At 37.5% G+C, this 57,671-nt stretch carries 56 protein-coding genes, 1 tRNA gene and 2 other annotated features (1 of these 59 running past the window's edge); of the genes, 55 read left to right on the forward strand and 2 right to left on the reverse strand.

All coding sequences use genetic code 11. The annotated features are described in order from the left end of the window. Positions 1–459: 459 nt before the first annotated feature. Together pheS and pheT are read left to right on the forward strand one after the other, a co-directional pair. On the forward strand, positions 460–1,530 hold the full coding sequence (gene pheS / locus CD152_RS03370; protein WP_012657232.1) for a phenylalanine--tRNA ligase subunit alpha: 1,071 nt from the start codon (positions 460–462) through the stop codon (positions 1,528–1,530). After that, complete coding sequence (gene pheT, locus CD152_RS03375; RefSeq protein WP_103214397.1) at positions 1,517–3,916, forward strand: phenylalanine--tRNA ligase subunit beta; 2,400 nt, start codon at positions 1,517–1,519, stop codon at positions 3,914–3,916. The genes pheS and pheT overlap by 14 nt, the downstream gene beginning before the upstream one ends. A gap of 23 nt (positions 3,917–3,939) precedes the next feature. Here pheT and rnhC read toward each other — a convergent pair whose 3' ends face one another. Continuing rightward, complete coding sequence (gene rnhC, locus CD152_RS03380) at positions 3,940–4,881, reverse strand: ribonuclease HIII (protein ID WP_012657230.1); 942 nt, start codon at positions 4,879–4,881, stop codon at positions 3,940–3,942. 99 nt (positions 4,882–4,980) lie between these two features. Between rnhC and zapA the strand changes: the two genes are divergently transcribed. The 14 genes from zapA (at position 4,981) to CD152_RS03450 (ending at position 18,312) form a co-directional block, all read left to right on the forward strand. Then, a complete protein-coding gene (gene zapA, locus CD152_RS03385) occupies positions 4,981–5,253 on the forward strand; it encodes a cell division protein ZapA (protein WP_041636060.1) in 273 nt (90 codons plus the stop codon). Next, positions 5,246–5,788, forward strand: a complete 543-nt coding sequence (locus CD152_RS03390) for a CvpA family protein (RefSeq protein WP_012657229.1) — start codon at positions 5,246–5,248, stop codon at positions 5,786–5,788. The genes zapA and CD152_RS03390 overlap by 8 nt, the downstream gene beginning before the upstream one ends. 52 nt (positions 5,789–5,840) lie before the next feature. Beyond that, the gene (gene polX / locus CD152_RS03395; RefSeq protein WP_232237499.1) at positions 5,841–7,544 is read left to right on the forward strand and encodes a DNA polymerase/3'-5' exonuclease PolX; all 1,704 of its coding nucleotides are present in this window, start codon (positions 5,841–5,843) and stop codon (positions 7,542–7,544) included. A 4-nt stretch (positions 7,545–7,548) separates the two neighbouring features. Continuing rightward, positions 7,549–9,885: an endonuclease MutS2 gene (locus CD152_RS03400; RefSeq protein WP_169926152.1), complete on the forward strand. Its 2,337-nt coding sequence runs from the start codon at positions 7,549–7,551 to the stop codon at positions 9,883–9,885. Between the two features lie 186 nt (positions 9,886–10,071). Then, the gene (trxA, locus tag CD152_RS03405) at positions 10,072–10,386 is read left to right on the forward strand and encodes a thioredoxin (protein WP_012657226.1); all 315 of its coding nucleotides are present in this window, start codon (positions 10,072–10,074) and stop codon (positions 10,384–10,386) included. Positions 10,387–10,458: 72 nt separating this feature from the next. Beyond that, a complete protein-coding gene (gene uvrC / locus CD152_RS03410) occupies positions 10,459–12,243 on the forward strand; it encodes an excinuclease ABC subunit UvrC (protein ID WP_041636057.1) in 1,785 nt (594 codons plus the stop codon). 201 nt (positions 12,244–12,444) lie between these two features. Next, entirely contained in the window at positions 12,445–13,056 is a 612-nt protein-coding gene (locus CD152_RS03415; RefSeq protein WP_012657224.1) for a succinate dehydrogenase cytochrome b558 subunit, read from the forward strand. Positions 13,057–13,086: 30 nt separating this feature from the next. Further along, on the forward strand, positions 13,087–14,850 hold the full coding sequence (gene sdhA, locus CD152_RS03420; RefSeq protein ID WP_012657223.1) for a succinate dehydrogenase flavoprotein subunit: 1,764 nt from the start codon (positions 13,087–13,089) through the stop codon (positions 14,848–14,850). Positions 14,851–14,852: 2 nt separating this feature from the next. Next, positions 14,853–15,617, forward strand: coding sequence for a succinate dehydrogenase iron-sulfur subunit (gene sdhB / locus CD152_RS03425; RefSeq protein WP_012657222.1), 765 nt, complete (start codon positions 14,853–14,855; stop codon positions 15,615–15,617). A 138-nt stretch (positions 15,618–15,755) separates the two neighbouring features. Next, positions 15,756–16,211, forward strand: coding sequence for a MarR family winged helix-turn-helix transcriptional regulator (locus tag CD152_RS03430; protein WP_103214400.1), 456 nt, complete (start codon positions 15,756–15,758; stop codon positions 16,209–16,211). Further along, entirely contained in the window at positions 16,186–16,992 is an 807-nt protein-coding gene (gene racE / locus CD152_RS03435; protein ID WP_103214401.1) for a glutamate racemase, read from the forward strand. Before CD152_RS03430 ends, racE begins: the two co-directional genes overlap by 26 nt. Beyond that, complete coding sequence (locus CD152_RS03440) at positions 16,989–17,564, forward strand: XTP/dITP diphosphatase (RefSeq protein ID WP_103214402.1); 576 nt, start codon at positions 16,989–16,991, stop codon at positions 17,562–17,564. Before racE ends, CD152_RS03440 begins: the two co-directional genes overlap by 4 nt. Before the next feature lie 11 nt (positions 17,565–17,575). Then, positions 17,576–18,076 (forward strand): metallophosphoesterase family protein, encoded by a 501-nt coding sequence (locus CD152_RS03445; RefSeq protein WP_103214403.1) that lies wholly within the window; start codon positions 17,576–17,578, stop codon positions 18,074–18,076. 162 nt (positions 18,077–18,238) lie between these two features. Beyond that, positions 18,239–18,312: transfer RNA gene (locus tag CD152_RS03450), tRNA-Arg, on the forward strand. A gap of 85 nt (positions 18,313–18,397) precedes the next feature. On the opposite strand, the gene CD152_RS03455 is transcribed toward CD152_RS03450, so the two are convergent. Then, a complete protein-coding gene (locus CD152_RS03455; RefSeq protein WP_103214404.1) occupies positions 18,398–19,129 on the reverse strand; it encodes an NAD-dependent protein deacylase in 732 nt (243 codons plus the stop codon). 199 nt (positions 19,130–19,328) lie between these two features. On the opposite strand from CD152_RS03455, the gene CD152_RS03460 reads away from it, so the two are divergent. The 39 genes from CD152_RS03460 to CD152_RS03650 form a co-directional block, all read left to right on the forward strand. Continuing rightward, entirely contained in the window at positions 19,329–19,949 is a 621-nt protein-coding gene (locus CD152_RS03460; RefSeq protein ID WP_169926153.1) for a DNA mismatch repair protein MutT, read from the forward strand. 1 nt (position 19,950) lies between these two features. Continuing rightward, positions 19,951–20,895, forward strand: coding sequence for a hypothetical protein (locus CD152_RS03465; RefSeq protein ID WP_086038908.1), 945 nt, complete (start codon positions 19,951–19,953; stop codon positions 20,893–20,895). A gap of 89 nt (positions 20,896–20,984) precedes the next feature. Beyond that, a complete protein-coding gene (gene tig / locus CD152_RS03470) occupies positions 20,985–22,268 on the forward strand; it encodes a trigger factor (protein WP_086038907.1) in 1,284 nt (427 codons plus the stop codon). Between the two features lie 142 nt (positions 22,269–22,410). Then, positions 22,411–23,667 carry an ATP-dependent Clp protease ATP-binding subunit ClpX gene (gene clpX / locus CD152_RS03475; RefSeq protein ID WP_041636053.1) on the forward strand — a complete coding sequence of 419 codons (1,257 nt, stop codon included), beginning with the start codon at positions 22,411–22,413 and terminating at the stop codon, positions 23,665–23,667. An 84-nt stretch (positions 23,668–23,751) separates the two neighbouring features. After that, entirely contained in the window at positions 23,752–24,339 is a 588-nt protein-coding gene (yihA, locus tag CD152_RS03480) for a ribosome biogenesis GTP-binding protein YihA/YsxC (RefSeq protein WP_012657212.1), read from the forward strand. Between the two features lie 90 nt (positions 24,340–24,429). Beyond that, entirely contained in the window at positions 24,430–25,770 is a 1,341-nt protein-coding gene (gene hemA / locus CD152_RS03485; protein ID WP_086038906.1) for a glutamyl-tRNA reductase, read from the forward strand. 8 nt (positions 25,771–25,778) lie between these two features. Then, a complete protein-coding gene (ccsA, locus tag CD152_RS03490; RefSeq protein ID WP_086038905.1) occupies positions 25,779–26,612 on the forward strand; it encodes a cytochrome c biogenesis protein CcsA in 834 nt (277 codons plus the stop codon). Positions 26,613–26,621: 9 nt separating this feature from the next. Continuing rightward, complete coding sequence (gene hemC / locus CD152_RS03495; RefSeq protein WP_012657209.1) at positions 26,622–27,545, forward strand: hydroxymethylbilane synthase; 924 nt, start codon at positions 26,622–26,624, stop codon at positions 27,543–27,545. 15 nt (positions 27,546–27,560) lie between these two features. Further along, the gene (locus tag CD152_RS03500) at positions 27,561–28,229 is read left to right on the forward strand and encodes a uroporphyrinogen-III synthase (RefSeq protein ID WP_101035132.1); all 669 of its coding nucleotides are present in this window, start codon (positions 27,561–27,563) and stop codon (positions 28,227–28,229) included. Between the two features lie 15 nt (positions 28,230–28,244). Further along, a complete protein-coding gene (hemB, locus tag CD152_RS03505) occupies positions 28,245–29,228 on the forward strand; it encodes a porphobilinogen synthase (protein WP_101035133.1) in 984 nt (327 codons plus the stop codon). Beyond that, positions 29,228–30,511, forward strand: coding sequence for a glutamate-1-semialdehyde 2,1-aminomutase (gene hemL, locus CD152_RS03510; RefSeq protein WP_012657206.1), 1,284 nt, complete (start codon positions 29,228–29,230; stop codon positions 30,509–30,511). Before hemB ends, hemL begins: the two co-directional genes overlap by 1 nt. Positions 30,512–30,607: 96 nt before the next feature. Next, complete coding sequence (locus CD152_RS03515; RefSeq protein WP_103214406.1) at positions 30,608–31,021, forward strand: hypothetical protein; 414 nt, start codon at positions 30,608–30,610, stop codon at positions 31,019–31,021. Positions 31,022–31,129: 108 nt separating this feature from the next. Then, entirely contained in the window at positions 31,130–32,176 is a 1,047-nt protein-coding gene (locus CD152_RS03520) for an AbrB family transcriptional regulator (RefSeq protein ID WP_240592384.1), read from the forward strand. Between the two features lie 42 nt (positions 32,177–32,218). Continuing rightward, positions 32,219–32,422: a binding site (T-box leader), on the forward strand. A 42-nt stretch (positions 32,423–32,464) separates the two neighbouring features. Beyond that, a complete protein-coding gene (locus tag CD152_RS03525) occupies positions 32,465–35,098 on the forward strand; it encodes a valine--tRNA ligase (RefSeq protein ID WP_103214424.1) in 2,634 nt (877 codons plus the stop codon). A 5-nt stretch (positions 35,099–35,103) separates the two neighbouring features. Continuing rightward, on the forward strand, positions 35,104–36,366 hold the full coding sequence (locus CD152_RS03530) for a bifunctional folylpolyglutamate synthase/dihydrofolate synthase (RefSeq protein WP_012657202.1): 1,263 nt from the start codon (positions 35,104–35,106) through the stop codon (positions 36,364–36,366). Positions 36,367–36,524: 158 nt separating this feature from the next. Continuing rightward, entirely contained in the window at positions 36,525–37,907 is a 1,383-nt protein-coding gene (locus CD152_RS03535) for a YfcC family protein (RefSeq protein ID WP_103214407.1), read from the forward strand. Positions 37,908–38,076: 169 nt separating this feature from the next. Then, positions 38,077–38,814 carry a prepilin peptidase gene (locus CD152_RS03540; RefSeq protein WP_101057063.1) on the forward strand — a complete coding sequence of 246 codons (738 nt, stop codon included), beginning with the start codon at positions 38,077–38,079 and terminating at the stop codon, positions 38,812–38,814. After that, a complete protein-coding gene (gene radC / locus CD152_RS03545; protein WP_012657199.1) occupies positions 38,814–39,485 on the forward strand; it encodes a RadC family protein in 672 nt (223 codons plus the stop codon). The genes CD152_RS03540 and radC overlap by 1 nt, the downstream gene beginning before the upstream one ends. Beyond that, positions 39,485–39,847 (forward strand): hypothetical protein, encoded by a 363-nt coding sequence (locus CD152_RS03550; protein ID WP_041636050.1) that lies wholly within the window; start codon positions 39,485–39,487, stop codon positions 39,845–39,847. The genes radC and CD152_RS03550 overlap by 1 nt, the downstream gene beginning before the upstream one ends. A gap of 266 nt (positions 39,848–40,113) precedes the next feature. Beyond that, the gene (locus tag CD152_RS03555; protein WP_012657197.1) at positions 40,114–41,853 is read left to right on the forward strand and encodes an ABC transporter ATP-binding protein; all 1,740 of its coding nucleotides are present in this window, start codon (positions 40,114–40,116) and stop codon (positions 41,851–41,853) included. Next, positions 41,850–43,583: an ABC transporter ATP-binding protein gene (locus CD152_RS03560; protein ID WP_012657196.1), complete on the forward strand. Its 1,734-nt coding sequence runs from the start codon at positions 41,850–41,852 to the stop codon at positions 43,581–43,583. Before CD152_RS03555 ends, CD152_RS03560 begins: the two co-directional genes overlap by 4 nt. Positions 43,584–43,587: 4 nt before the next feature. Continuing rightward, positions 43,588–44,109 (forward strand): GNAT family N-acetyltransferase, encoded by a 522-nt coding sequence (locus CD152_RS03565; protein ID WP_197932705.1) that lies wholly within the window; start codon positions 43,588–43,590, stop codon positions 44,107–44,109. Positions 44,110–44,118: 9 nt separating this feature from the next. Continuing rightward, the gene (locus CD152_RS03570) at positions 44,119–44,529 is read left to right on the forward strand and encodes a DUF4930 family protein (protein ID WP_012657194.1); all 411 of its coding nucleotides are present in this window, start codon (positions 44,119–44,121) and stop codon (positions 44,527–44,529) included. A gap of 149 nt (positions 44,530–44,678) precedes the next feature. Continuing rightward, complete coding sequence (nagZ, locus tag CD152_RS03575; RefSeq protein WP_103214409.1) at positions 44,679–45,818, forward strand: beta-N-acetylhexosaminidase; 1,140 nt, start codon at positions 44,679–44,681, stop codon at positions 45,816–45,818. 29 nt (positions 45,819–45,847) lie between these two features. Next, complete coding sequence (gene mreC / locus CD152_RS03580; RefSeq protein WP_086038895.1) at positions 45,848–46,711, forward strand: rod shape-determining protein MreC; 864 nt, start codon at positions 45,848–45,850, stop codon at positions 46,709–46,711. Continuing rightward, positions 46,711–47,214, forward strand: coding sequence for a rod shape-determining protein MreD (gene mreD, locus CD152_RS03585; protein ID WP_101140254.1), 504 nt, complete (start codon positions 46,711–46,713; stop codon positions 47,212–47,214). Before mreC ends, mreD begins: the two co-directional genes overlap by 1 nt. 51 nt (positions 47,215–47,265) lie before the next feature. Continuing rightward, positions 47,266–47,337, forward strand: a sequence feature (ribosomal protein L21 leader region). A 13-nt stretch (positions 47,338–47,350) separates the two neighbouring features. After that, complete coding sequence (gene rplU, locus CD152_RS03590; RefSeq protein ID WP_012657190.1) at positions 47,351–47,659, forward strand: 50S ribosomal protein L21; 309 nt, start codon at positions 47,351–47,353, stop codon at positions 47,657–47,659. Then, complete coding sequence (locus tag CD152_RS03595) at positions 47,659–47,979, forward strand: ribosomal-processing cysteine protease Prp (RefSeq protein ID WP_103214410.1); 321 nt, start codon at positions 47,659–47,661, stop codon at positions 47,977–47,979. The genes rplU and CD152_RS03595 overlap by 1 nt, the downstream gene beginning before the upstream one ends. Before the next feature lie 10 nt (positions 47,980–47,989). Further along, on the forward strand, positions 47,990–48,274 hold the full coding sequence (rpmA, locus tag CD152_RS03600) for a 50S ribosomal protein L27 (protein ID WP_041636048.1): 285 nt from the start codon (positions 47,990–47,992) through the stop codon (positions 48,272–48,274). A gap of 177 nt (positions 48,275–48,451) precedes the next feature. Then, positions 48,452–48,940, forward strand: a complete 489-nt coding sequence (locus CD152_RS03605; protein WP_157819634.1) for a Spo0B domain-containing protein — start codon at positions 48,452–48,454, stop codon at positions 48,938–48,940. After that, positions 48,941–50,230: a GTPase ObgE gene (obgE, locus tag CD152_RS03610; RefSeq protein WP_012657187.1), complete on the forward strand. Its 1,290-nt coding sequence runs from the start codon at positions 48,941–48,943 to the stop codon at positions 50,228–50,230. 12 nt (positions 50,231–50,242) lie between these two features. Beyond that, the gene (locus CD152_RS03615) at positions 50,243–50,689 is read left to right on the forward strand and encodes an ACT domain-containing protein (RefSeq protein WP_041636046.1); all 447 of its coding nucleotides are present in this window, start codon (positions 50,243–50,245) and stop codon (positions 50,687–50,689) included. Positions 50,690–50,697: 8 nt separating this feature from the next. After that, entirely contained in the window at positions 50,698–51,279 is a 582-nt protein-coding gene (gene ruvA, locus CD152_RS03620; RefSeq protein WP_012657185.1) for a Holliday junction branch migration protein RuvA, read from the forward strand. Positions 51,280–51,294: 15 nt separating this feature from the next. Further along, entirely contained in the window at positions 51,295–52,308 is a 1,014-nt protein-coding gene (ruvB, locus tag CD152_RS03625) for a Holliday junction branch migration DNA helicase RuvB (protein ID WP_086038891.1), read from the forward strand. A 2-nt stretch (positions 52,309–52,310) separates the two neighbouring features. Continuing rightward, positions 52,311–53,333 carry a tRNA preQ1(34) S-adenosylmethionine ribosyltransferase-isomerase QueA gene (gene queA, locus CD152_RS03630; protein WP_103214411.1) on the forward strand — a complete coding sequence of 341 codons (1,023 nt, stop codon included), beginning with the start codon at positions 52,311–52,313 and terminating at the stop codon, positions 53,331–53,333. Positions 53,334–53,344: 11 nt separating this feature from the next. Continuing rightward, positions 53,345–54,484, forward strand: a complete 1,140-nt coding sequence (gene tgt, locus CD152_RS03635) for a tRNA guanosine(34) transglycosylase Tgt (protein WP_086038890.1) — start codon at positions 53,345–53,347, stop codon at positions 54,482–54,484. 11 nt (positions 54,485–54,495) lie between these two features. Then, positions 54,496–54,774, forward strand: coding sequence for a preprotein translocase subunit YajC (yajC, locus tag CD152_RS03640; protein ID WP_099482894.1), 279 nt, complete (start codon positions 54,496–54,498; stop codon positions 54,772–54,774). 63 nt (positions 54,775–54,837) lie between these two features. Beyond that, the gene (secDF, locus tag CD152_RS03645; RefSeq protein WP_103214412.1) at positions 54,838–57,129 is read left to right on the forward strand and encodes a protein translocase subunit SecDF; all 2,292 of its coding nucleotides are present in this window, start codon (positions 54,838–54,840) and stop codon (positions 57,127–57,129) included. A gap of 151 nt (positions 57,130–57,280) precedes the next feature. Beyond that, positions 57,281–57,671, forward strand: partial view of a mandelate racemase/muconate lactonizing enzyme family protein gene (locus CD152_RS03650; RefSeq protein WP_012657180.1) — the 5' end (the start) only. 725 nt of this gene lie beyond the right edge of the window; only the first 391 of its 1,116 coding nucleotides appear in the window; its start codon is at positions 57,281–57,283; the stop codon falls past the right edge of the window.

Consider the following 57,671-nt stretch of genomic DNA (forward strand, 5'->3'; position numbering starts at 1 on the left):
ATTTTTTATTTTTCATGATAAGACTCCTTAGTTAATATATTTTAGTATAATAAATAATAATAAGGTACTTAATATAAATGATAATACATATGACAATTTTTATCTATATTTTTTGCTTAAAGTTTTCCTGATATATTGTTTGGATGTATATATACTATGACCTATGGGCTTGAATAAAGTGTTTACATTTTATATAATAAAAATAATGAAATACATCGCCGTTTTATCAGTCGGGATACATATGTGTTGTTAAGAGAGTTTCACATTGGTGAGAGTGAAATCATCACATACCTATCTTTTCAGCTGACAGGCAGTCTAATAAGAAGTTAGACCGGTTGTTCCGTTATCGCTTAATGAGCTGTGTGCATATGCGCAAATTTGGGTGGTACCGCGGAGTCTTTCGTCCCTTGTATAGGGAGCGAAGGCTTTTTTTATTGTTTAAAATTAAGGAGGAAGAACATGGAACTTAAAGAAAGATTACAGGCGTTAAAGTCTGAGGCAGTGGACAAAGTTAGTCAGATTACAGATAAGAAAGCATTACAAGATATCAAAGTTTCTTACATCGGTAAAAAAGGTGTGATCACTGGGCTGATGAAAGAGATGAAATCTCTGCCAAACGAAGAGAAACCGATGTTTGGTCAGCTTGTTAATGATGCCAAGCAAACTGTAGAAAGTGCAATTGCAGAAGTTGAAGCACGTATTGAAGCGGAACTTGTGAACAAACGTCTTCAAAGTGAAACGATTGATATTACGTTACCAGGTAAAAAGTTAAGTCCAGGGAGCAGTCATCCGCTCGACCGTATCGTTGAGGATATTGAAGATTTATTCATCGGTTTGGGCTATGAAATTGTAGAAGGTTTCGAAGTAGAAAGCGATCATTATAACTTTGAAGCGTTAAATCTTCCAAAATCTCACCCTGCGCGTGATATGCAGGATAGTTTCTACATTTCTGAAGAAGTATTAATGCGTACGCATACATCTCCTGTTCAAGCTCGTACGTTGGAATCACGTAATGGTGAAGGGCCGGTAAAGATTATTTGTCCAGGTAAAGTCTACCGTCGTGATTCTGATGATGCGACGCATTCACATCAGTTTACACAAATCGAAGGATTAGTTGTTGATGAGAATATTAAAATGAGCGACCTTAAAGGAACACTTGAATACTTTGCGAAGAAGATGTTCGGTGAAGATCGTGAGATTCGTCTGCGTCCAAGTTTCTTCCCGTTTACTGAGCCTTCTGTAGAAGTGGATATTTCATGCTTCAAATGTAAAGGTAAAGGCTGCAACGTTTGTAAAGGGACAGGATGGATTGAAATTCTCGGTGCCGGTATGGTACATCCGAATGTTTTAGAGATGGCTGGTTTTGATTCTAATAAATATTCTGGATTCGCATTCGGTATGGGACCAGATCGTATCGCAATGTTAAAGTATGGTATTGAAGATATTCGTCATTTCTATACGAATGATCTAAGATTTATTCGTCAGTTTTTACGTTTAGAAGATGGAGGAGAACCGAATGTTAGTAAGTAAAGAATGGTTAGATGAATATGTAAAAGTTGATGTTCCGGTAGAAGCACTTGCTGAGAAGATTACAAGAAGCGGAATTGAGATTGAAGAAATTATTGATTATAGAAAAGATATTAAGGACTTAGTGGTTGGACATGTAGAATCGATCGAGAAGCATCCTGATGCAGATAAATTAAATGTCTGCCAGGTGAATGTTGGCGAAGAAGTGAAACAAATTGTCTGTGGTGCACCGAACGTCGCAACTGGTCAGACAGTAATCGTCTGCTTACCTGGGGGACGTCTGCCAGGTGGCATTAAGATAAAAAAAGCGAAATTACGCGGAGTAGAATCTAACGGTATGATTTGTTCATTAGGTGAACTAGGTATCTCTTCAAACTTGATTCCAGAAGCGTACGAAAAAGGGATATACGTATTTGAAGAAGCTATCGCGCCAGGTACAGATGCACTTGCTGCATTATCGCTAGATGATGCTGTTATGGAATTCGGTCTAACACCTAATAGAAGCGACTGTATGAGCATGATTGGTTCTGCGTTTGAGACAAGTGCATTATATGAAGAACCATTGAAGCTACCTGAATCGAATATTAATGAAACGATTGAACAAGTAGCAGACTTAATCAGTATTGAAATTGAAGATGCGACGTTATCACCGTATTATGCTGCACGTATCGTGAAGAATGTAAAGATCGGACCTTCACCTGCACATATTCAAGGCCGCTTAATTAAAGCGGGTATCCGCCCGATTAATAACGTGGTTGATGTATCGAATTACGTTATGCTGGAATATGGACAGCCGCTGCATATGTTTGATTATGATAAGATTGGCAGCACAACAATTAAAGTTCGTCCAGCAACTGATGGTGAAAAGATGACAACATTAGATGATAAGGAGCGCGCATTAACTGCAGAAGATATCGTGATTACAAACGGTACAACGCCAGTAGCGCTTGCTGGGGTGATGGGAGGAGATTTCTCTGAAGTAACGGACAGTACAGTGAATGTATTGATTGAGTCTGCAATGTTTGCACCGCTAAACATACGTAAAACTGCCAACCGTCTGAACTTGCGCTCTGAATCATCAAGTCGCTTCGAAAAAGGTGTTGCAGCAGAATTTGTGCTTGATGCATTAGACCGTGCAGCATATCTCCTGCAGGAAAATGCACAAGGGGAAGTTTTAAGTGGTATTGCTTCAGCTGGGACATTACCACAATTTACAACGAATGTGCAAATTACAACGGATGATATTAATCAGCTTATTGGATTTGATATCTCTAATACCGAAATTAAAAATATATTCGAACGTCTTGGCTTTGAAACAAAAGTGGATGGTGATTCATTCAATGTCATCGTACCTTCTCGTCGTGGTGACATTACTATTAAAGAAGATTTAGTTGAAGAAGTTGCGCGTATTTATGGTTATGACGCACTGCCTGCCACATTACCAGAAACAAAGACGAACAAACAAGTAGGACTGACGGATTATCAGGCGAAACGTCGCGCAGTGAAGGCATTGCTTCAAGGGTTAGGATTAAATCAGGCAATCACCTATGCACTTGTCTCAAATGAAAAATCAAAACAATTCGCACTAAAAGAAGCTGAAACGACAGCACTCTTAATGCCAATGAGCGAAGATCATGCGGTGCTACGTCAGTCATTATTGCCTCACTTAATTGACGTCGTAAGCTATAATAATGCACGTCAAATGAAAGATGTCGCGTTCTATGAAATTGGCAATACATTCTTTAAACAAGAAGACTTATTACCTTCAGAAGAAGAACATGTTGCTGGGATTATTACTGGACTTGTCACACCAACGATGCATCAAGGGAAAAAGGAACACGTTGACTTTTTCCATGTGAAAGGAATAGTGGAGGCGATAAGTGAAAGATTAGGTCTAGCGTTCCGTTACGTTAGAAGTGATGAGCCAATGTTACATCCTGGTCGTAGTGCAGATATCTACGTGAATGAGACGAAAATCGGCATCATTGGTCAATTGCATCCGACAGTTGAAAAAGAGAATGATCTAAAAGAAACTTATGTATTTGAATTAGACTTAAATGCCTTACTTTCCATTAATCAAGGTCAGATTATCTACAGTATGATTCCGAAGTTCCCGGGAACAAGCCGTGACATTTCACTGGAAGTAGAACGTAAACAAGATACGGGTGACCTGATTGCAGAGATTCTTAAAGTAGATTCTAAGTACTTGAAGTCAGCTGAAGTATTCGACGTATACGAAGGTGAGCATATTGCACAAGATAAGAAATCAGTAGCGATTCGAATGGAATTCCTGAATCCGGAACAGACACTGACAGATGAAGAAATTAAACCGATATATGATGCGGTTATTGAAAGATTAGAGTCAATGGGCGCTAAACTTAGAGGATAAAAAATAGGCTGACAATCGTCAGCTTATTTTTTTATGAGCTTCAATGCTTTTTCTCTATTTTTAAAGTCTTTTTTCGTTATCGTATCTAAATAATCAATGCCTCTAAGTTTAATAATTTTTGCAGCTTCGACATCTACTTTAGCGCCTGCTCCTTTTGTGATTGAGATGCCGGTCTCTTTAATTATTTGTTCGAAATGTTTTACAAACGCATATCTTGCAATAATGGAGCTTGCGGCGATGGCAATCGCTTTAGATTCACCTTTCGTTTCGAATTTAGTTTTATTTCGCTCAGGTATTGCACCGAGTGCATAATTTTCATATACACCTTGAACTGCAAACTGGTCGATTACAATGTAATCAACAGGTTCTTCTATTTTGTTCAGAACGTTTTTAATCGCTTCATTATGCAGCACCGCTTTCATCTTAACTTGTGACCAGCCCATCTGTTTACGTTCATTATATTTGATGTTATCTAGGACGAGCAGTGAATGTGGAATTATCGGGATGATTTGTTCTGCAAGTTCTATAATTTGTCTGTCCTTGAGATTCTTAGAATCCATGACACCAAGCACTTTCAGAATTTCAGCATTTTTCTTTGATACATAGCTCGCGACAACGGTCATCGGTCCGAAGTAGTCCCCAGAACCTGCTTCATCGCTACCGATACAGTTGTAGTTATCATACTGGATACTTTCAATGGATACGTTATGCTTAGAGGTAGAATTACTATCTGGAAGTTGCTGAGTGAGTTGAATACCAGCTTTAGAAAGAATTTGTTCACCGATTACTTCACTATCTGCACCTTGGATCATCAGTTTATTAGAGTTGTATAATGTGACTGTGTGTCCGGATATTTTTGTTCGATATTTCGTACCTTGTGGAAGATTCGTCGTATCAGATGTAGGTAATACATGTTCTATCTTTTTTGATTGTTCATCAGTTAATAGGTAAACTTTATTGGTCATTTCAGCCTGCTTTCTAACATATTAGTATGTTTTTATTGTTAATTATCATATAAAAATGTTAACATAAACTAAAATAAATAACGATGTCGGAGTGTTGATATGGGAGAGTTTAAGAATCGTATTACTGTAAATATATATGATCAATTCTATACTATCCTCGGCGAAGAAGAGCCGAGCCACATCCGTCACGTTGCGAGTCTTGTTGATGAACGTATTCGGGAGATTGCTAAGTATAATGCAGGTCTCGACACTTCACGAAAGGCTGTGCTTGCAGCAGTTAACGTGATGGATGATTATGTGAAACTAAAGGAAGAACACGATTTACTGTTAGATAAGTTGAATCGTCTAGAGGGTAATAACAGTCATGATTAATATTTTATTGATATTCTTTTTGTGTCTAGGAACGATTATCGGTTTTAGAAGAGGATTGATCTTACAATCACTACATTTAATCGGCACACTCGGATCGTTCATTATTGCACAGCTATTTTATAAGGACCTGGCACAAAAACTCGTGCTTATGATCCCGTTTCCATCGACAGAAGGGAACTATGAGTCAAAGTTTTTGAATATGATTACCAATGAAATGACATTTTATAATGTTGTAAGTTTTGTAATATTATTTTTATTGAGTAAGGTAATCCTTCAATTTATCGCAACTGTTTTTGATTATATTGCACAGTTACCATTACTTAAACAGTTCAATCATTTGTTTGGAGCGATATTAGGATTTATTGAGTCGCATCTTCTCGTATTTATTGTGCTATTTCTATTGTCGATGATTCCGATAACCGCGATACAAACGAAGTTAGAAGAAAGCATTATTGCAAATTTAATTGCGAACCATACCCCGATATTAAGTAATTTTGCGAAACATTTGTTTGAATATGCAGGGTTTATCATTTAATGAAGTCATAGGCTACTTGTCTATGGCTTTTATTTTGGAGGGTATTATGAATATTACAAAGAAAGATTATATAAAGCAGTTGGAACGCATTGCAACACTACTTGAACTTTCGGCTGAGAATCCATTCAAAGTTTCTGCATATCGTAAAGCGGCAGCGAACTTAGAGGCATTTGAAGGTGATATTAATGCAATAGCTGATTTCACACAACTTAAAGGCATCGGTAAAGGCGTCGCTGAAGTGTTGGAAGATATTAGAGCTCACCATGAATCATCTTTACTTAAATCATTGAAGGAACAAATTCCTGAAGGGCTCATACAGATGCTGAAGATTCGTAATCTAGGTGCTAAAAAGATTGTGAAGATCAATGGTGCACTTGGAATTACAACTGTCGATGAATTAAAAGCAGCATGTCTGAATAATGAAATCAGTGCACTTGCGGGATTCGGTAAAAAGTCTGAAGAGAACATACTTTCAGGTATAGAGGAAATGCTAACGATGACAGAGAGATTGAGTATTTATCAAGTGCATCAGTTTACACAGATGATTGATGCAGCGCTTGCTCAAATTGATGAAATCGCTCGTTTCAGTGTGACGGGCAGCTTTAGACGCCGAAATGAATTTTCTAAAGATATTGACTATATTGTTGAAACAAGTGATCGTGAAAATGTAAAAGTACAGTTAACGAAATTACCCTTTATTAAAAAGGTCGAACTCGCTGGGGTTGAGAAAGTCACGGTACAGGCTGAAAGAGAAGATTTAATTACGACGGTTGATTTCGGGTTTACAGATTCCGCCGGCTATGCGCATATGTTGCAGCATTTCACTGGGAGCAAGGAACACAACATTAGAATTCGTCAGCTTGCAAAGGAAAGAAATGAAAAGATAAGCGAATATGGCATTACAACTGATGATGGAAATCTGATTCAGATGCAATCAGAAGCTGAAATTTATCAACATTTTAATCAAACTTTTATTCCACCTGAAATGCGTCAGGACGGTTCCGAATTTGAATTTAAAGAATTTGATGAGGTGATTCAGCCCGAAGACATCCGTGGTGATATTCATATGCATACTACATATAGTGATGGTGCGCATACGTTAGAACAGATGATTGAAGCATGTATCGCTAAAGGGTACGAATATATGATGATTACGGATCATTCAAAAAGTTTATATGTTGCAAATGGATTGTCAGAAGAACGTTTATTAGAACAGCATGCACGGGTAAAAGCATTGGATGCACAATATCCAGAAATTGATATTTATTCAGGTGTTGAGATGGATATATTAGCAGATGGCGAAATGGATTATAGCAATGATGTGCTAGCACAGCTTGACTATTGTATTGGTGCTATTCATCAGTCGTTGAATCAAAGTGAAGATGAGATTATGAAACGCCTGATCAATGCCTGTAATAATCCATACATTAGACATATTGCTCATCCAACGGGAAGGTTGATTGGTCGCCGTAATGGTTATCATGTAAACATGCCGAAACTCATCGAAACTGCACAGAAGACAAATACCATCCTTGAAATCAATGCACATCCGATGCGCCTTGATTTATCGAGCGACGTATTAAAGCAATATCCAGATATTAAACTTGTGATCAACACAGACGCGCATGCAATCGATCAGCTTGATTTAATGAAATATGGTGTGAGTACAGCAATAAAAGGCTATGTGAAAAAAGAACAGGTAATAAACACTTTACCACGTAAGGATTTTAAATCTTGGATACAGAATGGGAAGTAATTATATGAATAAAAAAGCATTAAATATATTAGAATATAACAAAATTATTGAGCGTGTTGACGCATTTACTCAAAATGAACTTTCAAGCAAAAAAGTGAGGATGACACAACCTATCAGCGACAAAGCTGAAATAGATAGCATGCTTGCACAGCTTGAAGAAGCACGTCTAATAGAAATGACACAAACAGAACCTGGTATGAGTATGCTGAGCGATATTCAGTCGCTCGTACGCCGTGCAGTAATCGGATCAGTACTTTCGGTTGTTGAATTAAATAAAATTAAGAACAATATTAAAGTCGTCAACCGTTATAAAACATATATCGCAAACTTGTATGAAGAACGTGAACTAGAAATTCCGGTGATGTATCACAAGTTTCAACAACTGCCTCAAGTGACGGAACTTGCTGAAAGTATACAGTCTAAGTGTGACGAAACAACATTGTTTGATCATGCATCACCGAAACTCTCGGAGATTCGTCAAGAGATGAACCGTATCAACCGTCGTATAAAAGAACGATTAGAAAGCATCGTTCGCAGCTCGAATAACCAGAAGAAGCTATCAGATGCGATTGTGACGATCCGTAATGGACGACAAGTAATTCCGGTACGTAGTGAATATAAGCAGGATTTTCCCGGTATTGTTCATGATACTTCAAGTAGCGGACAGACATTTTATATTGAACCAAATAGCATTGTCCAGTTATCGACTGAACTCAGTGCAGTAACACATCGTGAGCAAGAAGAAGTTGAGCGTATTCTGTATGAACTGACGAATGAAGTCGCAGAATATGATAATGCACTGACATATTCGACGGATGTGTTATCTGATTTAGACGTACTTATGGCTAAAGCGAAATATGGAAATCGTAACAAGATGGTTATGCCGAATGTTGTAAATGCGCGTACTGTAGATCTACCAGGCGCCTGGCATCCGTTATTACCGGCTGATACGGTCGTAAAAAATAATATCAGTTTTATCGGTGATACACAGACCGTCATCATAACTGGACCCAATACAGGTGGTAAGACAGTAACATTAAAAACAACCGGCCTGATTATCTTGATGACACAAAGCGGTATGATGATACCTGCAGCAGAAGGGGCAACAATCAGCGTTTTCGACGAAGTATTCTGTGATATCGGTGATGAACAGTCAATTGAGCAGTCACTTTCAACGTTCTCAAGCCATATGACAAATATTGTATCGATATTAAAAGAGATGACAAGTAACAGTTTCGTTATGTTTGATGAACTTGGTGCAGGAACAGATCCAAGTGAAGGTGCGGCACTGGCGATGAGTATATTAGATAGATGTCTCGAGCAGAACGTTATGACGATGGCGACAACACATTATCCAGAACTTAAAGCTTATAGTTATAATCGTGAGCATGTTATGAATGCGAGCGTGGAGTTTGACATTGAAACATTAAGTCCAACTTATCGTTTACTGATGGGGGTACCAGGTAAAAGTAATGCGTTTGATATCGCGAAGAAGTTAGGACTGAGTCCTTCGATCATAAAGCATGCACGACAAATGATTCAAATGGATGATGTTGAGATAGATAATATGATCAAAAGCTTAGAAAGTAATGCAAAGCAGATGGAAGATGATCGCATCTTCACCGAACAGCTGAAGTTAGAAGTTCAGTCATTGCATAGTGACTTAAAGAAGAATTTTGACAGTTATCTAGCACAGAAAGAAAACTTAATTGAACGTGCGAAACAAGATGCGAATAAGATTGTTAAAGATGCTGAAAAAGAAGCGGATGAACTATTAAAAACATTACGTAACTTAAAATCAAATGCAGATATAAAAGAAAACGAATTGATTGAAAAACGTTCAAAACTCGGTGAAATGTATCATGAAACAAAGATTAAAGCAGATAAAAAATCAACGAAGAATGAAGTGATAGAAAAAGGTGATCACGTAAAAGTGTTAAGTTACGGTCAAAAAGGAGTCATCCTTGATGTAGATGGCAAGGAAGCAATTGTACAGATGGGAATTATCAAGATGAAACTACCGCTTGATGAACTCGAAAAAGAAGCACCGCCTAAAGAGGATAAGATTCGTGTAGTACCGCGAAGTAATCGTCAGACAATTAAGATGGAACTGGACCTGCGCGGTGAACGCTATGAAGACGCACTAATAAAACTAGAACAATATCTGGATCAGGCGCTTCTCAGTAATTATGAACAGGTGACGATCATTCATGGTAAAGGTACGGGTGCCCTTCAAAAAGGAGTGCAACAATATTTAAGACGTTCAAAAGCTGTATCAAGTTTCCGTGGAGGTACACCTTCAGAAGGTGGATTCGGTGTTACAGTGGTTGAACTGAAGTAAGGAGGAGCTATGGATAATTTCGATATGTATAAGCTCGCAAAGGTGCTGATTGTAATTTCAGTACTGATGCTTTTAGGTGGCATCATTTATTTATTTGTAGTTTAATAAATGAGCAAAAGGAATGACCATCAGATATTTATTTGATATACTCCTTTTATAAACAGAATAGATATGGAGGAATAATTTATGGCTTTAATTAATGCAACAGATAGTAACTTTGAAGATAATATTAAAGAAGGTGTGACTTTAGTAGACTTCTGGGCACCTTGGTGTGGGCCTTGTAAAATGATCGCACCTGTATTAGAAGATTTAGCGAAAGACATCGAAGGTAAAGCAAACATCGTTAAAGTTGACGTTGATGAAAACCAGGCAACAGCAGCTAAATTTGAAGTGATGAGCATCCCAACTTTAATCGTATTTAAAGATGGTCAAGCAGTAGACAAAGTTGTAGGGTTCCAACCTAAAGAACAATTACAAGCTGTGCTTGCGAAACATTACTAATCAATAATACTTGCGGGCGGGACTATAGTCTCTGCCCTTTTTTTATGACCGAATGAATGTGTGGTGAATGTCGTGGAAGATTATGAAATACAAATAAAGAATAAATTATCCGTATTACCATCTGAACCGGGATGTTACTTGATGAAAGACAGGAATAACCAAGTCATCTATGTCGGCAAGGCAAAGAACTTAAGAAATCGTGTACGCAGTTATTTTACGGGGAGTCACGATGAGAAGACGACGCGTCTTGTAATGGAAATACGTGACTTTGAATATATTGTGACAAGTACAGAGATTGAGTCATTACTGCTCGAACTGACACTCATTAAAAAGCACTATCCAAGATATAATATCTTACTGAAAGATGATAAGAGTTACCCATTTATCAAGATTACAAATGAAAAGCATCCGAGACTTCTTGTTACAAGAACAGTAAAGAAAAATAGCGGAAAATATTTCGGTCCGTATCCAAATGCCTATGCTGCTCATGAAACGAAGAAGCTGCTGGATAGAATTATACCGTTTAGAAAATGCACACACCTGCCTGATAAATTGTGTCTATATTACCATATCGGTCAGTGCCTCGGTCCATGCGTGTATGATGTTGATCAAGCAGAATATCAGAGATACATACAGATTGTTACTAATTTTTTAAACGGACAGGATACGACCATTGTCGAAGAACTTAAAGAGAAGATGAATGAGAAAGCAGAAAATCTTGAGTTTGAAGAGGCAAAAGAATATCGGGATCTTATACAACATATCGAATCGTTGATGTTTAAACAGAAGATGATGACCAGTGATATGACAACACGTGATATATTCGGTTTCAATGTAGATAAAGGCTGGATGTGTGTGCAAGTATTCTTTATTCGTCAAGGAAACTTGATTGAACGTAAAGTGCAGATGATTCCGCTGATGGATGACGCGAAGAGTCACTTTTATAATTTTATCGGACAGTTCTATCAATTAGAAGAGAATATATTGCCAGGTGAAGTGCATATACCTCTTGGACTGGATATAGAGATGGTCCGCTCAGTTGTAGATACTAAAGTGATTCAGCCTAAAAAAGGCAAGAAAAAAGAGATGGTCGACCTGGCAGTGAAAAATGCGACAATTGCATTGGCAAATAAATTTGACATAATCGAGCGTGATGAATCCAGAACGATAAAAGCAATAGAAGAGCTTGGGAATGCAATGGGCATTGAAACACCGATTAGAATTGAAGCTTTCGATAACTCGAATATTCAAGGTGTGGATCCCGTTGCGGCGATGATTACTTTTGTTGATGGCAGACCAAGTAAACGTGATTATCGTAAGTATAAGATTAAGACGGTGTCCGGACCAGATGATTATGCAAGTATGCGAGAAGTTGTACGACGTCGTTACACGAGAGTCCTTAAAGAAAATCTGCCGTTACCAGACTTGATTATCGTCGATGGTGGGAAGGGCCATATGACGAGTGTTCAGGATGTTCTTATCAATGAGCTTAATCTTGATATTCCTGTTGCAGGTCTTAAGAAAAATGATAAACATATGACAAGTGAACTCATCTATGGTGATGATTTTAATATCATTCCACTGAATAAGAAGAGTCAGAGCTTCTATTTACTACAGCGTATCCAGGATGAAGTGCATCGCTTTGCAATCAGTTTTCATCGCAATACTAGACGTAAGACAGGACTATCTTCGCAACTTGATGAAATAGAAGGTATGGGTCCAAAACGTAAGCAGAAATTGATGAAGCATTTTGGCTCTGTTAAACGTATTAAAGAAGCTTCAGTTGAAGAAATTAGAGCTGCTGGACTACCGGAGAAGCTTGCAATTGAAATAAAGACGAAATTAAATCTTGAATAATAGTTATAAATGTTTGTGAAATCACTTAATTGAGAATCATTTTCATGACCCAAAATGTATGAATAAATGATACAATAAGGACAATAATTGATTTCACAAACTTTTTTTAATACTAAATGTAATCGGTTTCTTGATTTCGAAACATAAGAGGCGTATTATTGAATTTGTGAAATTACTAATAGTTTATAGGGGGGACCTCACTTGGCAAGATCAGACAAATCTTTTGCACTACGCAGACTACATTCATTACTTGGTGTAATTCCGCTAGGTGTCTTTTTAATTCAGCATTTAGTCATCAACCATTTTGCAGTAGCAGGGCCAGAAAGTTTCAATAAAGCTTCTGACTTTATGTGGAATTTACCATTTAAGATTGCATTAGAAACGTTGGTAATCTATTTACCGATTCTATTCCATGCAATTTATGGTATTTTCATTGCTTTTACTGCAAAGAATAATGTACAGCGTTATTCTACTTTCCGTAACTGGATGTTTTTATTACAGCGTATAACAGGAGTTATCGCGTTTATCTTTATCGCGGTACACGTTTGGCAGACGCGTGTTCAGGCAGCACTAGGGCATCATGTTAATTATGATATGATGGCAGATTTATTCAGCAATCCGATTACGTTAATCTTGTATGTAATTGGAATTGTAAGCGTAATCTTCCATTTTGCTAATGGACTATGGTCATTTGCAGTGAGCTGGGGTATTACACAATCTCAGAAATCACAGAACGCTATGGCATACGTGTCATTATTAGTGTTTATCGTCGTTACGTTTATCGGTTTAAGAGCGTTATTCGCATTCGTATAATTTATAGATATTTAGGGGAGTGACATATCAATGGCAAAAAGTAACGTTATCGTTGTCGGTGGGGGACTAGCCGGTCTTATGGCAACAATTAAAGCGGCGGAATCAGGTACACCAGTTGATCTATTCTCACTTGTACCAGTGAAACGTTCACACTCTGTTTGTGCACAAGGTGGGATTAATGGAGCAGTTAATACAAAAGGTGAAGGTGACTCACCATATATTCACTTTGACGATACTGTATATGGAGGAGATTTCTTAGCGAATCAGCCTCCAGTTAAAGCAATGACAGAAGCGGCACCAGGAATCATTCATTTATTAGACCGTATGGGTGTGATGTTCAACAGAACACCTGAAGGATTGCTTGATTTTCGTCGTTTCGGTGGTACTTTACACCACCGTACTGCATATGCAGGTGCGACAACTGGGCAGCAGTTATTATATGCATTAGATGAGCAAGTACGTAAATTTGAAGTAGAAGGTTTAGTTACTAAGTATGAAGGATGGGAATTCCTTGGTGCGGTTATTGATGATGAAGGTGCTGCGCGTGGTATCATTGCACAGAACTTAACAACATCTGAAATTCAGTCATTTAAATCTGATGCTGTAATCATGGCGACAGGTGGTCCTGGTATCATCTTCGGTAAATCTACAAACTCTATGATCAATACAGGTTCAGCAGCATCTGTTGTCTATCAGCAAGGCGCAATCTATGCAAACGGTGAGTTCATCCAGATTCATCCTACAGCGATTCCTGGAGACGATAAACTACGTCTGATGAGTGAATCAGCGCGTGGTGAAGGGGGACGTGTATGGACGTATAAAGATGGTAAACCTTGGTACTTCTTAGAAGAAAAATACCCGGACTATGGTAACTTAGTACCTCGTGATATCGCAACGCGTGAAATCTTTGACGTATGCGTGAATCAGAAGCTTGGTATTAACGGTGAAAATATGGTATACCTTGATCTATCACATAAGGATGCGCATGAACTGGATGTTAAACTTGGTGGTATCATTGAAATTTATGAGAAATTTACAGGTGATGACCCACGCAAAGTGCCAATGAAGATCTTCCCGGCAGTACATTACTCAATGGGTGGATTATGGGTCGACTACGATCAGATGACAAATATTCCTGGCTTATTTGCAGCGGGTGAATGTGATTACTCACAGCACGGGGGGAACCGTTTAGGTGCGAACTCATTACTATCTGCAATTTACGGTGGTATGGTTGCCGGACCTAACGCAATTAAATATATTAAAGGTCTAGAGAAATCATATGAAGACGTATCAGAAGAAATTTATACGCAGCATGTTGAAAAAGAACAGAAACGCTTTGATGCATTGCTGAATATGAAAGGAACTGAGAATGCATATAAACTGCACAAGGAACTTGGAGAAATCATGACGGCCAACGTTACTGTAGTGCGTCATAACGATCGTCTGCTTGAAACGGATAAGAAGATCGTTGAGCTTATGGAACGTTATCATGATATTGATATGGAGGATACAGCATTGTGGAGCAACCAGGCTGTCTTCTTTACGCGCCAGCTTTGGAATATGTTGGTGTTAGCACGTGTCATGACCATTGGTGCATATAATCGTAATGAATCTCGTGGTGCCCATTATAAACCGGAATTCCCTGAGCGTAACGATGAAGAGTGGTTAAAGACAACGATGGCGAAGTACAATGGCCCGAAAGAAGCGCCAGAATTTTCATATGAGCCAGTGGACGTATCTTTAATCCCACCACGTGTTCGTGACTACTCTAAATCAAGTAAAGGAGGTAAATAATCATGGCTGAAAAATCAATCAAACTGATTATTAAACGTCAAAAAGATGCAAATAGTGCACCTTATGATGAAACTTTCGTGATTCCTTATCGCCCGAATATGAATGTGATCGCTGCATTGATGGAAATTCAGCGTAACCCAATTAATGACAAAGGTGAAAAGACAACGCCGGTAACCTGGGATATGAACTGTCTTGAGGAAGTGTGTGGCGCATGCTCCATGGTGATCAATGGGAAAGCACGTCAATCATGTTCAGCGATTATTGATACGCTGGAGCAGCCGATTCGTTTAGAACCGATGGCAACATTCCCAGTGATTCGTGACTTACAAGTTGACCGTACGAAGATGTTCGACAACTTGAAACGTGTAAAAGCTTGGATACCGATTGACGGCACATACGACTTAGGTGCCGGGCCACGTATGCCAGAAAAGAAACGTCAAACTGCATATGAATTATCGAAATGTATGACGTGTGGTGTCTGCTTAGAAGTATGTCCTAACGTGAACAAAAATTCTAAGTTTATGGGTGCTCAGCCAATTTCTCAGGTACGTTTGTTTAACTTACATCCAACAGGAAGTATGAACAAGGATGAGAGACTCCACGCACTGATGGGAGAAGGTGGTCTTGCTGAATGTGGAAACTCACAAAACTGTGTGACAGCATGCCCTAAAGGTATTCCTTTAACAACATCTATCGCGGCAATGAACCGTGAAACAACATTCCAGATGTTCAAATCATTCTTTGGTTCTGACCATCAAGTTCAATAATTTGTAAGATGATAGCTTTCAGAAATTTAAATTTCTGAAAGCTATTTTTTTAAAAATAATATATTTGAATTATATATTTACTGAAATTTAGGGTAATTATTTGTTATGATAAGAGTATATATGTAAAAGGAGACGCCTATGAACCAGGATATTATTGCTTTAGAATATGAACTTAGGAGACTTGCAGACATCATCAAGAATGAAGGTCGGCAAGAATTGATAGCGTATAACATCTCTGATGTCCAGTTTATAGCTGTTCAGTGGATTAAAGAGACGGACGCGATGACGATTGGCGCATTATCTAAACATCTGAATCTCGCTATATCTTCTACATCAGAACTAGTGGATCAGCTCGTTCAGAAAGAGTTTGCTATGCGCAAAAAGGAGGATGAGGATAAACGTAAAGTAAATATTCATCTAACGGATCGTGGACAGCAGCTTATTGATGATGTCATTATTAAACGCCAGCGTTATCTGCAGTCACTCATTAAAGCGTCCGAATACAGTGTTAAAGATTACTACAAGCATATCCATGCTTTATATAAAGAAACAGAAGAAGGTGAACGTATTGAATCAAGCGATAGGAGTAATTGATTCAGGCGTTGGTGGATTAACTGTAGCGAAAGAAATTATGAGACAGCTTCCAAATGAAACAATCTACTATCTTGGCGATGAGGCGCGTTGTCCTTATGGTCCGCGTACACAAGAGGAAGTAAGACGATTCACAATACAATTGGCAGAGTTCCTTATAAACAAACATATAAAGATGCTGGTCATTGCTTGTAATACTGCCACTGCAGCTGCGCTTGAGTCGTTGCGTGCGACATTTAACATACCGATTATCGGTGTCATTGAACCTGGGGCCAGAACAGCGATTATGACAACGGAGAATAATCACGTGCTTGTGCTGGGAACAGAAGGAACAATTCGCTCGCATGCATATAAAGAGAAGATACATATGATTAATCCTCATATAGAAGTCGCTGGGAAAAGTTGTCCGGAATTTGTACCATTAGTAGAAAGTAGAAGATATAAGGATGAAGCAGAAAGTATGCGAATTATCTCTCGGGTTTTGCAGGAATTCAAGACGCATAAAAGTGATACTGTAATTCTCGGTTGCACACATTATCCGTTGTTGCAGGAATATATCAATCGATTTTTCGATAATCAGAAGAAAGTGATTTCATCAGGACTAGAAACAGCGCGTGAGGTGAGTGCGCTTCTTACGTTTAGAAATATTCATGTGACGCAGCCTGCTACTGTAGCACACCGTTTCTTTGTTAATGGTGATGCAGAACATTTTACTGAGATTGCAAAAGAATGGTTGAAAGATCCGGATATACATGTCGAATCAATACAATTGGAGGATATATGAAAGAAATCGTAATTGCTACTGGAAACAAAGGAAAGATCAATGACTTTAAGCATATTTTTAAATCACATAAAGTGATTGGAATTAAAGAATTAATAAAAGATTTTGATGTTGAAGAGACCGGAACGACATTTGAAGAGAATGCAGCATTAAAGTCAGAACATGCCTGTCAATTACTGAACAAGATTGTCATAAGTGATGACTCGGGATTAGAAGTAGAGGCGTTGAATAATGCACCTGGAGTATACTCAGCACGTTATTCTGGAGAAGGTGCGACAGATGAATCAAATCTAGACCTCGTATTAAAACATATGGAAGGCCAGAATAATCGAAAAGCACGTTTTGTATGTGTGATCGCAGTGAGCATCCCTGGGGAACCAACGAAGACTTTCAGAGGTGAAGTTGAAGGTGAATTACTGACTGAACGTCGTGGAAATAAGGGCTTTGGATATGATCCAATCTTCTATGTTCCAGACCTCGGGAAAACAACAGCTGAGCTTACAGGTGAAGAAAAAGCAAGAATCTCACATCGTGGCAAAGCAATTGAACAATTACTTGATTCACAAATCATATAAGGGGTGTTCGTATGAAGTGGGTAATCGTAAGTGATAATCATCGTAAGAGAGACATTTTGACAGATATCGTATCGGTCCATGACGATGCAGGTATATTTATCCATCTCGGTGATTCTGAATTTGATTATAGTGACCCTGAATTAAAGCCGTATATCAGAGTCGCAGGCAACTGTGATTATGGTCACCAATTCAAATCTTCTACTCGAATACAGATGCAGCATATAAATGCCTTTGTAACACACGGGCATCTTTATAATGTTGGTAGAAGTCGAATGAAACTTGCAGAAGCAGCAGCTGAAGCAAATTGTAATCTTGCTTTCTACGGACATACTCACGTCAAGCATATTGAAACAGTACAAGGTGTTGTATGTATCAACCCTGGGTCAATCGCTCAGTCAAGAAGCGAGGACACGGAGACGTACGCAGTATTTACGGTTGAAGAAGAGAATCAGATGATAACGTATTATAATCAGAATCATGAAATTGTAGATAAAGAAATCATTTTATTGTAGAACAGTAAGGCAGAGTGCTTTGATAGGACTCTGCTTTATAATGTATTTATCTTTTTATAGTGTAATTAGAAATTATTGATGTGATTATTAGTCAATTTATTTTCTGATTGTTGTTGACTTTACCTCTTAAAGTTGATTATAATTAATCTTGTGTTAAATATTGTCCTGGTAGCTCAGCTGGATAGAGCAACGGCCTTCTAAGCCGTCGGTCGGGGGTTCGAATCCCTCCCAGGACGCTAATGAGATGAGAACTTAGATGTTCTCTCAAAAATCAAAAAGAACGCTATAGAAAATTTATTTATTTTCTATAGCGTTCTTTTTTTATAACTTTATAGCATTGAGCACTTCTCCTATGTAATCTTCAAAGATTAATGCATCACTGCGTACTGTTCGTAGAGATGTTTTGTTAATTACTGCAAGTGTCTCGCCATTAAAGAAATCTACAAAGGTTGATGCAGGATATACGACCAGCGATGTCCCAGCGATAATCATCATATCAGCATTCTGTATAGCAGTGATTGCTTCGGTAATCACTGATGAATTAAGTGCTTCTCCATACATTACGATATCGGGGCGTATAATATGACCATCATGTAGACATCTTGGTATACCGTCTTTATCCATTGAGATGTCTTCTAATTGATAGACTTTCTTGCAGTGCGTGCAATAATTTGTCTGAACGTTACCGTGCAATTCTAGTACTTTGCTGTTGCCGGCTGATTGATGTAGACCATCGATATTTTGTGTTACGACGGTTACATCTTTGCCTTGTTGTTCGAGTTTCGTGATGAAACGATGTGCTATATTCGGCTTTGCATGCGGATACACGAGTTTATCAAAGTGAAACTTGAAATATTGTTTTGGATACTTATTAAAGAAATCAATAGAAATAATTTCTTCTGGGGAATGTTCGATACTAGTTTCCTGCATGAAGATTCCATCAGCGCTTCTAAAGTCAGGGATACCGCTTTCAGTTGATACTCCCGCACCTCCGAAAAATACTATTTTTTCGCTCTTTTTTATTGCTTTTTCAAGCATACTAATTTTCTTCATTGTCAATTACTCCTTGTTATCCGTCGTTATTCTATTTTAACATGTTTGAACTCTGATATTAAAATATTGTTTTACCTCCTTTGCACAATAAATGAATTTAGATTATAATCATCACTTGTACAGAAAATATCGATTGAAAGCATTGTCTGATTTCGATAAAATCAAAGTAACCTATAAATTTGTTATGAGGAGAAATACTATGAATAAATTTGATGAGCAAATAATCGTCGTTGATCGTGAAACGATTTTTAGTCATGAGAAGAATCATTTCAATGGTTTTATCTCAATGGAAGATCAACGTGCGCTTGAAATATATGAGACATTGACGAAGTATGAAGTGAAACGCCGCGGTGATATGGAAGAAGATGAACGATATAAACAGTTGATTTCATATTGTATCCTGGAAAATGAAAGCGATGAAATTTTAGTGTATGAACGTCTTGCAGGTGGGGGTGAAGGGAGACTCCATGGCCTATCTTCTATCGGAATCGGAGGCCATATGAATCGTATCGATAATGCACAAATTGAAGATGTTCTACTTGAGAATGCGGGTCGTGAACTAGAGGAAGAAGTAGGTGTTCGTGATGTTTCAGCAAATGCATTACAGCTCATTGGGTTTATTAATGATGATGACACAGAAGTAGGCCGTGTACATATCGGACTTGTGTTCAAATTGAAAGTTGCTTCTTCTGACGTATTTGTAAATGAAACAGATACGCTCAAAATTGACTGGAAGAAAGAACATACACTGATGCAGAACGCGGAATATGAATCATGGTCCAGGTTAATTATAGAGTCTATTTATAACGTAGGTCATTAATATGTCAGATATCATACTCTTCCCGAAACTAAAGGAGAATTTAAGCCGCCAGATTCGTCAGGCAATGAAAAGTAACCGCTATGAAGATGCTTACGATTTATTTATGGCAATTGAAAAGCACTTTGAACTGAGTGCTGATGAACAGTTGTTAAAGCTTGAATGTCTCTATCAGCTTGAAAGTTTCCTTGAGCTTAAAGAAGAATCGAGTATTCTTCTGAATCAAGGACATCAAGCATATAACGAGATTATTCCTTATTTTCTGGAAAGTTTAATGTATTACAAACAATATCAGACAGTAATGGAATTAATAGAGATGCTCCGTCAAGAAAATGTCGATCAGAAATTACTGATAGAGCTTATGCCATTGTATGATGAAGCGGTCCAAGCGTTAGAAACGAAAAGGCGTGTAAGCAGAAAGTTTATCATGACATTCCAAAGTTCCGATAGTAATGCACAATGTGACTTAATCTTAAAGTTGATTGATGAAGGCGACTTCGCCTATCAGATGTCGTTTGTGCATATATTAGAATCAAATACTTTACACCCAAAAGTCATTTCTTTCATTCTGCAGTATTTGCTGATGGCGCAGTGCGATAAGCATGTGATGATAACGAAATTTAACCTCACCATGCAAATAGAGATATCGAAACTACCGCGTCTTGAAACATCAGAATTTCAAGAGGTAATCGATGGAGTTTATTCTTATCTGCAGCGTGAAATGCCATCAGCTGCAGATCATGCAGTGTTATTGATGAAGCAGCATCATCTTTTACTATACCCGCTGGAATTCGAATATTTTGATAAACAGCAGCTGGATTTAATTATCCAGACATATGCGCATTATTTTCTGCAGTTGTTTACAGATAGTAAGACAGATGATTTGGGTAATCAACATACAATTGATATAATGAACAAAATAAATCAACTCGAAATGTATAACCAATAAAAATAATAGTTGTAGATTGTTGAAGCTATCATGTATTATGTTATAATGAAAGAGTTGAAAAAAATCAGAAATTCGTGGAGGAATATCACATGTCAGTAAAATGGGAAAAACAAGAAGGTAACGAAGGGGTATTAACAGTAACAGTTCCAGCTGAAGAAGTTAATGCTGGATTAGATAAAGCGTTTAAAAAAGTTGTTAAACAAGTAAACGTACCAGGTTTCCGTAAAGGGAAAATGCCACGTCCGATGTTCGAACAACGTTTTGGTGTAGAAGCATTATACCAGGATGCATTAGATTTCATCTTACCAGATGCCTATGCTGCAGCTGTTGAAGAAGCTGGAATCAACCCGGTTGATCGCCCAGAAATCGATATCGAGCAAATGGAAAAGGGTAAAGAATTAATCTTTACTGCTAAAGTTACAGTTGAACCTGAAGTAGAACTTGGAGATTACAAAGGTCTTGAAGTGGAAAAAGAAGATACTGAAGTAACTGAAGAAGATTTAAATAAAGCAATCGAAGCTGATTTAGCACGTAAAGCTGAATTAGTCGTTAAAGAAGAAGGCGAAGTTGCTGAAGGCGACGTTGTTAACCTTGACTTTGATGGTTATGTTAATGAAGAAGCATTCGAGGGTGGAAAAGCTGAAGGATACGATCTTGAAATCGGATCAGGTCAATTCATCCCTGGGTTTGAAGAACAATTAGTAGGAACTAAAGTTGGTGACGAAAAAGACGTTACAGTAACGTTCCCTGAAGAATACCACGCTGAAGAATTAGCTGGTAAAGAAGCAGTATTTAAAGTGAAAATTAACGAAGTAAAATCTAAAGAAGTACCTGAATTAGATGATGAAATGGCGAAAGAACTAGATGAGTCAGTTGATTCAGTAGATGCATACAAAGAGAAATACAAAAAAGATCTTCAAGAACAAAAAACATTACAAGCAGAAAACAACATGAAAGAGCGTTTAATTGCTCAAGCTGTTGAAAATGCTAAAGTTGATATTCCTGAAGCGATGATCAATACAGAATTAGACCGTATGATGCAGGAGTTTGAACAACGTATTGCACAACAAGGTTTAAACTTAGAGCTTTACTATCAATTCTCAGGTCAAACTGAAGAGCAACTTAAAGAAAGCATGAAAGCTGACGCTGAAGCACGTGTTAAAACTAACTTAACATTAGCAGCGATTGCTAAAGCTGAAAACATCGAAATATCTGATACAGATGTAGATGCTGAACTTTCTAAGATGAGCGAACAGTTCGGATTATCAGTAGATGACATTAAAGCTGCTCTTGGTAACGGTGAAGTTTTAAAAGACGACTTACGTATCCAAAAAGCAATCGATGTTCTTGTTAAAGAATCAAAAGAGAAATAAATTGTAAAGAGATACATTACCGTTAAAAGACACGGCGACTCCTGCTTTTAAGGAATTTCGTCCGTGTTTTTTAATTTTAGTTTAATCATTTGCAATCAATGTAAATGTTTAGTATATTCTTTTAAGAATAGGGGTGTTAAGAGTGTATAATAACGAAGATGAAAACTTAAAATGTTCTTTCTGCGGAAAAGATCAAGATCAGGTTAAGAAACTAGTCGCAGGAAGTGGCGTATATATATGTAATGAATGTATTGAATTGTGTTCAGAGATTGTAGCTGAAGAGCTGAAGACTGTTGAACATGAAGAGATTACTGAAATTCCAAAACCACACGAAATGATGGCGTTACTGGATGCTTATGTTATTGGACAAGACAAAGCGAAAAAAGCCCTGGCAGTGGCGGTTTATAATCATTACAAACGTATATTTAATCCATTGAATGATGAAGATGGTGTGGAAATACAAAAGAGTAATATCGCATTAATCGGACCAACGGGTAGCGGAAAGACTTTACTTGCTCAAACTTTAGCGCGTTCGCTTAATGTACCATTTGCAATTGCAGATGCAACAAGTCTTACAGAAGCAGGTTATGTAGGTGAAGATGTAGAGAACATCTTACTGCGCTTAATTCAGGCAGCTGACTTTGATGTTGAACGTGCAGAAAAAGGTATTATCTATGTCGATGAGATCGATAAGATTGCCCGTAAATCTGAAAATACATCCATCACACGTGATGTCAGTGGTGAAGGCGTGCAACAAGCATTGCTTAAAATTTTAGAAGGTACTGTTGCGAGTGTACCGCCACAAGGTGGAAGAAAACATCCAAACCAAGAGTTCATACAAATAGATACAACGAATATTCTATTTATTTTAGGTGGCGCATTTGATGGTATCGACGAAGTGATTAAGCGTCGTTTAGGAGAAAAAGTGATTGGTTTTACCGGTATTAAAGAACAAGGTATCGATGAGGCAACATTATTATCACAGATAAAACCTGAAGACTTACAAAGCTATGGTCTTATTCCGGAGTTCATTGGTCGTATACCAGTTGTTGCGAATCTAGAGCAGCTAGATGTTGGTGCACTGAAGAATATATTGACTCAGCCTAAAAATGCACTAGTAAAACAATATAAGAAGATGCTTGAAATTGATGATGTTACTCTGGAGTTTACAGATGAAGCATTAACTGCAATCAGCGAACTTGCAATTGAACGCAAGACTGGTGCACGTGGTTTAAGATCAATCATCGAAGAAAGTATGCTGGAAGTTATGTTCAGTATTCCGTCAAGAACAGACGTTAAAAAGGTGATTATTACTAAAGAGACAATAGAAGACGGCACATCTCCAGAGCTTTATAATACGGAAGATGAACTTATAAATACCGAAGTTACGTCAGCATAAACAATGAAGAGAATGTAAACAGTACATTCTCTTTTTTGTATGATTTCATGTATAATAGATGAGATGAAAGAAGAGGAGACGACAATGAATATAAATCCAAATAATGTAGAAATAATTATTAGTGCGGTGAAACCTGACCAATATCCTGACACAGGATTGAAGGAGGTTGCATTAGCGGGACGCTCGAATGTTGGGAAGTCATCGTTTATCAATACGATGATTGGTCGAAAGAGTATGGCGAGAATTTCTTCAAAGCCTGGTAAGACTCAGACGTTAAACTTCTTTAATATTGATGAACAACTTGTCTTTGTAGATGTGCCAGGGTATGGTTATGCCAAAGTCTCTAAAACTGAAAGAGAACGCTGGGGCAAGATGATCGAGACGTATATCACTACTCGCGATAATCTTGCGTGTGTGATTCAGCTTGTCGATATACGTCATAATCCTACTGAAGATGATCGTTTGATGTATGATTTTTTGAAGCATTATGAAATACCGACAATCGTTATTGCGACTAAAGAAGATAAGATACCTAAAGGTAAGATCCAAAAACATCTAAAGATAATTAAGCAGGATCTCGATATGGATTCATCAGATACGTTAATTAGCTATACAGCTTTAAGCAAAGATAAGAATCCGATGATTTTTAATGCAATCGAGAAATATCTATAAATGTGAATTTTTTATGAAATCGAGCAGAATTAAAGCATAAAGGGAACGAAATGTTATAATAGAAACAATGGCAAAAATGGGGGCGTTAATATGCATATTGTTGTTGTGAGTGTTAATCACAAGACAGCAGATGTCAGCTTGAGGGAGAAGCTGACATTTAGTGAATCATCAATTCAGCAGGCATTATCTGCTTTGATTAATCAAAAATCAATACTAGAAGGTGTCATTCTTTCTACATGTAACCGCACAGAAATCTATGCTGTTACTGACCAGGTTCATACCGGTAGATACTACGTAAAATCATTTATGTCTGAATGGTTTGATGTTGATATCGAAACGATTAAGTCTGTGACGGATGTAAAGGTTGGTAATGAAGCAATCCATCACCTTTTCAAAGTGATCACAGGACTGGATTCAATTGTACTTGGTGAAACACAGATTCTTGGACAAATTCGAGATAGTTTTCTGCTTGCACAAAGTGAAGGTACGACCGGGACTGTTTTTAATAAGTTATTTAAAGATGCAATTACGCTTGCAAAGCGTGCACATGCTGAGACAGATATTTCTTCAAAGGCAGTATCGGTAAGTTATGCAGCTGTGGAATTAAGTAAGAAAATATTAGGTAAGCTTGAAAATAAGAAAATATTGATTGTTGGTGCTGGTGAAATGGCTGAGCTGGCATTACAGAACTTAGTTGGCTCGGGAGCAACAGACATTACGGTCATCAACCGTACAGCTGAGAAAGCGAAATCGCTTGCAGATCAGTATGGTGGTCGTCAAGTATCGTTGCAAGAACTTCAATGTGCGCTTATTGAAAGTGATATCGTCATCTCTTCAACGAGTTCACAGGAATTTATCATCACGAAACCAATGATGCAGGATATTATGAAGTTGCGTAAGAATAAGTCGCTTGTCTTAATTGATATCGCAGTACCACGTGATATCGACCCTGAAGTAAACGATATCGATCTTATCTTTAATTATGACGTGGATGACCTAAAAGGTCTGGTCGATGCCAATCTAGCAGAACGTGAACGTGCAGCGCAAGTGATTTATACGATGATCGATAAACAAGTGATATCTTTTGTAGATTGGATCAATATGCTGGGTGTGGTACCTGTTATTACTGCTTTACGTGAGAAAGCATTAAGGATTCAAGCAACAACTATGGATAGTATCGATCGTAAGATGCCTAATCTTTCTGAGCGCGATCGTAAGGTAATCTCAAAGCATATGAAGAGTATTATTAACCAGATTCTTAAAGATCCAATTTCACAGGCAAAAGAAGTGAGTGGTTCTGAGAATAGAGCAGAGGAACTGCAGTTTTTCCAGGAGATATTCAATATTACGAATGAAGTCGAAAGTATAAAGAACAATGAGCCGGAAGTTCGTCGTTCAAAAAACAGTTTTGTCTTTAATCCTGAGCAATAGGTGATGGAATGAGTGAATTACTATTAATGCGTATGCACGAAGCAATACTTATCATATATATGATAAGTATTGCTTGTTATTTCCTTGATTTCGTCCAGAAATCAAATCGGATTAAACAAATAGGCTATATACTTTTATGGCTAGTATTCGTCCTGCAAACTGGCTCGATTTTATTGTTCAGAGTCGTCGTAGGGCGGATGCCTTTTGAAACTTTAACAGAAGGTTTTTATTTTTACACGTGGCTGATTATATTACTTTCTATCATACTTTCACGTTTTATCAAAACGGAGTTTTTTGTGTTTATGATGAACTTGATTGGTTTTATCTTTATGATGATCCATACGTTTCATCCTGCTGAATTCTATCAAGATACGACGGTCTCACATATGATGAATGAACTCTTATGGATACATGTCACGCTTGCAATTATCAGCTATGTAATGTTTTTAGTTTCATCTTTACATGCGGTATTATATATTGTGCAGATGAACTATTTAAAGAAGAAGAAGTTTAACCAGAAATTCTTTAGAATTAGTGATCTTTCAAGCCTAAGTCAACTGGCGTTTTTGTTTGCAATTATTGGTTCAGTCTTCTTATTGATTTCTCTAATATTAGGGATATACTGGGGATTATCCTTTGAAGGTAATGCCATATGGTATGATTCTAAAGTAATCGGCTCTCTTATATTATTGACTGGATACTTTATCTATATTTATCTCCATCAGCAGATGCGCCTGCAGATGCGCCTGCTGATGGATATCAATGTTATGCTCTTTTTGATGTTGCTAATCAATTATCTGGTCGCTTCAAGATTTTCTGGTTTTCATCAGCTATTCTATTAGGAGGCAGTTATGAGAAAAATTATTGTTGGTTCAAGAAGAAGTAAACTAGCACTGACACAAAGTCAGCAATTTATTGATCAGTTAAAGCGCAAGCATCCGAATCTTGAAATAGAGATTAAGGAGATTGTGACTAAAGGAGATCAGATTGTGAATGTCCAGCTCTCTAAAGTTGGAGGTAAAGGTTTGTTCGTTAAAGAAATTGAACAGGCACTTTATGATGGTACAATCGATTTTGCGATTCATTCACTGAAAGATGTTCCAAGTGTGTTACCTGAAGGGTTAACACTAGGGTGTATTCCAGTACGAGAAGATGCACGTGATGCATATATTGCAAAGCATCATATTCCGTTACATGAATTAAAACCGGGAAGCATTGTAGGGACATCTTCTTTAAGACGTGGGGCACAATTGTTGGATCAATATCCACATCTAGAAATTAAATGGATAAGAGGCAATATTGATACACGTCTTGCAAAACTTCGTGACGAAGACTATGATGCAATTATTTTAGCTGCAGCAGGACTTAACAGAATGGGATGGGATAAGTCTATTGTTACTGAATATTTAAATCCTGAACTGATGTTACCTGCGATTGGCCAGGGTGCATTAGGCATTGAATGCAGAAGCGATGATGCAGAAGTTTTAGCACTATTAAAATCAGTGCATGATGAAGAGACTGAACTATGCACAGAAGCAGAAAGAACATTCTTGAGATTGATGGATGGGAGCTGCCAAGTACCAATTGCAGGTCATGCAACGATGGTTGGCGAGTCGATTGAGTTTACAGGTCTTATTATGAGTCCAGACGGAAAGGAAAAATACAAAGTTACACATAGTGGTGGTAATCCGATAGAAATTGGTACCCAAGTGGCAAAAGCGATGGAACAAAACGGAGCAAAAGCCATTATTGAAACTTTAAATCAAGACATATAAAAAGGATTGATTAAAATGAAGCCGGTTGTATTGAACACAGGAAGTCGTAATGAAACATATAAAGGGTTGACAGTACTGCACAAACCATTGATTAAAATTTGTGCGCTGCCTTTAGATGAAACGATCCGTGCACAATATGACTGGCTTATTTTTACGAGTAAAAATGCGGTTACATTATTTTTTGAAATGTATCCATATATAAAATATAAACAAGTCGCAGCGATAGGGACGAAAACAGAAGAGGCACTTTCCAATCTGAATATTAAGGTAGATTATGTTCCGAGCCGCTTTCAGCAGGAATATTTCTTAGAAGATATGGACACGCGCTTTCAAGATAAAACGATTTGTCTACCTGTTTCAAAAAAAGCAAGACCATTGATGTTTGAAACTTTGAAAAATATCGCTATTGTCGATAAAATAGAATTATATGAACCACAGCCACATCTTGATAATGTCATGTGTGTTCACCAGATGATTCGTAGCAGAAATATCGACTGGATATTGTTTTTAAGTCCTTCATCTGTCCATGCATACTTTCAGTATTTTTCTTTATCAGAAGATATACGTGTTATGGCGATTGGACAAGTTACGAGTGAAGCGTTACAAAAGTATAATGTACCCCATGTAATTAGTGAGCAGGAAACATTGTACGCTATGTATGAAACAATTAAAAAATTAGATTAAAGGCAGGTATAAATAATGAATTTTGATCGTCACAGAAGATTAAGAAGTTCAGTCAATATGCGTAATATGGTTAGAGAAACAGCGTTACATAAACGTGACCTTATTTATCCGATATTTGTAGTAGAAAAAGATGATATAAAGAAAGAAATCCCATCTATGCCAGGTATCTATCAGTTGAGCCTTAATATTATGGATGAAGAAGTGCACGAAGCTTACAAATTGGGGATTCGCGCGGTTATCCTATTTGGTATTCCTAACCATAAAGACGCATGCGGAACAGGTGCTTATGATGATGAAGGAATCATTCAAAAAGCAACACGTAAGGTAAAATCTCTCTATCCAGATATGCTTGTACTTGCTGACACATGTTTATGTGAATACACAGATCATGGTCATTGTGGTGTATTAGATGAGCATACACATGATGTCATCAACGATGAAACGTTACCATTACTCGTCCAGACCGCAGTTTCTCAAGCAAAAGCGGGTGCCGATATTATTGCGCCAAGTAATATGATGGATGGCTTTGTTACAGAAATACGTAAAGGATTAGATGAGGCAGGTTTTGTTAATATCCCGATTATGAGTTACGGTATTAAGTATGCATCTGCGTTCTATGGGCCTTTCCGTGATGCAGCAGAAAGTGCACCGAGTCATGGTGACCGTAAGAGCTATCAAATGGATCCAGCGAATCGTCTTGAAGCAATGCTTGAACTTGAAAGTGATTTAAAAGAAGGCTGCGATATGATGATTGTTAAACCTGCACTCTCTTATTTAGACATTATTCGTGATGTGCGTAACAACTCGAATGTACCGATTGTAGCATATAATGTTAGTGGTGAATATTCAATGACAAAAGCAGCTAGTATGAATGGCTGGGTTGACGAAGAGCGTATCGTAATGGAACAGATGCTTTCTATGAAACGTGCAGGTGCCGATATGATTATAACGTACTTTGCAAAAGACATTTGTAAATACTTAGACGAAGGAGAATACTAATGGATTATTCAAAATCAAAGCAAGCATTTAAGGAAGCAGTCAATTTGATGCCAGGTGGTGTAAATAGTCCGGTCCGTGCGTTCAAGAGTGTAGACATGGATCCTATATTTATGGAGCGTGGGAAAGGTTCTAAAATCTATGATATTGATGGCAATGAATACATCGATTACGTTCTAAGCTGGGGGCCGTTAATTTTAGGTCATGCAAACGATACTGTAACGGGTGCATTAAATAAAGCTGTACTAAATGGTACAAGCTTTGGTGCGCCTACAGAACTTGAGAACAAAATGGCGGAACTTGTAATTGAACGTGTACCTTCAATTGAAATGGTTCGTATGGTTTCAAGTGGTACTGAGGCAACACTAGCAGCACTTCGCTTAGCTAGAGGATTTACCGGTAAAAATAAAATTTTAAAATTCATCGGATGTTACCACGGTCATAGTGACTCATTACTAATAAAAGCAGGAAGTGGTGTTGCTACGTTAGGGTTACCAGATTCTCCAGGAGTCCCTAAAGGTACTGCAGAGAACACGATTACGGTTCACTATAATGATTTAGATGCTGTTAAGCTTGCATTTGAACAATTTGGAGATGATATCGCCGGTGTCATTGTAGAACCTGTGGCTGGCAATATGGGCGTAGTACCTCCAGTTGAAGGCTTTTTAGAAGGCTTACGTGAGATTACAACTGAACATGGTGCATTATTAATATTTGATGAAGTAATGACTGGTTTCCGTGTAGGTTATAACTGTGCTCAAGGTTACTTCGGTGTTATTCCGGACTTAACGTGTTTAGGTAAGGTTATCGGTGGTGGATTACCAGTAGGTGCATTTGGTGGGCGCAAGGACATTATGGAACATATTGCGCCAAGTGGCCCGGTATATCAGGCAGGAACATTAAGCGGAAACCCGCTTGCGATGACTGGGGGTTACTATACATTAAGTCAATTAACACCTGAAAGCTATGAATACTTTAACCATTTAGGGGATATGTTAGAAGCAGGCTTAACGGATGTATTTGCTAAACATAACGTACCGATCACGATTAATCGTGCTGGTAGTATGATAGGATTTTTCTTAAATGAAGAAAAAGTGACAAATTTTGAAATTGCTTCTAAGTCTGACTTAAAATTATTCGCAGCCATGTACAAAGAGATGGCTAACAATGGTGTTTTCTTACCACCTTCACAATTTGAAGGAATGTTCCTGTCGACTGAACATACTGAAGAAGATATTCAGAAAACAATCAATGCTTTTGATAACTCTTTAACTGTCATTTTATAAATTAAAATTAAAATAATGTTTCAAGTTGTGATTAATAGGATATAGATTGGTATGTAGATGAAACAAACTGCATAATAGAATCTGGAGGTCGTTATTATGACGAACAACAACAACAGAAACGAAAAAGAAAATGAAGTTATCTATGATTCATCTAAGAATAGACATGAAAATGTAACCCATCAAGCAGATGGAGATACATACAGAAACGGTGAAAAAGTTCGTGAAGGTGAACATCACGATAAAGTGGTTGCAGACCGAGATAATGTAGAACACGAGAAGAAAAGTAATCCGTTGAAATGGATTTTACCTTTGCTACTTCTTCTGATTCTAGTACCTTTGTTATTCAAGTTCTGTAATGATAATAAAGATGCTGAAGAAGATGTAAAGACAGAACAAAAAGCAACAACTGAAGCGCCTACAACTGAAAAAGCTACAGAAGAAAAAACTTCTGATGCACAAGTAAAATCATTTGATTTAGCATCAATCGTTAACTTTGATCTAGTAGCTTAAAGTGTTGCTTAAAATCTAAGACATATGTCTTAGATTTTTTTTGAGCATGTTAGTATAATTATTATACCTAGATATGGTATGATTTGTATGAAGAAGGCAGGTGATTCTTTGAACTACATCATTATTTTTATCGCGAGTTTACTAACGGGGCTGATCCTAAGTGCTGTTCATGTTATTTTGCCATGGTTATTCGGTCCGATTATTGCCACAGTTCTACTAAAAAAATTTACTTCAAGAGAATATCGATGGCCAAAATGGTTAAGCGAAATCGGATTATATATTCTAGGAGCTCAGATTGGAGCATCTTTTACGAAAGAAATTGTAGCTGATATTCAGGATGAATTACTGTACATCATATTAATAAGTATCTTCGTTATTTTGTTAGCTATAATGATATCTTTTGTATTAAAGCGTTTTTTAAACTGTTCTCTTGAAACTGCAATCTTAGCTTCGATACCAGGTGCACTTAATCAAATGATCGTGATGGCAGAAGAGAATAAAAATGCCAATCTATTGGTCGTCACTTTAGCGCAGACTTTGAGAATACTGATTGTTGTATTGACTGTACCATTCATCTCTTCTTTGCTTCCGGAAGGTGTACATCGTGCGACAATATCCCAGACGCCTTCCATGGTAGAGGCACTAAATATGCAAACCATTCTATTGTTAATAGGTGCGATGGTAATTGCAGGTTATCTTTATAGATGCATACATTTTCCTGTACCGGATATGATGGGTCCGATAACTGTCCTGATGATCTGGAATTTAACGACCGGAATAAATTTTATGATTCCTACCCCACTAATTATTCTGGCTCAAATGTGTTTTGGCATTCGTATTGGATTACAGCTCTATGACCTTTCTTATCAAATTAATCGACAGCTATTTATTGGTGTGCTGATTCAGAATCTACTATTGATTATAGGGACATTCATAATTGTGTATATAATGAATCTTTTTATGCATGAGAGTTTTAATGACCTGTTTTTAAGTGCAGCGCCAGGCGGTATGGCTCAGATTATTATTGTCGGACTGGAAACAGGAGCGAACGTAGCGATGATTTCAAGTTATCATATTTTCAGGATTTTTATTATTTTGCTGGTGGTAACACCATTACTATCCATCTATCTCAATTATAAAGCGCGTCATATTTGAATATAAATTGACAATATATCATGAATCTAATACAATTATTTTAAGTTCATATTATATCAGGAAGAGTAGCGGATGCGTATTTATAGAGAGTGCATGGTTGGTGAGAATGCATAGTGCAATTTTGTGAAGGTAGCCTGGAGCGTTTATTTGCTGAATAAAGTAGGTTAATACGTGTAAGAGCGTTAATCTTTTGAGTGCAGTAGCAATACTGAATTTAGGTGGTACCGCGGTAGATCCGTCCTATAATTATAGGATGGATTTTTTTATTTGAAATTATTGAGTGGAGGTATAATAATGGAAACGAAATATAACCCAAATACAGTTGAAACAGGTAGATATAAAGAGTGGGTAGAGAAAGAATTATTTAAAGCAGAAAGTAATAGCGACAAAAAACCGTATACAATTGTGATTCCACCACCAAACGTAACAGGAAAACTACATATCGGACACGCGTGGGATACAACATTACAGGATATCATTACACGTATGAAACGTATGCAAGGTTATAATACGTTATATTTACCTGGAATGGACCATGCGGGTATTGCGACGCAGGCGAAGGTAGAAGCAAAATTACGTGAGGAAGGTGTCAGTCGTCACGACATCGGACGTACTAAATTTTTAGAGCATACGATGGAATGGAAGGAAGAATATGCAGGATTTATTCGTCAACAGTGGGCAAAGCTCGGTCTTGGACTAGACTATTCACGTGAGCGCTTTACATTAGACGAAGGATTAAGTGAAGCGGTTAAAGAAGTGTTCGTTAAGATGTACGAAAAAGGTTTAATCTATCGTGGGGAACGTATCATTAACTGGGATCCTGTAGCACGTACAGCATTAAGTGATATTGAAGTTATTCATGAAGAAGTTGAAGGTGCGTTCTATCATATTAACTATCCTTTAGCTGATGGTTCAGGATTTATCGAAATTGCGACGACACGTCCTGAGACGATGTTAGGCGATACTGCGGTTGTCGTTCATCCAGAAGATGAGCGTTATAAAGAAATGATTGGTAAAAATGTAATCTTACCGATTATGAATCGAGAAATTCCTGTACTTGCAGATGAGTACGTTGAGATGGACTTTGGTACTGGAGCAATGAAAGTTACCCCTGCACATGATCCAAATGATTTTGAAATTGGGAACCGCCATAATTTAGAGCGCATCAATGTGATGAATACTGATGGTTCGATTAATCAGTTAGGCGGTAAATATGAAGGATTGGATCGTTTCGAATGTCGCAAGCAGCTTATCGCTGACTTAAAGGAAAGCGGTGAACTTGTGAAGGTTGAACGTCATATGCATCAAGTCGGCCATTCTGAACGTAGTGGTGCAGTTGTAGAGCCTTATCTTTCAACGCAATGGTTTGTTAAGATGGCACCGCTGGCTGAGCAGGCATTGAACAACCAGAAGACAGAGGGACGCATTGAATTCGTTCCGAATCGTTTTGAAGGCACATTTAACCGCTGGATGGAAGGCATTCATGATTGGTGTATTTCTCGTCAGTTATGGTGGGGACATCAAATTCCAGCATGGTATCATAAAGAAACAGGTGAACTTTATGTAGGTAAAGAAGCGCCTGCAGATATAGAGAACTGGACACAGGATGAAGACGTATTAGATACGTGGTTCTCAAGTGCGCTTTGGCCATTTTCAACACTTGGCTGGCCAGATACTGAGACGATTGACTATAAAACGTTTTATCCGACGAATGTGCTCGTAACGGGGTATGATATTATATTCTTCTGGGTAGCACGTATGATCTTCCAAGGATTAGAATTCACAGGAAAACGTCCATTTGATGATGTGTTAATCCATGGATTAGTACGTGCAGAAGATGGTCGCAAAATGAGTAAGTCTCTAGGTAATGGCGTTGATCCAATGGATGTTATCGATCAGTACGGTGCAGACAGCTTACGTTATTTCTTAGCGACAGGTTCTTCACCAGGACAAGATTTACGTTACTCGACTGAAAAGGTTGAAGCAGCATGGAACTTCATCAACAAAATCTGGAATGCTTCACGCTTTAGCTTAATGAACATTGGTGAAGATTTTAAGGCTGAACATATTGACTTATCTGGTAAGAAATCACTAGCTGATGAGTGGATTTTAACACGCTTAAATGAAACTATTGCAGACGTTACGCGTCTTGCTGAGAAGTATGAATTTGGTGAAGTAGGTCGTGTGCTGTATAACTTTATCTGGGATGAATTCTGTGACTGGTACATCGAAATGAGTAAGATTCCGATGAACGGTGAAGATGAAGTGCAAAAACAAATGACGCGATCAGTATTAGCATATACGTTAGATTCAATTATGCGTATGTTACATCCGTTTATGCCGTTTGTAACTGAACATATCTGGCAGAACTTACCGGTAACAGGTGATTCAATTGTTACTGCAAGCTGGCCAGTGGTGAAACCTGAACTATCAAATGAACAATCTAAACGTGATATGGAGCAGTTGATGGAAATTATTCGTGCTGTTCGTAATACACGTAGCGAAGTGAATACGCCGATGAGTAAACAAATTCCGATGATGATTAAGACAAATTCTGAAGCCATTTCAGAGCGACTAGAAACAGAACGTCCGTTTATTGAGCGATTCTGTAATCCATCTATATTAACGATTTCGACGGATGTAGAAATTCCTGAAGAAGTGATTACAACTGCGGTGACAGGAGGATCTGTTATTCTGCCGTTAGAAGGATTAATCGATATGGAAAAAGAAATTGCACGTCTTGAAAAAGAACTTGAAAAATGGCAGAAAGAACTAGAACGTGTCGATAAGAAGCTAAGTAATGAAAAGTTTGTCGCGAAAGCGCCAGAGAAAATTATCAATGAAGAAAAAGAAAAGCAGGCACTATATACAGAGAAATATAATAGTGTTCAGGAACGTCTAAACCAATTGAATAGGAAGTAATCACTATGAATTATTTAGAGAGTTTATATTGGATACATGAACGCTATAAATTCGGTATTAAACCTGGTGTAAAACGAATGGAATGGATGCTCGATAAACTCGATAATCCACAGCACAAGATAAAGGGTATTCATGTCGTAGGTACGAATGGAAAAGGGTCGACTGTAAGCTATCTTAAAGATGCACTTATAGCTAACCATTATGAAGTCGGTACATTTACAAGTCCATATATTGAAACGTTTAACGAGCGTATCAGTTTAAACGGTCAGCCGATATCTGATGAGGAAATCGTGCAACTCGTTGAAATTGTGAAGCCGGTAAGCGAGCAGCTGGAAGTAGAAACAGATCTTGGTACTGCAACAGAATTCGAGATTATTACGATGATGATGTTTGTTTATTTTGGTGCTGTTCATCCTGTAGACTTTGTAATTGTTGAAGCAGGACTTGGAGCAAAGAATGACTCTACAAATGTATTTACACCGGTCATGTCGATATTAACATCGATTGGGTTAGATCATACAAATATTATCGGAGATACTTATATAGATATCGCTAAAGAAAAAGCGGGTGTCATTAAAGTTGGAGTACCGTTAGTTTATGCGGTTAAGAATGAAGATGCACAGGAGTATATCAATAGTGTCGTCGCTGAAAAGCATATTAAAGGCATCAAGCTGGACAGAGATATTCAAATCGTTCAAAAAGGGGATGAGTTTACATTTCGATATAAATCCTACGAACTTGAGGCGATTGAATTGAAGATGATCGGTACGCATCAGCAGGAAAATGCAGCGCTCGCAATTGCTACATTACTTGAAATGTATGATAGAGGTATGCTTCTTCTGGACTTTAATAAAATGATTCATGCAATTGAAGATACAACTTGGACCGGTCGTATAGAGAAAATCCAGGAGCATCCTACAATTATATTGGATGGCGCACATAATCTTGAATCAATTGAAGTGTTAGTTGATACGATGAAATCTCATTATGCAGGTCATAAGATTGATGTGTTGTTCTCCGCAATCGATGGAAAACCGATCGGTCGCATGTTAAAGTCTCTGGAAGAAATTAGTGAGCACTTCTATGTAACATCATTTGATTTTCCTAAAGCGCTGCCGCTTGACACTTTATATGAACATGTCGAGCATGATAAACGAATTAAAGTAAAAGATTACGCAGATTTTATCAGAAACTATGAAGGTGATGTACTGCTTGTAACAGGAAGCCTGTATTTTATTAGTGCCGTAAAAGATAGATTAAGACAATAAATCTTGTTAAAAAAATAAACTTTCGGAAAATGTAGGAATCAAGAGATTCATGCATTGCCGAAAGTTTTTTGTATTCTGAAGAAAAAATACATTTAAAATCTGAAATTTTTGAATGTACTTTATAAATTAGGGAATGCTAACAAAAAGGGGGGAATTGTATGAATTTTAAATTAAAGATGCCACATACATATTTACTACTGCTTATAATTGTCTGTCTCGCAACTTTCATGACATATATCATACCTGCTGGAGAATTTGAACGTCAGAAAGTAGAAGACCGAACAGAAGTTATCAATGGTTCCTATCATCATGTAACGCAATCACCAGTTGCACCAATTGAGATATTTAGGTCTATTCCGAACGGTCTAATAGAAGGTGGAGAGATTATCTTCTATATATTTATCGTCGGTGGAGCTTTTGGTATTATACATCGTACCGATGCCATTACTACTGGAGTCAACGCATTAATGGAACGTGTCGGTCGTCATGGAAGATGGCTGATTCCGATTACGATGATTATGTTTAGTATTCTTGGGTTTTCAATTGGTCTCAGTGAAGAGACAATTATATTTGTACCTATCGGAATTGCATTAGCGACAGCACTAGGATATGATGCCATGGTTGGAGCTGCAATGATCGCTCTAGGTGCAGGGATTGGATTCTTAGGTGGCATGATTAATCCATTCACGGTCGGAATCGCACAAAGTATAGCGGAAGTGCCGTTATTTTCTGGGTGGGGCTATCGTACTTTGATTTATTTGCTTGTCTTATTTACGGGCATTCTTTATGTAATGCATTATGCTAAGAAAGTTAAGGCGCACCCTGAAAAAAGTTTATTATATGATGTGAACGTAGAAGAGAGAAGAACAATGAGTGATGATGTGCTCGATACTAAATTTGATTCTTTTAAAAAGCGTCATGCTGTTATCTTAGTGATTCTAGCTGCAACGATAATTATCAATGTTTATGGTATATTCAAGTTTGGCTGGTTTTTAACACAGATGAGTGCAAACTTTCTAATTATGGGTATTGTTGTCGGAATCATTGGAGGACTCGGGGTTAACGGGACATTCGATGCATTGCTTGAGGGTATGAAGGATATTCTGTTTGGTGCGATGATTGTAGGTTTTGCTAAGGCTATTGTTGTCGTACTCACTTCTGGCAAGATTATTGATACAATTGTTTTTCATATGACAGATTTTATCGACCATCTACCTGCTGCCTTTTCAGTAGTCGCAATGTTCTTAACACAGCTTATACTGAACTTCTTTATCCCTTCTGGTTCAGGCCAGGCGATGACTACAATGCCGATTATGGTGCCTATCAGTGACCTTCTGGGGATTAATCGGCAGGTTGCCGTTATGGCGTTCCAATATGGGGATGCCATCAGTAACAATATCATTCCGACAAGTGCCAGTCTTATGGGCTTATTGGCAGTCGCTGGTATTCCATATAATAAGTGGCTGAAATTTGTCTGGAGAATTTCTGCAATATGGGTTTTGATATGTCTTGGAGGACTGATACTTTATATGTATCTATAAAAAATAAAATATTACTAAAATTAAAAAACTGCATATAATTTATGCAGTTTTTTAATTTTAGTCTAGAAATTTTTTAATAGATGTATCAAAATCACAGTTATTTTTAAAAAATGGACTTTTTACAGGATTTATTTTTTGTTATATATTATAAGCGAAAGTGAGGTGAATTATGACAGTCATCATTTTTTTGCTCGGTGCGTGCTTTAGTTCTTTTATAAGTTGCATCAATGACCAGAACAGTTTATTCCGTCGTTCTAGGTGTCTTAAGTGTCATCATAAACTATCAGCTAAAGATTTGATTCCAGTCATTTCATATTTTATGCTAAAGGGACGTTGTAAATACTGTAGCATACATATACCACCTGAATTGTTATGGGGTGAACTACTGATGGGTGCTGCTTTCGTATATATATTTTCCTTAAATAGTATAATTCATATTAATATCGCACTTACAATCACAATTTTTTTGATCCCGCTTTCGATCATTGATATTGAAACATACACCATCCCTAATCAGTTGCTTACGTTATTCTTTTCTTGCTTAATGATAGGTTATACGTATCTATTTATCTTTCATAGCGAAACAATTTCCGAAATCAAATTTGAACATATTATGATCAAATTGCTGATTATTCTGCTTCTGCATATATTCTTCTTCGTAACAAAAAGCATCGGATATGGAGATATCAAACTTTTCGTAATTTTACTTATTTTTCTGCCAATCCCTTATTACATTGCAATGTTCTTTATGACATATCTAATTGGAGGTTTTGCCAGCATGGTATTTTTATCCTATAAAAGAAATTTAAAAAAGATTCCGCTTGTTCCATTTATTGCTGCAAGTTTCTTTGTGGTGATGTATTTGTACCAGGATATTAAATATATTTATTTTGGAGGGTTTGTTTAATGCAGATGATTACACTGGAATGTGATAAACCGAGAGAAAGACTTTTAACTTATGGTGCTGCACAGCTAACAAATCAAGAACTACTCTCTCTTATTATTGGCAGCGGTGTTCGAGAAGAAAATGTTTATACGGTGGCACAGCGCTTACTGGAACATATAGGTCATATTGGAGACTTAAGATATATGACATTTCAGGAGCTGATTACAATTAAAGGCATAGGCCAGAAGAAAGCAGCAATGATTCTTGCTATCATAGAACTTGCCATAAGAATGCATACGCATACGAAAGAGACAAGGATAAAAGTGAAATCACCTGCATGTGCAGCAAATTTATTGATGGAACGTCTGCGTTATATGACTCAGGAACATTTTATCGTATTATCACTGAATACAAAGAATATCGTGATGCATGAATCAACGATATTCATCGGTTCACTGAATGCATCTATTGTACATCCGAGAGAAGTATTTAAGGAAGCGGTTAAAAGAAGTGCAGCAGCAATCATTGTTGTGCATAATCATCCTTCTGGAGATCCAGAACCGAGCTATGAAGATATAGAAGCTACAAAACGTTTGATTAAATGTGGAGAGATCTTCGGGATAGACGTACTGGATCATATTATTATAGGAGATGGTTATTATGTCAGTATAAAAGAAAAGGGGATACTTTAATGGGACTTGATATGTATTTCTATGTTGAAGATAAAGTCACACGTGAACGTATAGAACTGGCCTACTATAGAAAGTTCAATGCATTGCACGGATATTTTGATAAGAAATATAAGCTGGATAATCCTGGACAATGTGAAGTGACAGCTGACGACCTATTTTATTTATTGAGCGCAGTAAAAGCTATACAGTCTCGTCCTAGTGATGCACCTATGAGACTTCCGTATTATACAGGGCCGTTCTTTGGTTCATATGAATACGAAGCGATATATTTTGATCACATTTCTCAGCTTCATAAAGACTTAAAGCGCTTAATATTAATAGATAAAGGAAAGTATCAAATTTTGTATCTTGCAGATTACTAAAATTCGATTTTCGAAATTTATTCATATAAACTATTGAAATTTTCAGAAGATTAAATTATGATGGAAATAACTTAAAGAGAAAGGAGGAAAATAAGATGAACAAATTAATACATTTTGTATTGATACAACAAGAAATTCAATATTTTCCTCGTGCAGCGCATAAATTTATGTGATTGCAGGGAGATCTCTCTAGATATAAAAGCGCACATGCTTTCATTTTATGGGAGTGTGTGCTTTTTTGTGTTTAAGGAGAAAGGAGATGGAATATGTTTGATGTTTTAAGTAAGTTAAGCTGGTTTTTTAAACAGGAGAAGAAACGTTATATTATTGCGATCATCGTTTTGTTAATAGCAAATGTAGTTGAAGTCATTCCGCCATGGCTGATTGGTCAGACGATAGATGCAGTTAATTTGAAGACGTTGAACGCATCAACGTTTAACTGGATAATGCTTGTCTTCCTAATTACGATTATCCTTAGTTATGTCATCAATTTCTTATGGCGTTATCTACTCTTTAATGGATCCCAGCTGCTCGAAAGTATAATGCGCAGAAAGTTGATGGCAAAGTTTCTGACGATGAGTCCGGGATTCTATGAGAAAAACAGAACAGGTGACTTGATGGCCAAAGCGACAAATGACTTAAGTGCAATTCGTATGACTGTTGGTTTCGGAATATTGACATTAGTCGATAGTACGACTTACATGATTACAATCATTGCAACAATGGCAGTCCTTGTATCCTGGAAATTAACGTTAGCCGCATTGTTGCCGCTTCCATTTTTAGCGATAATAGAGCAGAAACTTGGTAAGATGATTCACGAACGTTATATAGTGAGTCAGGATGCATTTGGTGAAATGAATGACAGTGTACTTGAGTCTATAGAAGGAGTAAGGGTGTCAAAAGCGTTTGCTCAGGAAGAAAATTTAAATGAACGCTTCCGTCGTATGACGACAGATGTAGTAAATAAATTTATCCATGTAGAGAAACTTGATGCGTTATTTAAGCCGCTTACTATTATTATTACTGCTTTAAGTTTTATGATTGCACTAGGGTATGGAAGCTTTCTCGTCAATCAAGGCGAAATTACGGTAGGCGCATTGATTTCATTTAACGTCTATTTGAATATGCTTATATGGCCAATGTTTGCAATTGGTATGCTCTTTAATATTATGCAGCGTGGTAATGCGTCATTGGATCGTGTGATGGAAACGTTAGATGCTCAGGATACCTTAATGGAACCGATTGACCATGTAGTACCTGATGACCATAATGTAGCATTTGAAGCAGTGACGTTCCAATATCCATCGAGCGAAACAGTCAATCTATCGAATATTTCGATTCATCTGGACACAGGAGATACTTTAGGGATCGTTGGTCCGACTGGAAGTGGAAAGACGACATTAATTAAGCAGATACTAAAAGAATATCCACTTGGACGAGGTGTGATAACTTTAGGAAATGTCAATCTGGATCGATTAACAAAAAAAGAAGTAAGAGATAAAATTGGTTACGTATCCCAGGAAAACATCTTATTCTCAAGGACAATTCGAGAAAATATTAAGTTTGGTAAAGACGATGCGACAGAGGAGGAAATCGCTGAAGCTATACGCCTTGCAAACTTTAATGAAGATATTAAACGACTGCCATCTGGTCTGGATACATTGGTAGGAGAAAAAGGGATAGCGATATCTGGAGGTCAAAAGCAGCGTATATCGATTGCACGTGCGATGATTAAAAATCCAGATATTCTTATACTTGATGATTCTTTAAGTGCTGTAGATGCAAAGACAGAAACAGCGATTATCGAGAATATAGAATCTTCACGTAAAGGCAAGACAACCATTATTTCCACGCATAGACTTTCTGCTGTACAGCACGCCGAGCATATTGTCGTGCTGGCTGAAGGAGTCATTGTACAAGAAGGTACACATGATGAATTAATTGCACAGAATGGATGGTATAAAGAACAGTTTGATCGACAACAACTAGGAGGTGAGTCGTCATGAGTACGACGAAACGTCTCTATCATGAAGCAGTAAAAGAAAAGAAATTATTTATTGCAGGTTTTATCATTCTTTTCTTTGCGGTCGTTACTGAATTGTTAGGTCCTGTAATAGGAATGTACATTATCGATCATCATATCAAAGATGCAGGTGAAACAATCAATATGCAGCCTATATTGCAGCTGCTTGGATTATATTTTCTTATTGCTGTAGTCTATGCAATTATGAGCTATTATCAGACAATTGTCTTTCAGACAGCGGGTTCAAATGTTATAAAGCATCTACGAACGAACTTGTTTGAACATATTCAGAAATTACCGATAAAATATTTTGATAACTTGCCCGCTGGAAAAGTTGTTGCAAGAATAACGAATGATACTCAGACGATCCTTGAACTTTTTACAGTGATGCTTCCAACATATATCGCAGGTTTTGCAAATATTTTAGGAATTATTATAGTCATATTCTATTTTAATGCAAAAGTAGGATTGCTGGCACTGATTGTTGTACCATTACTGTTTTTCTGGCTGATGCTCTATCGTAAGATTTCAGATAAGTATAATCATATTGTTCGTGAACGAAACAGTGATATGAATGCGATGCTGAATGAATCGATCAATGGGATGACGATTATTCAGGCTTTTAATCAAGAAGCGAAGATACAGCGTGAATACGACGAACTGAATAAAGAGTATCTGAAGAACTATGAACGAATTATTAAGCTGGATTCATTAACGAGTCATAATTTGATGGGCATTATACGTTCTGCGGTGTTTTTAATCATGATTTATATATTTGGTCAGTCATTCTTATCGAATGAAGCGACATTAACAGCAGGGATGATGTATATTCTTGTAGATTATTTGACGCGATTATTTAATCCAATGTTCAATATCGTTAATCAGCTAAGTGTATTAGAACAAGCACGTGTATCAAGCAATCGTGTGTTTGAAATGATGGATGAAACGCCGGAAATCATCGAACAGGGTGAACTGTTGATAACACGTGGAGAAGTAAAGTTTCAAAATGTATCATTTGGCTATAAAAAAGATGAACTTGTCCTTAAAGATATTAATATCCATGCAGCACCTGGACAGACAATCGGTTTAGTCGGTCATACAGGTTCAGGTAAAAGTTCTATAATGAACCTGCTCTTTAGGTTCTATGATCCAACTGAAGGGCAGATTCTAATCGATGGAGTAGATACGAAGTCGGTGACAAAAGCGTCCATGAGAAGTCGTATGGGTATCGTCCTACAGGATCCATACTTATATACAGGCACTATCCTAAGCAACATTACGTTGGGAGATAACCGTATATCACGCCAAACTGCAGAACATGCATTAATGCGTGTAGGCGGTCATCGAGTACTGCAGTCGCTGGAGCAGGGGATCGACACAGAAGTGGTGGAACGTGGTGCGACATTATCGAGCGGACAGCGTCAGTTAATTTCGTTTGCACGTGCGCTTGCATTTGATCCGAAAATATTAATACTTGATGAAGCGACAGCTAGTATTGATTCAGAAACTGAAGCGATGATTCAGCAGGCCATGGATGTATTAAAGAGTGGTCGTACAACATTTGTTATTGCACATCGACTATCTACAATCAAGAATGCAGATCAGATTCTCGTGCTGGATAAGGGTGAGATTATTGAGCATGGTACGCATGACGAATTGATTGCACTTCAAGGTCAATATGCTAAAATGTATGCATTACAATCAGGTAGGTAGAGACATGCTTATAATTAGCAGGATGGATGAAGAAAGTGCACGAACTATAAGTTTATGGAATTTTGGAGAAACATATGCATCCTATAACCTGAATGGCGAGCAAAGTGCCATTCAGGAATTTTTGAATGGACATTATTATATTGTATATAAGGATGATGATATATTTGGATTTTTTTGCGACGGTGAGAGTGCCCAAGTCGATTTTATGATGACAGATGCTTATGTTATTGACTTTGGTTTCGCACTGAATCCAAAATTTATCGGTCAAGGTTATGGCAGGTCATTTATTAAGATGATCATGCACTTTTATCATGAATATCAAGATATCTGTCATTTCAGACTTACAGTGGCATCATTTAACACGAGAGCGATTTATTTATACCATCGTATCGGATTTGAATTTAATAAGGAAATATCGATGATTGAAGATGGAACTCTCACAAAATTTTACGTAATGTCTCGTGATTTCCATCTTAAGACGGATGAAGCTATCCTTGTTTTACATTATAGTTATGTAAGAAAGTAGGGGATCCGAATGTTTAAATTTTTGAAAGGAATAATAAAATTAATATTGATTGTGACTGTATGTATCATGATATATTTGATTATACAGCTCAATCCTTTTACTAATAGTCCGAATCAATCAGGCAGCGAAAGCGACGCAGTGACATACAACCTGGAAGATAATGCATTATTTAGAAATATTCCTTTATCTCAAGTTAAAAATGCATTTAATTTCATGGATAAGCAGGAGTTTATGGCAGTATCGGGTTTAACTTTAATGGGATATAACGATGAGTATCTGGCTGGTAAGCGTGGTAATGATTATATTCTCTACCGATTTGGGGAACAGCAGGTCTTCGTCTTTCCTGATGAATATACATTAAATCAGGCATTAACAGAACGCAGTCAAAGAATTGAATTAAAGGATATTTCATCCTATTAATGGTATGATAATTATACCATTAACATAACTTGAACTATGCATAGAAAATGTATGTTGTTTTCTGTATAGTTCTTGTTTTTTTATAAACAACTTAATATAGCTTAGAATATTATCATACTTACGTCCCACACTGTGAACTAGGAGAATATATGAAACATAATCACTTTATTTTGATTCTACTTATCCCTGTCTTTTTAATATTAACTGCATGCACTAACCATAAAATAGCTAAGGCACAGCATCCTATTGTTGAAATACAGAAGTTATCACATGTTGATCTGACGACTTATTATGTAAGTTCGATGACGCTTGAAGAAAAGATAGCGCAACAGCTTGTGCTGGGCTTTGACGGCACGGATTATAATGCAGCTTTAAAAAGATATTCCGCTCGCAATATTGGTGGTGTTATTTTGTTTAAGAGAAATATAGTGAATGAATCTCAGTTAACGCAACTGAATCGGGATATCTTTCACAATACTGCTAATATACCGATGTTTATCGGAATAGATCAGGAAGGAGGTAGAGTAAACCGATTGCCGGCTTCTATACAAAATATTGAATCCGCCTATACGATAGGTTTATCGCATGATAAACAGTATGCATATCAGCAAGGTAGATATATTGGAGAAAATGTGAAACGTATGGGATTTAATCTGGATTTTGCACCTGTACTGGATATTTGGAGCAACCCAGCGAATAAAGTAATTGGAGATAGAAGCTTTGGTCACGATGCACACATGGTTTCGGGAATGAGCCGTTCGTTTCGTCAAGGAATAACCGAGACAGGAATCATTACGAGTGGTAAACATTTTCCAGGGCATGGAGATACAGTTTCAGACAGTCACGAGACACTTCCTGTGAGCAATAAATCACTTGATGAGCTTATGAAGTTTGAACTGATTCCTTTCAAACAACATATTGATGATGGCATCGATATGCTGATGGTCAGCCATATTTCATTTCCAGATATCGATAATAAGTATCCGGCATCTATCAGTAAAGAAATTGTGACCAATATATTAAAGAAGAAGCTCGGATATAAAGGCGTTATCATTTCAGATGATCTAAGTATGGGTGCAATCAGCGATCGCTATTCCTTGAATGAAGCAGTTGTTCGTGGGTTGCAGTCGGGTGAGACAATCATGCTTATCGGAAGTGATGCTGTAGATGTTAATACACTGATTCAATATGTCAGATCAAATGTTGAAAACGGCAATATAGATAAAAAAATAATTGATGAAAATAATGAAAAAATAATCAGATTAAAGCTTAAATATGGTATCTTATAATATATTGAATATTCTATAATGAGGTGTTAATGTTGCCTAATTTCTACAAAAGAAATAAACTGGTCTTTATTTTATTTGGGCTGATTGTCTTTATCGTATTAGTCGGTGTCTCTTTAAAAGAGCGCTCAACTTCTACAGCAGAAGCATTTGCTGGAGATACGGTTGCAGCTGGTCAGCGTATTGTATCTTATCCTGCCATGTTTATAGCATCGAACTTCAGTGATTTAATACATATGTGGGATGCTAATGAAGAAAATAAGAAGCTCAAACAAAAGATAAAGGGGTTTGAGCAGGTGGAAGCTGATAACTACAGGCTTGATAAAGAGAATCAGGAATTGCGTCATGCCTTAAAGACAGAAAGTATTTCCATCTATGAGCCTGAAATTTCAACTGTCATCAGCCGGAATCATGATCAGTGGATGAATACGATGATCATTAATAAAGGAAGAACTTCCGGTTTCAAAGAGAACATGGCTGTAGTTACGACTGAAGGATTGGTCGGGCGACTAAAGAAAGTAAATAGCTACTCATCACAAGTGGAAATGATTACTTCAAGTGTTAAAGCAAGTAAAATCAGTGTCACGCTTCAGCAGGGTGCCGAAGAAATTTTCGGTATGGTGGATCACTTTGATGATAAGAAGAACTTACTCGTCATTTCTGACATTGATAATAATGTTAAAGTTAAAGTGGGAACGAGAGTTGTAACAAGTGGACTCGGAGGTCAGTTTCCTAAAGGGATTCTTATAGGGAAAGTTAAAAAAGTAGAAAATGATGAGTATGGTCTTAGTCAGATTGCGTATGTTGAAACTTCAGCAGATTTAAAAGGTCTTTCCCAAGTATATATCGCGAAGAAAAGTCCAAAAGCTGTTACGCTTGAAGGAAGTGAAGAGTAATGCAAATCATTATCTTCCCTGCTATCGGATGGTTACTGCTACTTATAAATAATTTAATCACGACATTTATGCCTATAAACTTCTTTGGATATGAGCTCTACTTTATACCGCACCTCATGTTAATATACTTGCTGGTACTAACGGTATATAAGAATCCGAAGATTGCACTGATCCTGGCAATTTTATTTGGTATTCTATGTGACATTTACATTGGTAATATATATGGGCTCTATACATTTGGATTTATTATTGCAGTGTTGCTGATGGACCAGCTCTTTAAAGTTTTCTATAAAGACTTAAAGATGATGGTTGCTTTATTGCTGTTATTTGTATTGTTATTCGAAAGCTTTAAGTTTGTAACAGTTAAGGTACTTGGGCTAGCTACAGCGGGTTATTTCGGGTTTGTGTTTGCGCACTTGATTCCGACATTGCTTATTAATTTTCTGTTTATTATCATTGTGTTTCCGATACTTCTTAAAATATTAGATAAATATACAATTTAAAATTGACTATTTACAATACTGATGATATTATATGGAAGTTGAGTAGTTTCAAGCTACATACAACCGCACAACTTTAGGTTTAAGTGAGTAATCCACCTAAAGATGGCGTGACTTATAAATAATAGGAGGTGCAAGTATGTTTGCAATTATTGAAACTGGTGGAAAACAATTAAAAGTTGAACAAGGTCAAGAAATCTGGGTTGAGAAGTTAAACGCAGAAGAAGGTTCAACATTCACGTTTGATCAAGTATTAATGGTTGGTGGAGAAACAGTTAAAGTTGGTTCACCTGTAGTTGAAGGTGCTACTGTTACAGCGAAAGTTGAAAAACACGGTCGTGGTAAAAAAATCACTGTATTCAAATACAAACCAAAGAAAAACTACAAACGTAAACAAGGTCATCGTCAACCTTATACAAAATTAGTTATTGAAGCGATTAACGCATAATGATTAATGTTACCGTCTTGGTCAATGAAGATGGACAAGTAACTGAGTTTACTATGGAAGGACATGCGGATAGTTCACCTCATGGGCAGGATCTTGTATGTGCGGGTGCATCAGCCGTTGTATTTGGTAGTATGAATGCAGTTATGGGTTTGACGGATGAAAGACCCGATATTGACTATGCAGATGATGGCGGTTATTTTACTGCAAGAGTTGTGGATCTTAATAATAAGGAAGCACAACTGATCATACAGTCAATGCTCGTGTCTCTCCAGACAATTGAAGCTGAATACGGACAGTATATAAAATTAAATTATAAGTGAGGTGTAACTCATGTTAAAATTAAACTTACAATTCTTCGCATCGAAAAAAGGGGTAGGTTCTACACGTAACGGTCGTGACTCTGAATCAAAACGTTTAGGTGCTAAACGTGCTGACGGTCAATTCGTAACTGGTGGTTCAATTTTATACCGTCAACGCGGTACTAAAATTTTCGCTGGTGAGAACGTAGGTCGTGGTGGAGATGATACGCTTTACGCTAAAATTGATGGCGTTGTTAAATTCGAACGTTTCGGACGCGACAAAAAGAAAGTATCAGTATACGCTGAAGCGAAATAATGTGAATCATGGGACTTGGGACAGTTGTCTCAAGTCTTTTTTTCATTTTATTTAATACCGGACATGTACAAGATCCTCGATGATTTTGTATGCTGTCCTTTTTTTAATGATGACAATATTGTTCGTCTGACGTATACAAAGTGTTATTCCATGTTATACTATGTAAGAGGTGAGGAGATGAATCGCCGAGATATATACTTTAAGATGAAACATGATTTTGCAAACCAATTGCAGTTGATAGACACATATACACAGCTCGGTCAACATGAGAAAAGAGATAAGCTTATTCAAAGCGTTGTCATGTCATTTAAAGATGAGCAGGACTTTTTAAAGTTGCCATTAAATCAGACGATTGATTGTTACATAGGATACAGAATAGAACAGCATAAATTTGATTTCGCATTTGAAATAGATACGCTATCAAGTGCAATTGGCTTATATGATACGCGTGTTTCATCAATATTTAATGACGTGTTTGCTGATGCCGGACATCGTATTGAAGAAAAGGGCCTGATAACGATCAGTATCTTTGAAACTGAAGCTGCATTTGAACTGTTATTTGTTTTAACAGGGAGAATTATAGATAAAACGATACATCCGGCAATAACTGAAATGAATCAGAATTTAGTAGAATATGAATATGAAATAAATAAAAGAGGTGTCTAAATGTTTATAGATCAGGTAAAGATTAATTTAAAAGCAGGAGATGGAGGTAACGGAATCGTTGCTTACCGACGTGAAAAGTATGTGCCGCTCGGTGGACCAGCAGGTGGTGATGGTGGTAAAGGTGCTTCTATTGTATTTGAAGTAGATGAGGGACTTAGAACATTGCTTGATTTCAGATTTCAACGTATGTTTAAAGCAGAGCCAGGTGAAAATGGACAGTCGAGTAATATGCATGGCCGCGGAGCGAAGGACCTAGTGTTAAAAGTTCCGCCAGGCACAGTTATCAAAAATGCAGAGACAGGCGAAATTATTGCAGACTTGGTAACACATGAACAACGTGCAGTAGTTGCACGTGGTGGTCGTGGCGGGCGAGGGAATTCTCGTTTTGCATCTGCAAGTAACCCGGCACCTGACTTCTGTGAGAATGGTGAGCCGGGTGAGGAAATAGAAGTTTCACTCGAATTAAAGTTACTGGCTGATGTTGGTCTTGTTGGGTATCCAAGTGTAGGGAAATCTACTTTGCTATCTATTGTTTCTAAAGCGAAGCCTAAGATCGGTGCATACCATTTTACTACGATTAAACCAAATCTTGGGGTAGTTCAGACGAAAGATCAACGTAGTTTTGTGATGGCAGATCTTCCTGGGTTAATCGAAGGAGCATCAGAAGGTGTTGGGCTTGGACATCAGTTTCTTAAACATGTTGAGCGTACGCGTGTTATCATCCATATGATCGATATGGGACGTACAGATGGTCGTGATCCGTTTGAAGACTATACAACGATAAACAAAGAATTGAAGCAATATAATGAAAAGCTTGCACGTCGTCCACAAATTATTGTAGCGAACAAGATGGATATGCCAAATGCAGAGGAATATTTACAAGAGTTTAAATCTAAACTGAAAGAAGACGTTGAAATCATCGAACTGAGCGCGGCAACATATCAAAATATTGATACATTACTATATAAAACCGCTGATTTACTGGATGAAACGAAAGATATCGATTATGATCTAGATGAAGAAGCGAGTGCAGTTCATCGCGTCATGTATAAACATGAGAAATCAGTGGATCATTTTGAGATTACGCGTGATGATGACGGTGCCTACGTCGTAAGCGGTAACTCAATAGAACGTCTGTTCAAGATGACAGACTTCACAAGAGATGCGTCGGTACGCCGTTTTGCTAGACAAATGCGTACGATGGGAATCGATGATGCATTGCGTGAACGTGGAGCAAAAAATGGAGATACGGTACGTATTCTACGTGGTGAATTTGAATTTATTGAATAGAAGGTGTATTTGATGACGACACAAAAGAAATTTTATTTAATACGTGAAGATGTACTGCCTGAATCTGTAAAGAAAACCCTATTGATTAAGGATCTACTCGATAAGAATCCTAAACTATCTATCTTTGATGCCGTTAAAAAACACGATTTGTCACGAAGTGCTTATTATAAATATAAAGATACGATCTTTCCGGTTGATGAAAAGACACGTGAGAAGAATTTGACGATAATGGTACAAGTTGATGATAAGGTCGGCCTTTTAAGTGAGATATTATCCTTTATTGCTTTACATAATGGATCAGTATTAACGATACATCAGACTATTCCAATTAAAGAGAAGACGACCATTACAATTTCATTGAATGCTACAGATATCGATATGACGATCAATGAACTTATTGAAGTGATTAGTTCGATAGAGCATGTTAATGATGTAAAGCTTCTTGGAATGAGCTTATAGGAGGAACTATGTACGCATATTTAAAAGGTAAAATAATGACAATACTACCAACACATCTCGTAATTGAAGTGAGCGGGATAGGATATGAATGTCTAACTCCGAATCCTTACCGGTTTAATCATCAGCTAGATCAGATGATTACACTTCATACGCAGCTCGTTGTAAGAGAAGATGCACAGCTACTCTATGGTTTTAAAGACGAGGAAGAGAAAGCGATGTTTAATGCTTTGAATAAAGTAACAGGAATTGGGCCAAAATCAGCGCTTGCAATATTAGCTACAAGCACTCCTCAAGAGATTATTAAAGCAATCGAGTCGGAAAGTGAAAGTTATTTGATTAAATTTCCAGGAATAGGAAAGAAGACAGCGAGACAAATCATTCTAGATTTAAAAGGTAAATTGACGATTACGGATGAAAGTGAATTATTCAAAGAAGTAAATGATACACTATTAAACGAAGCATTACTTGCATTTGAAGCACTAGGATACTCAAAGAGAGAGATTACTAAGATTGAAAAAGAGCTCAAGAAAAAACAGTTTAGCACCGTTGATGAATATGTTAAGCAAGGATTGCAGATGTTTGTGTCATAAAAAGGATGTGTTATTTTGGACGATAGAATCGTTGATAACAATTTAATTGATCACTATGAAGTTGAAGAAGAGCTCTCCCTTAGACCCGAGAGACTTTCTCAATATATCGGGCAGCATAAGATTAAGGAGAATCTTGATGTTTTTATTCAAGCTGCAAAGCTCAGAAATGAAGCGCTTGATCATGTATTACTCTACGGACCTCCAGGATTAGGTAAGACGACGCTTGCGAATATTATTGCGCATGAACTCGATGTCAATATTAAGATTACTTCTGGACCCTCAATTGAAAGACCAGGAGATTTAGCGGCAATCTTGTCGAGCTTAAATGCGGGTGACGTTTTGTTCATTGATGAAATTCATAGAATTTCTCGCGTTGTAGAAGAAGTACTCTATCCTGCGATGGAAGATTTCTGCTTAGATATTGTAGTTGGAAAGGGAGAAGAAGCACGGAGCATTAGAATCGATCTTCCACCGTTCACACTTGTTGGCGCGACTACGCGAGCAGGAAGTTTATCGGCACCACTTAGGGATCGATTTGGTGTGCATCTGAGATTAGATTATTATGATATGAAAGACTTGTCCCATATTGTGTCAAGAACTGCAGATGTGTTCGAGGTTTCAATAGATGCACAATCTGTGCAAGAAATTGCACTAAGAAGTCGTGGGACCCCAAGGATAGCCAATCGACTGTTAAAGCGTGTAAGAGATTTTGCACAAGTTAGAAATAATGGACTAATTGATATTGAGATGACGACACACGCATTGAATCTATTACAAGTAGATCGATATGGACTTGACCATATCGACCACAAGATTTTACGTGCTATCATCGAACGTTATAACGGTGGGCCTGTAGGATTAGATACGATTGCAGTCTCAATAGGAGAAGAACGCATAACACTAGAAGATGTTTATGAACCTTACTTGATCCAAAAAGGCTTGTTAGAAAGAACTGCACGAGGGCGTGTTGCAACTATACATGCCTATGAACATCTGAATGTGCCATATGTTAATGAAAAGAGGAAATAATTGTGGATGTAAATGAATTTGATTTTAACTTACCGGAGTCTCTTATTGCGCAGACACCATTGCAGGACCGTACAGCGAGTCGACTCCTTACACTGAATAAGCATACGGGCGAAATCAAGCATACAAACTTTAAATCGATAATCGATTATTTGAATACCGGAGATACTTTGGTACTAAATGATACCAAGGTTATGCCGGCACGATTGTTCGGTGTAAAGGAAGATACGGGTGCGAAGATTGAAATGCTGATGCTGACAGAACATGACAACGGCTGGGAGGTTCTGATTAAGCCAGCAAAGCGTGTTACGATTGGAACGCGCATATCATTTGGTGAAGGTAAGATTGTTGCAATTTGTGTGGAGGAACTTGATCAGGGTGGTCGAATTATGCAGCTGAACTATGAAGGGATACTTCAAGAGCGTCTAGAGGAGCTTGGATTGATGCCTTTACCCCCTTATATTAAAGAAACACTAGAAGACCAAAGTCGATACCAGACAGTCTATGCACGTGCTACGGGAAGTGCAGCGGCACCTACTGCAGGATTACATTTTACAGAATCTTTGCTTGAAGATATTAAAGCTAAAGGTATTAATATTGCATATATCACACTGCATGTAGGTCTTGGTACATTTCGTCCAGTGAGTGTTGATGATGTTGAAAGCCATAAGATGCACAGTGAATATTACGAGATGAGCGAAGAAACAGCAAAGCTACTAAATGACACACGTGATAGTGGAAACCGAATTATTACAGTTGGTACGACTTCTACACGTACGTTAGAAACAATCGCTGATGATTCAGGACATTTTACAGCGCAGAGTGGCTGGACGGATATCTTTATTTATCCGGGTTATTCGTTTAAAGCAGTGGATGCGATGATTACAAATTTCCATCTGCCGAAATCAACATTAGTGATGCTTGTTTCAAGTCTCGCTACGAAAGAATTTATAATGAATGCATATAATGAGGCTGTGAATGAGAAGTATCGATTTTTCAGTTTCGGCGATGCAATGTTTATCTATTAAAGGAGAGAACTATGAACGCAGTAACATATGAACATATAAAAACATGTAAGCAATCTGGCGCACGTCTTGGTATTGTGCATACACCGCACGGTTCGTTTGAAACGCCGATGTTTATGCCTGTAGGTACGCAAGCTACAGTTAAGACGATGAGTCCGGAAGAATTAAAAGCAATGAATGCAAAGATTATTCTAAGTAATACATACCATTTATGGTTACGACCTGGAAATGATGTTATCCGTGAGGCGGGTGGATTACATAAGTTTATGAACTGGGACGGTCCGATTCTTACAGACAGCGGCGGTTTTCAAGTATTCAGCTTGAGCGATATGCGTAAGATTGAAGAAGAAGGAGTACATTTTAGACATCATCTAAATGGCTCTAAATTATTTTTAAGCCCAGAAAAGGCAATGCATATTCAAAATGATCTTGGTTCCGATATTATGATGGCATTTGATGAATGTCCACCGATGCCGGCAACATATGAATACGTTAAAGCGAGTATCGAAAGAACTTCACGCTGGGCTGAACGTTGTTTAGAAGCACACCAACGTCCCGAGGACCAAGCATTATTCGGTATTATTCAAGGCGGAGAATATGAGGATTTACGCACACAGTCTGCAAAGGACCTTGTTTCGATGGACTTCCCGGGTTATGCTATTGGTGGTCTATCTGTAGGTGAGCCGAAACCAATAATGTACCGAATGCTCGAGCATACGACGCCACTTATGCCATTCAATAAACCAAGATATTTAATGGGGGTTGGTTCTCCAGATGCATTAATTGAAGGTGCAATTCGTGGTATTGATATGTTTGACTGTGTATTGCCGACACGAATCGCAAGAAATGGGACATGTATGACATCTAAAGGGCGTGTTGTTGTGAAAAATGCTAAATATGAAAGAGACTTCACACCATTAGATGAAAAATGTGAGTGCTATACATGCAAAAATTATACAAAAGCATATTTACGCCATCTGATTAAGGCGGATGAGACATTTGGTATTCGTTTAACGACAATTCATAATCTGCATTTCTTACTTAATTTAATGGAACAAGTGCGTGAAGCGATTCGAAATGACCGTTTATTAGATTTTAAGGAAGAATTTTTTGAAGAATACGGATTAAACGTTGAAAATCCGAAAAACTTTTAGGAGGTAAAGAGATGAGTCCAGAAACACAAGCATTGTTACTTAATTTATTACCGTTAGTTGCAATTTTTGCAGTTGCTTACTTCTTTATGATTAAGCCGCAGCAGAAGCGTACAAAAGAACAGCAGCAGCTGATCAGAAATTTAAAGCGTGGAGATAAAGTCGCTACAATCGGAGGGTTACAAGGAACTGTTAAATCTGTAGATAATCAATTTGTTACTTTGATTGTCAATAATAAAGGTACTGAAATGACGTTCGAAAAACAAGCAATAAAAGGATTATCTAATAAATAATTTTGATTCCTTCAGAATTTAGATGTATACTTTTTACATCAAAAGGATTATAGAGGTGAAAGCGTGAAGAAACGTAGCAGAATCGTTGCCCTTTTGCTGCTGACTATATTATTGTTCAGTACAATGGGTGTAACAGCAAAAGACATTATGAATAAAGTAAATCTCGGCTTAGACCTGCAAGGTGGATTTGAGGTACTTTATAAAGTTGATAAGCTTGAAAAAGAAGATAAAATTACACCGGAAGTTGTTAAAGCCACAAGTAAGACGCTTGAATCTCGTGTCAACGTACTCGGAGTGAGCGAACCTAAAATTCAGATTGAGAATAAAGACAGAATTCGAGTACAGTTAGCAGGCGTAAAAAACCAGAATGAAGCGAGAAAGATATTATCGACAAGTGCCAATCTAACAATTCGTGATGCAAATGACAAATTGTTATTAAGCGGTAAGGATCTTGTTCAAGGTGGTGCAAAGCAAAGCTTTGATCAGACAAGCAATGCGCCTGTCGTTACTTTAAAATTAAAATCAGCCGACAAATTTGCTAAAATCACCAAAAAGATCTCTCAACAAAGTCCAAATATAATGGTTATATGGATGGATTTTGAAGAAGGTAAGGATAGCTACAAAAAAGAAGCAAAAAAAGAAGAGCAAGGGAAACAACCAAAATATGTGAGTGCAGCAGGTGTATCACAGGAAATTAACTCCCAAAATGTTGAAATTTCAGGTGGATTTAATGGGGAAGATGGACTGATTCGTGCAAAACAAATTGCAGACCTGTTAAATTCTGGTTCACTTCCAGTGAAGTTAACGGAAGTATATTCAACATCTGTGGGTGCTCAGTTTGGGCAAGATGCACTACATGATACTGTACTGGCATCTGCCATTGGTGTCGGATTAATCTTCTTGTTCATGATTTTCTATTACAGATTACCAGGAGCAATTGCCGTAATTTCATTGTCGGTTTACATCTGGTTAACGATGATCGCCTTTAATTTGATTTCAGGTGTTTTGACATTACCAGGTATTGCCGCGCTCGTTCTGGGTGTAGGTATGGCAGTCGATGCAAATATTATCATGTACGAACGTATTAAGGATGAAATCAGAATCGGAAGAAGCATTAAACAAGCTTTCAAAAAAGGCTCGAATTCATCTTTCTTAACAATTTTGGATGCAAACTTAACAACTGTGCTGGCCGCCTTAGTGCTATTCTTCCTTGGAACGAGTAGTGTAAAAGGATTTGCAACGATGTTACTGCTTGGTATTATAATGATCTTTGTAACACAAGTATTCTTATCACGTTTCTTACTCAAACTTGCTGTAAACTCTGGAATGTTTGACAATAAGTTCTCATTCTTTGGGGTCAACAGAAAGCACCGTCACGATATTGCTGAAGGTATGGATGTCCAGGATTTAAAATCAGCCTGGGAACATATTGATTTTGTGAAATTAGCAAAGCCATTGCTAGGGTTATCATTAGCATCAATTATCATTGGAAGCATCATTATTACGATGATGGGATTAAATTTAGGTATCGACTTTAAGAGTGGTTCACGCGTAGATATCAAAAGTGAACAAGTATTAAAAGAAGATGGACTAAAAAAAGAGCTGGAAACGTTAAAGGTGCCAAGTGAAAATGTTGTTGTAAATGCTGAAAATCCAAAAATGGCATCTGTACAATATAAAGACCCGTTAACGAAGGAACAAATCAATGATTTAAAATCAACGTTCTCTGAAAAATATGGACACGAGCCAAACGTAAACACAGTATCAAGTGAAATTGGTAAAGAATTAGCGAAAAACGCAATTAAATCCGTGATTATCGCTTCGATTGGAATCATCATCTACGTTACATTCCGTTTTGAATGGCGTATGGGACTGACGTCCGTATTATCTTTATTACACGATGCATTTTTAATCATTGCATTCTTCAGTATATTCCGTCTCGAAGTAGACGTTACGTTTATTGCAGCGGTTCTTACCATTATAGGTTATTCGATTAATGATACGATTGTTACATTTGACCGTGTCCGTGAGAACCTACGTAAGCTTAAACTTATCACAACACCAGAACAGATCGATCAGATTGTTAACAGTTCGATTCGTCAGACGATGACGCGTTCAATCAATACGGTATTGACAGTATTGATCGTGGTTATCGCATTAATGTTACTCGGTGCATCAAGTATCTTCAACTTCTCGGTTGCATTGCTTGTCGGATTAATTTCTGGCGTCTTCAGTTCAGTCTTTATTGCAGTACCACTTTGGGGAATGTTAAAGAAACAACAACTGAAAAAATCAAACGGCAAACTGATTGTTTATAAAGAGAAGAAACCAAACGAAGAAAAAATTTATGTCTAACGGCTGATGGATCAATCGGCAAACAAAGCCCAGGGAACTGTATACAACTACAGTTCCCTGGGCTTTTTTAAATAAATAATTGCGTATATCCCCTTTTCTATTTTTGTGTAAAAAATGATATGATAATTAGTAAAGATAAAGGGGGATCAATATGAAAATAACTAAGATAACAGGCTATCAAATTGAATTGCCGTTAAAAGAACCATTCGTAATTAATTATGCTACATATCCACATATGCCGGCATTTATTTTAGCAATAGAAACAGACGAAGGAATAACAGGGTATGGTGAAGCTGTACCTGATGAACATGTAAATGGGGAACATGTGAATGCGGCTTTTGAAATCATGCAGCATGTAATTGCACCAGCATTGATTAACAGAAATCCGCTGAATATTAATGCGATACTGGATAGTTTAGATAGTTTGATCATTCATAATTCGTCAATAAAAGCGGCTGTAGATATTGCATTACATGATATCCTTGGGAAGAAGGCTGGACTTCCGTTATATGAATTATTAGGTGGTAAAACGAAAGACAGAC

The sequence above is a fragment of the Macrococcoides caseolyticum genome, assembly GCF_002902665.1.
Taxonomy (GTDB): Bacteria; Bacillota; Bacilli; order Staphylococcales; family Staphylococcaceae; genus Macrococcoides; species Macrococcoides caseolyticum.

Excerpts from the sequence above, each read along its gene's own strand:
- pheS (WP_012657232.1), top strand. The coding sequence starts at position 460 with ATGGAACTTAAAGAAAGATTACAGGCGTTAAAGTCTGAGGCAGTGGAC.
- pheT (WP_103214397.1), top strand. The coding sequence starts at position 1,517 with ATGTTAGTAAGTAAAGAATGGTTAGATGAATATGTAAAAGTTGATGTT.
- rnhC (WP_012657230.1), bottom strand. The coding sequence starts at position 4,881 with ATGACCAATAAAGTTTACCTATTAACTGATGAACAATCAAAAAAGATA.
- zapA (WP_041636060.1), top strand. The coding sequence starts at position 4,981 with ATGGGAGAGTTTAAGAATCGTATTACTGTAAATATATATGATCAATTC.
- CD152_RS03390 (WP_012657229.1), top strand. The coding sequence starts at position 5,246 with ATGATTAATATTTTATTGATATTCTTTTTGTGTCTAGGAACGATTATC.
- CD152_RS03400 (WP_169926152.1), top strand. The coding sequence starts at position 7,549 with ATGAATAAAAAAGCATTAAATATATTAGAATATAACAAAATTATTGAG.
- trxA (WP_012657226.1), top strand. The coding sequence starts at position 10,072 with ATGGCTTTAATTAATGCAACAGATAGTAACTTTGAAGATAATATTAAA.
- sdhA (WP_012657223.1), top strand. The coding sequence starts at position 13,087 with ATGGCAAAAAGTAACGTTATCGTTGTCGGTGGGGGACTAGCCGGTCTT.
- sdhB (WP_012657222.1), top strand. The coding sequence starts at position 14,853 with ATGGCTGAAAAATCAATCAAACTGATTATTAAACGTCAAAAAGATGCA.
- CD152_RS03430 (WP_103214400.1), top strand. The coding sequence starts at position 15,756 with ATGAACCAGGATATTATTGCTTTAGAATATGAACTTAGGAGACTTGCA.
- CD152_RS03440 (WP_103214402.1), top strand. The coding sequence starts at position 16,989 with ATGAAAGAAATCGTAATTGCTACTGGAAACAAAGGAAAGATCAATGAC.
- CD152_RS03445 (WP_103214403.1), top strand. The coding sequence starts at position 17,576 with ATGAAGTGGGTAATCGTAAGTGATAATCATCGTAAGAGAGACATTTTG.
- CD152_RS03455 (WP_103214404.1), bottom strand. The coding sequence starts at position 19,129 with ATGAAGAAAATTAGTATGCTTGAAAAAGCAATAAAAAAGAGCGAAAAA.
- CD152_RS03460 (WP_169926153.1), top strand. The coding sequence starts at position 19,329 with ATGAATAAATTTGATGAGCAAATAATCGTCGTTGATCGTGAAACGATT.
- CD152_RS03465 (WP_086038908.1), top strand. The coding sequence starts at position 19,951 with ATGTCAGATATCATACTCTTCCCGAAACTAAAGGAGAATTTAAGCCGC.
- tig (WP_086038907.1), top strand. The coding sequence starts at position 20,985 with ATGTCAGTAAAATGGGAAAAACAAGAAGGTAACGAAGGGGTATTAACA.
- yihA (WP_012657212.1), top strand. The coding sequence starts at position 23,752 with ATGAATATAAATCCAAATAATGTAGAAATAATTATTAGTGCGGTGAAA.
- hemA (WP_086038906.1), top strand. The coding sequence starts at position 24,430 with ATGCATATTGTTGTTGTGAGTGTTAATCACAAGACAGCAGATGTCAGC.
- ccsA (WP_086038905.1), top strand. The coding sequence starts at position 25,779 with ATGAGTGAATTACTATTAATGCGTATGCACGAAGCAATACTTATCATA.
- hemC (WP_012657209.1), top strand. The coding sequence starts at position 26,622 with ATGAGAAAAATTATTGTTGGTTCAAGAAGAAGTAAACTAGCACTGACA.
- CD152_RS03500 (WP_101035132.1), top strand. The coding sequence starts at position 27,561 with ATGAAGCCGGTTGTATTGAACACAGGAAGTCGTAATGAAACATATAAA.
- hemB (WP_101035133.1), top strand. The coding sequence starts at position 28,245 with ATGAATTTTGATCGTCACAGAAGATTAAGAAGTTCAGTCAATATGCGT.
- hemL (WP_012657206.1), top strand. The coding sequence starts at position 29,228 with ATGGATTATTCAAAATCAAAGCAAGCATTTAAGGAAGCAGTCAATTTG.
- CD152_RS03515 (WP_103214406.1), top strand. The coding sequence starts at position 30,608 with ATGACGAACAACAACAACAGAAACGAAAAAGAAAATGAAGTTATCTAT.
- CD152_RS03530 (WP_012657202.1), top strand. The coding sequence starts at position 35,104 with ATGAATTATTTAGAGAGTTTATATTGGATACATGAACGCTATAAATTC.
- CD152_RS03535 (WP_103214407.1), top strand. The coding sequence starts at position 36,525 with ATGAATTTTAAATTAAAGATGCCACATACATATTTACTACTGCTTATA.
- CD152_RS03540 (WP_101057063.1), top strand. The coding sequence starts at position 38,077 with ATGACAGTCATCATTTTTTTGCTCGGTGCGTGCTTTAGTTCTTTTATA.
- radC (WP_012657199.1), top strand. The coding sequence starts at position 38,814 with ATGCAGATGATTACACTGGAATGTGATAAACCGAGAGAAAGACTTTTA.
- CD152_RS03550 (WP_041636050.1), top strand. The coding sequence starts at position 39,485 with ATGGGACTTGATATGTATTTCTATGTTGAAGATAAAGTCACACGTGAA.
- CD152_RS03555 (WP_012657197.1), top strand. The coding sequence starts at position 40,114 with ATGTTTGATGTTTTAAGTAAGTTAAGCTGGTTTTTTAAACAGGAGAAG.
- CD152_RS03560 (WP_012657196.1), top strand. The coding sequence starts at position 41,850 with ATGAGTACGACGAAACGTCTCTATCATGAAGCAGTAAAAGAAAAGAAA.
- CD152_RS03565 (WP_197932705.1), top strand. The coding sequence starts at position 43,588 with ATGCTTATAATTAGCAGGATGGATGAAGAAAGTGCACGAACTATAAGT.
- CD152_RS03570 (WP_012657194.1), top strand. The coding sequence starts at position 44,119 with ATGTTTAAATTTTTGAAAGGAATAATAAAATTAATATTGATTGTGACT.
- nagZ (WP_103214409.1), top strand. The coding sequence starts at position 44,679 with ATGAAACATAATCACTTTATTTTGATTCTACTTATCCCTGTCTTTTTA.
- mreC (WP_086038895.1), top strand. The coding sequence starts at position 45,848 with ATGTTGCCTAATTTCTACAAAAGAAATAAACTGGTCTTTATTTTATTT.
- mreD (WP_101140254.1), top strand. The coding sequence starts at position 46,711 with ATGCAAATCATTATCTTCCCTGCTATCGGATGGTTACTGCTACTTATA.
- rplU (WP_012657190.1), top strand. The coding sequence starts at position 47,351 with ATGTTTGCAATTATTGAAACTGGTGGAAAACAATTAAAAGTTGAACAA.
- CD152_RS03595 (WP_103214410.1), top strand. The coding sequence starts at position 47,659 with ATGATTAATGTTACCGTCTTGGTCAATGAAGATGGACAAGTAACTGAG.
- rpmA (WP_041636048.1), top strand. The coding sequence starts at position 47,990 with ATGTTAAAATTAAACTTACAATTCTTCGCATCGAAAAAAGGGGTAGGT.
- CD152_RS03605 (WP_157819634.1), top strand. The coding sequence starts at position 48,452 with ATGAATCGCCGAGATATATACTTTAAGATGAAACATGATTTTGCAAAC.
- obgE (WP_012657187.1), top strand. The coding sequence starts at position 48,941 with ATGTTTATAGATCAGGTAAAGATTAATTTAAAAGCAGGAGATGGAGGT.
- CD152_RS03615 (WP_041636046.1), top strand. The coding sequence starts at position 50,243 with ATGACGACACAAAAGAAATTTTATTTAATACGTGAAGATGTACTGCCT.
- ruvA (WP_012657185.1), top strand. The coding sequence starts at position 50,698 with ATGTACGCATATTTAAAAGGTAAAATAATGACAATACTACCAACACAT.
- tgt (WP_086038890.1), top strand. The coding sequence starts at position 53,345 with ATGAACGCAGTAACATATGAACATATAAAAACATGTAAGCAATCTGGC.
- yajC (WP_099482894.1), top strand. The coding sequence starts at position 54,496 with ATGAGTCCAGAAACACAAGCATTGTTACTTAATTTATTACCGTTAGTT.